The organism is Pseudomonas sp. MT92, assembly GCF_058792515.1.
On record NZ_JBXAFA010000002.1, the window covers coordinates 336547 to 392922 of the forward strand.

The 56376-nt window shown below is 59.0% G+C and carries 55 protein-coding genes (1 of these 55 only partly in view); 24 read left to right on the plus strand and 31 right to left on the minus strand.

Going from position 1 to position 56376, the window contains the following annotated elements:
- The 5 genes in view from AC1Q6D_RS04615 to AC1Q6D_RS04635 are tightly spaced (at most 38 nt apart) and all read right to left on the minus strand, a layout consistent with a single transcriptional unit that may run on beyond the window.
- Positions 1 to 414, minus strand: partial view of an aromatic ring-hydroxylating oxygenase subunit alpha gene (locus AC1Q6D_RS04615; RefSeq protein ID WP_103405003.1) — the start only. Its footprint begins 870 nt before the window's first position; the window shows 414 of its 1284 coding nt (coding positions 1-414); its start codon is at positions 412 to 414; its stop codon lies off the left edge, out of view.
- A gap of 23 nt (positions 415 to 437) precedes the next feature.
- Positions 438 to 1562, minus strand: a complete 1125-nt coding sequence (locus tag AC1Q6D_RS04620) for an amidase (RefSeq protein WP_103405004.1) — start codon at positions 1560 to 1562, stop codon at positions 438 to 440.
- A complete protein-coding gene (locus AC1Q6D_RS04625) occupies positions 1559 to 2029 on the minus strand; it encodes a nuclear transport factor 2 family protein (RefSeq protein WP_103405005.1) in 471 nt (156 codons plus the stop codon). Before AC1Q6D_RS04625 ends, AC1Q6D_RS04620 begins: the two co-directional genes overlap by 4 nt.
- A gap of 3 nt (positions 2030 to 2032) precedes the next feature.
- Positions 2033 to 2404: a hypothetical protein gene (locus AC1Q6D_RS04630; protein ID WP_103405006.1), complete on the minus strand. Its 372-nt coding sequence runs from the start codon at positions 2402 to 2404 to the stop codon at positions 2033 to 2035.
- A 38-nt stretch (positions 2405 to 2442) separates the two neighbouring features.
- Positions 2443 to 3606, minus strand: a complete 1164-nt coding sequence (locus tag AC1Q6D_RS04635; protein WP_103405007.1) for an acyl-CoA dehydrogenase family protein — start codon at positions 3604 to 3606, stop codon at positions 2443 to 2445.
- A gap of 259 nt (positions 3607 to 3865) precedes the next feature.
- On the opposite strand from AC1Q6D_RS04635, the gene AC1Q6D_RS04640 reads away from it, so the two are divergent.
- The 7 genes from AC1Q6D_RS04640 to AC1Q6D_RS04670 all read left to right on the plus strand — a co-directional run bounded on the left by AC1Q6D_RS04640 (position 3866) and on the right by AC1Q6D_RS04670 (position 10864).
- Positions 3866 to 5338: a sensor histidine kinase gene (locus AC1Q6D_RS04640; RefSeq protein ID WP_103405008.1), complete on the plus strand. Its 1473-nt coding sequence runs from the start codon at positions 3866 to 3868 to the stop codon at positions 5336 to 5338.
- A gap of 189 nt (positions 5339 to 5527) precedes the next feature.
- Complete coding sequence (locus AC1Q6D_RS04645) at positions 5528 to 6676, plus strand: amine dehydrogenase large subunit (RefSeq protein WP_103405009.1); 1149 nt, start codon at positions 5528 to 5530, stop codon at positions 6674 to 6676.
- A gap of 11 nt (positions 6677 to 6687) precedes the next feature.
- Entirely contained in the window at positions 6688 to 7227 is a 540-nt protein-coding gene (locus tag AC1Q6D_RS04650) for a MauE/DoxX family redox-associated membrane protein (protein WP_103405010.1), read from the plus strand.
- Positions 7228 to 7231: 4 nt separating this feature from the next.
- Positions 7232 to 7858, plus strand: a complete 627-nt coding sequence (gene mauD, locus AC1Q6D_RS04655) for a methylamine dehydrogenase accessory protein MauD (protein ID WP_103405011.1) — start codon at positions 7232 to 7234, stop codon at positions 7856 to 7858.
- Positions 7859 to 7876: 18 nt separating this feature from the next.
- Positions 7877 to 8398, plus strand: coding sequence for a methylamine dehydrogenase light chain (locus tag AC1Q6D_RS04660; protein ID WP_027620621.1), 522 nt, complete (start codon positions 7877 to 7879; stop codon positions 8396 to 8398).
- An 86-nt stretch (positions 8399 to 8484) separates the two neighbouring features.
- Positions 8485 to 9006, plus strand: coding sequence for a cytochrome C (locus AC1Q6D_RS04665; protein WP_103405012.1), 522 nt, complete (start codon positions 8485 to 8487; stop codon positions 9004 to 9006).
- A 433-nt stretch (positions 9007 to 9439) separates the two neighbouring features.
- A complete protein-coding gene (locus AC1Q6D_RS04670) occupies positions 9440 to 10864 on the plus strand; it encodes an undecaprenyl-phosphate glucose phosphotransferase (RefSeq protein WP_103405013.1) in 1425 nt (474 codons plus the stop codon).
- A gap of 79 nt (positions 10865 to 10943) precedes the next feature.
- Here the strand turns inward: AC1Q6D_RS04670 and AC1Q6D_RS04675 are convergent, their stop codons facing one another.
- From AC1Q6D_RS04675 to AC1Q6D_RS04735, 13 genes are all read right to left on the minus strand, one after another.
- On the minus strand, positions 10944 to 12071 hold the full coding sequence (locus AC1Q6D_RS04675; protein WP_103405014.1) for a glycosyltransferase 61 family protein: 1128 nt from the start codon (positions 12069 to 12071) through the stop codon (positions 10944 to 10946).
- 78 nt (positions 12072 to 12149) lie between these two features.
- Positions 12150 to 13292 (minus strand): hypothetical protein, encoded by a 1143-nt coding sequence (locus AC1Q6D_RS04680; RefSeq protein ID WP_103405015.1) that lies wholly within the window; start codon positions 13290 to 13292, stop codon positions 12150 to 12152.
- A gap of 297 nt (positions 13293 to 13589) precedes the next feature.
- Positions 13590 to 14333 carry a WecB/TagA/CpsF family glycosyltransferase gene (locus tag AC1Q6D_RS04685; protein WP_103405016.1) on the minus strand — a complete coding sequence of 248 codons (744 nt, stop codon included), beginning with the start codon at positions 14331 to 14333 and terminating at the stop codon, positions 13590 to 13592.
- Positions 14333 to 15520, minus strand: a complete 1188-nt coding sequence (locus AC1Q6D_RS04690; RefSeq protein ID WP_103405017.1) for a glycosyltransferase family 2 protein — start codon at positions 15518 to 15520, stop codon at positions 14333 to 14335. Before AC1Q6D_RS04690 ends, AC1Q6D_RS04685 begins: the two co-directional genes overlap by 1 nt.
- The gene (locus AC1Q6D_RS04695) at positions 15517 to 16719 is read right to left on the minus strand and encodes a glycosyltransferase (protein ID WP_103405018.1); all 1203 of its coding nucleotides are present in this window, start codon (positions 16717 to 16719) and stop codon (positions 15517 to 15519) included. Before AC1Q6D_RS04695 ends, AC1Q6D_RS04690 begins: the two co-directional genes overlap by 4 nt.
- Positions 16720 to 16730: 11 nt before the next feature.
- The gene (locus AC1Q6D_RS04700; protein ID WP_103405019.1) at positions 16731 to 17717 is read right to left on the minus strand and encodes a VirK/YbjX family protein; all 987 of its coding nucleotides are present in this window, start codon (positions 17715 to 17717) and stop codon (positions 16731 to 16733) included.
- A 7-nt stretch (positions 17718 to 17724) separates the two neighbouring features.
- Positions 17725 to 18702 carry a glycosyltransferase family 2 protein gene (locus AC1Q6D_RS04705; protein ID WP_103405035.1) on the minus strand — a complete coding sequence of 326 codons (978 nt, stop codon included), beginning with the start codon at positions 18700 to 18702 and terminating at the stop codon, positions 17725 to 17727.
- 5 nt (positions 18703 to 18707) lie between these two features.
- Positions 18708 to 19232: a serine O-acetyltransferase gene (locus AC1Q6D_RS04710; RefSeq protein WP_103405020.1), complete on the minus strand. Its 525-nt coding sequence runs from the start codon at positions 19230 to 19232 to the stop codon at positions 18708 to 18710.
- 7 nt (positions 19233 to 19239) lie between these two features.
- Positions 19240 to 20196, minus strand: coding sequence for a glycosyltransferase family 2 protein (locus AC1Q6D_RS04715; RefSeq protein WP_103405021.1), 957 nt, complete (start codon positions 20194 to 20196; stop codon positions 19240 to 19242).
- Entirely contained in the window at positions 20189 to 20806 is a 618-nt protein-coding gene (locus AC1Q6D_RS04720; RefSeq protein ID WP_047538850.1) for an acyltransferase, read from the minus strand. The genes AC1Q6D_RS04715 and AC1Q6D_RS04720 overlap by 8 nt, the downstream gene beginning before the upstream one ends.
- Before the next feature lie 98 nt (positions 20807 to 20904).
- Positions 20905 to 22401 (minus strand): FAD-dependent oxidoreductase, encoded by a 1497-nt coding sequence (locus AC1Q6D_RS04725; protein WP_103405022.1) that lies wholly within the window; start codon positions 22399 to 22401, stop codon positions 20905 to 20907.
- The gene (locus AC1Q6D_RS04730; RefSeq protein WP_103405023.1) at positions 22398 to 22592 is read right to left on the minus strand and encodes a hypothetical protein; all 195 of its coding nucleotides are present in this window, start codon (positions 22590 to 22592) and stop codon (positions 22398 to 22400) included. The genes AC1Q6D_RS04725 and AC1Q6D_RS04730 overlap by 4 nt, the downstream gene beginning before the upstream one ends.
- A gap of 139 nt (positions 22593 to 22731) precedes the next feature.
- Positions 22732 to 24108 carry an oligosaccharide flippase family protein gene (locus tag AC1Q6D_RS04735; RefSeq protein ID WP_090462875.1) on the minus strand — a complete coding sequence of 459 codons (1377 nt, stop codon included), beginning with the start codon at positions 24106 to 24108 and terminating at the stop codon, positions 22732 to 22734.
- Positions 24109 to 24203: 95 nt separating this feature from the next.
- On the opposite strand from AC1Q6D_RS04735, the gene AC1Q6D_RS04740 reads away from it, so the two are divergent.
- Both AC1Q6D_RS04740 and AC1Q6D_RS04745 read left to right on the plus strand, forming a co-directional pair.
- Positions 24204 to 25730 (plus strand): O-antigen ligase family protein, encoded by a 1527-nt coding sequence (locus AC1Q6D_RS04740; RefSeq protein ID WP_103405024.1) that lies wholly within the window; start codon positions 24204 to 24206, stop codon positions 25728 to 25730.
- Positions 25731 to 25734: 4 nt separating this feature from the next.
- On the plus strand, positions 25735 to 28395 hold the full coding sequence (locus AC1Q6D_RS04745; protein WP_103405025.1) for a cellulase family glycosylhydrolase: 2661 nt from the start codon (positions 25735 to 25737) through the stop codon (positions 28393 to 28395).
- Positions 28396 to 28451: 56 nt separating this feature from the next.
- Here AC1Q6D_RS04745 and AC1Q6D_RS04750 read toward each other — a convergent pair whose 3' ends face one another.
- Entirely contained in the window at positions 28452 to 30098 is a 1647-nt protein-coding gene (locus AC1Q6D_RS04750; protein ID WP_103405026.1) for a phosphoethanolamine transferase, read from the minus strand.
- Between the two features lie 379 nt (positions 30099 to 30477).
- Here AC1Q6D_RS04750 and galE point away from each other — a divergent pair, with 379 nt between their 5' ends.
- Complete coding sequence (gene galE, locus AC1Q6D_RS04755) at positions 30478 to 31455, plus strand: UDP-glucose 4-epimerase GalE (protein WP_103405027.1); 978 nt, start codon at positions 30478 to 30480, stop codon at positions 31453 to 31455.
- Positions 31456 to 31498: 43 nt separating this feature from the next.
- On the opposite strand, the gene AC1Q6D_RS04760 is transcribed toward galE, so the two are convergent.
- From AC1Q6D_RS04760 to AC1Q6D_RS04790, 7 genes are all read right to left on the minus strand, one after another.
- Positions 31499 to 32290: a CpsD/CapB family tyrosine-protein kinase gene (locus AC1Q6D_RS04760; RefSeq protein WP_103405028.1), complete on the minus strand. Its 792-nt coding sequence runs from the start codon at positions 32288 to 32290 to the stop codon at positions 31499 to 31501.
- Between the two features lie 11 nt (positions 32291 to 32301).
- Positions 32302 to 33867, minus strand: coding sequence for a GumC family protein (locus AC1Q6D_RS04765; protein WP_103405029.1), 1566 nt, complete (start codon positions 33865 to 33867; stop codon positions 32302 to 32304).
- 21 nt (positions 33868 to 33888) lie between these two features.
- Positions 33889 to 35001, minus strand: a complete 1113-nt coding sequence (locus tag AC1Q6D_RS04770) for a porin family protein (RefSeq protein ID WP_103405030.1) — start codon at positions 34999 to 35001, stop codon at positions 33889 to 33891.
- 32 nt (positions 35002 to 35033) lie between these two features.
- On the minus strand, positions 35034 to 35579 hold the full coding sequence (locus tag AC1Q6D_RS04775) for a polysaccharide biosynthesis/export family protein (RefSeq protein WP_047530453.1): 546 nt from the start codon (positions 35577 to 35579) through the stop codon (positions 35034 to 35036).
- Positions 35580 to 35983: 404 nt separating this feature from the next.
- The gene (locus tag AC1Q6D_RS04780) at positions 35984 to 36469 is read right to left on the minus strand and encodes a hypothetical protein (protein ID WP_103405405.1); all 486 of its coding nucleotides are present in this window, start codon (positions 36467 to 36469) and stop codon (positions 35984 to 35986) included.
- A 482-nt stretch (positions 36470 to 36951) separates the two neighbouring features.
- Entirely contained in the window at positions 36952 to 37461 is a 510-nt protein-coding gene (mug, locus tag AC1Q6D_RS04785) for a G/U mismatch-specific DNA glycosylase (RefSeq protein ID WP_103405406.1), read from the minus strand.
- Positions 37454 to 38080, minus strand: coding sequence for a TetR/AcrR family transcriptional regulator (locus AC1Q6D_RS04790; protein ID WP_103405407.1), 627 nt, complete (start codon positions 38078 to 38080; stop codon positions 37454 to 37456). The genes mug and AC1Q6D_RS04790 overlap by 8 nt, the downstream gene beginning before the upstream one ends.
- Positions 38081 to 38339: 259 nt before the next feature.
- Between AC1Q6D_RS04790 and AC1Q6D_RS04795 the strand changes: the two genes are divergently transcribed.
- From AC1Q6D_RS04795 to AC1Q6D_RS04815, 5 genes are all read left to right on the plus strand, one after another.
- Positions 38340 to 39458 (plus strand): HlyD family secretion protein, encoded by a 1119-nt coding sequence (locus AC1Q6D_RS04795; RefSeq protein WP_103405408.1) that lies wholly within the window; start codon positions 38340 to 38342, stop codon positions 39456 to 39458.
- Positions 39458 to 40954 (plus strand): DHA2 family efflux MFS transporter permease subunit, encoded by a 1497-nt coding sequence (locus AC1Q6D_RS04800; RefSeq protein ID WP_103405409.1) that lies wholly within the window; start codon positions 39458 to 39460, stop codon positions 40952 to 40954. The genes AC1Q6D_RS04795 and AC1Q6D_RS04800 overlap by 1 nt, the downstream gene beginning before the upstream one ends.
- A gap of 19 nt (positions 40955 to 40973) precedes the next feature.
- Positions 40974 to 42446 (plus strand): efflux transporter outer membrane subunit, encoded by a 1473-nt coding sequence (locus tag AC1Q6D_RS04805; protein WP_103405410.1) that lies wholly within the window; start codon positions 40974 to 40976, stop codon positions 42444 to 42446.
- Positions 42447 to 42525: 79 nt separating this feature from the next.
- Positions 42526 to 43476 carry an aldo/keto reductase gene (locus AC1Q6D_RS04810; protein ID WP_103405411.1) on the plus strand — a complete coding sequence of 317 codons (951 nt, stop codon included), beginning with the start codon at positions 42526 to 42528 and terminating at the stop codon, positions 43474 to 43476.
- A gap of 63 nt (positions 43477 to 43539) precedes the next feature.
- Entirely contained in the window at positions 43540 to 44484 is a 945-nt protein-coding gene (locus tag AC1Q6D_RS04815) for a LysR family transcriptional regulator (RefSeq protein ID WP_103405412.1), read from the plus strand.
- A 44-nt stretch (positions 44485 to 44528) separates the two neighbouring features.
- On the opposite strand, the gene AC1Q6D_RS04820 is transcribed toward AC1Q6D_RS04815, so the two are convergent.
- From AC1Q6D_RS04820 to AC1Q6D_RS04830, 3 genes are all read right to left on the minus strand, one after another.
- On the minus strand, positions 44529 to 44789 hold the full coding sequence (locus tag AC1Q6D_RS04820; protein WP_103405478.1) for a DUF2790 domain-containing protein: 261 nt from the start codon (positions 44787 to 44789) through the stop codon (positions 44529 to 44531).
- A 205-nt stretch (positions 44790 to 44994) separates the two neighbouring features.
- The gene (locus tag AC1Q6D_RS04825) at positions 44995 to 46335 is read right to left on the minus strand and encodes an ATP-binding protein (RefSeq protein ID WP_103405413.1); all 1341 of its coding nucleotides are present in this window, start codon (positions 46333 to 46335) and stop codon (positions 44995 to 44997) included.
- Positions 46332 to 46991 carry a response regulator transcription factor gene (locus AC1Q6D_RS04830; RefSeq protein ID WP_103405414.1) on the minus strand — a complete coding sequence of 220 codons (660 nt, stop codon included), beginning with the start codon at positions 46989 to 46991 and terminating at the stop codon, positions 46332 to 46334. The genes AC1Q6D_RS04825 and AC1Q6D_RS04830 overlap by 4 nt, the downstream gene beginning before the upstream one ends.
- A gap of 132 nt (positions 46992 to 47123) precedes the next feature.
- Here AC1Q6D_RS04830 and AC1Q6D_RS04835 point away from each other — a divergent pair, with 132 nt between their 5' ends.
- From AC1Q6D_RS04835 to AC1Q6D_RS04855, 5 genes are all read left to right on the plus strand, one after another.
- Positions 47124 to 47447: a PepSY domain-containing protein gene (locus AC1Q6D_RS04835; protein ID WP_103405415.1), complete on the plus strand. Its 324-nt coding sequence runs from the start codon at positions 47124 to 47126 to the stop codon at positions 47445 to 47447.
- A gap of 88 nt (positions 47448 to 47535) precedes the next feature.
- Positions 47536 to 48006 carry a DUF2271 domain-containing protein gene (locus AC1Q6D_RS04840; protein ID WP_103405416.1) on the plus strand — a complete coding sequence of 157 codons (471 nt, stop codon included), beginning with the start codon at positions 47536 to 47538 and terminating at the stop codon, positions 48004 to 48006.
- Positions 48007 to 48031: 25 nt separating this feature from the next.
- On the plus strand, positions 48032 to 50212 hold the full coding sequence (locus AC1Q6D_RS04845) for a PepSY domain-containing protein (RefSeq protein ID WP_103405417.1): 2181 nt from the start codon (positions 48032 to 48034) through the stop codon (positions 50210 to 50212).
- Positions 50202 to 51167, plus strand: coding sequence for an FAD:protein FMN transferase (locus AC1Q6D_RS04850; protein WP_103405418.1), 966 nt, complete (start codon positions 50202 to 50204; stop codon positions 51165 to 51167). Before AC1Q6D_RS04845 ends, AC1Q6D_RS04850 begins: the two co-directional genes overlap by 11 nt.
- A 63-nt stretch (positions 51168 to 51230) precedes the next feature.
- Positions 51231 to 51932, plus strand: coding sequence for a VIT1/CCC1 transporter family protein (locus AC1Q6D_RS04855; RefSeq protein ID WP_103405419.1), 702 nt, complete (start codon positions 51231 to 51233; stop codon positions 51930 to 51932).
- A 78-nt stretch (positions 51933 to 52010) separates the two neighbouring features.
- On the opposite strand, the gene AC1Q6D_RS04860 is transcribed toward AC1Q6D_RS04855, so the two are convergent.
- Both AC1Q6D_RS04860 and AC1Q6D_RS04865 read right to left on the minus strand, forming a co-directional pair.
- Complete coding sequence (locus AC1Q6D_RS04860) at positions 52011 to 52427, minus strand: organic hydroperoxide resistance protein (protein ID WP_103405420.1); 417 nt, start codon at positions 52425 to 52427, stop codon at positions 52011 to 52013.
- Positions 52428 to 52563: 136 nt separating this feature from the next.
- The gene (locus tag AC1Q6D_RS04865; RefSeq protein WP_103405421.1) at positions 52564 to 52893 is read right to left on the minus strand and encodes a hypothetical protein; all 330 of its coding nucleotides are present in this window, start codon (positions 52891 to 52893) and stop codon (positions 52564 to 52566) included.
- Positions 52894 to 53036: 143 nt separating this feature from the next.
- Between AC1Q6D_RS04865 and AC1Q6D_RS04870 the strand changes: the two genes are divergently transcribed.
- The 4 genes from AC1Q6D_RS04870 to AC1Q6D_RS04885 all read left to right on the plus strand — a co-directional run bounded on the left by AC1Q6D_RS04870 (position 53037) and on the right by AC1Q6D_RS04885 (position 56338).
- Positions 53037 to 53438: a hypothetical protein gene (locus tag AC1Q6D_RS04870; protein ID WP_103405422.1), complete on the plus strand. Its 402-nt coding sequence runs from the start codon at positions 53037 to 53039 to the stop codon at positions 53436 to 53438.
- Entirely contained in the window at positions 53438 to 53977 is a 540-nt protein-coding gene (locus AC1Q6D_RS04875) for a phosphohydrolase (RefSeq protein WP_103405423.1), read from the plus strand. The genes AC1Q6D_RS04870 and AC1Q6D_RS04875 overlap by 1 nt, the downstream gene beginning before the upstream one ends.
- 207 nt (positions 53978 to 54184) lie before the next feature.
- The gene (locus tag AC1Q6D_RS04880) at positions 54185 to 54463 is read left to right on the plus strand and encodes a DUF3303 domain-containing protein (RefSeq protein ID WP_103405424.1); all 279 of its coding nucleotides are present in this window, start codon (positions 54185 to 54187) and stop codon (positions 54461 to 54463) included.
- Between the two features lie 258 nt (positions 54464 to 54721).
- Positions 54722 to 56338 carry an arylsulfatase gene (locus AC1Q6D_RS04885; RefSeq protein ID WP_103405425.1) on the plus strand — a complete coding sequence of 539 codons (1617 nt, stop codon included), beginning with the start codon at positions 54722 to 54724 and terminating at the stop codon, positions 56336 to 56338.
- Positions 56339 to 56376: the final 38 nt, after the last annotated feature.

Sequence of the window (56376 nt, forward strand, 5' to 3'; positions counted from 1 at the left end):
GGATTTCTCCAGGACGCCTTCGTAACCATCCGGATACGGCAGCGCACGCAGCTTGCCGTCCAGACCGTAGGACCAGCTGTGGTACGGGCAGGTGAAACCGGTGGCGTTGCCCTTGTGCTTTTCGCACACGGTAGCGCCACGGTGCCGGCAACGGTTTTCCAGCACGTTGATGGTGTTTTTCTTGTCGCGCACGACAATCACCGGGCGACGGCCGATGGTGGCGGTCTTGAAGTCACCGGCGTTGCGCACTTCGCTTTCGTGGGCGACCCACACCCAGGTGCGGTAGAAAATCATTTCCAGTTCGGCTTCGAACAGCGCCGGGTCGTTGTACAGCGAGACATCGACGCGGTCGTGCCGGACCAGATCTTCGGGGCTTTTCGTCGATGCGATCAGCCGGTATTCATGAGTGCTCATGCGGTTCTCCTCATGGCTTCTTTTTATGATTGATTTGTTGAGGCTTGCAGTTGCGCACCAAAGGCGCAGACCAGCTCGTCCTGACCTTTGCGGCCAACGATTTGCAGGCCGACTTTCAGCCCGCCGCCATCGAGTTCCACGGGCACCGTCAGCGCCGGGTGGCCGCTGAGGTTGAAAGGCCGAACCAGCGGGGTCATGCCGGCCACGGCCTTGCTGCCGGCGCGGGCTTCGCTGAGGGTCGGCGGCAAGGTCGGCAGCGTCGGCAACAACAGCACTGCAAAGTCTTCCAGCGCCGCATCCACCTGCCGGGTAAACCGGCTGCGCACCGCTTCGGCCCGGGCCAGTTCTTCGCCAGTGGTGCGGCTGGCGGCCAGCAAACGGCTTTCCACATCCGCGCCGATCAGGCCCTTGCCGGTGAGATGACCGAACGCGGCCCAGTTTTCAAAATTGATCACGGTCAGGCCGGCCGTGAACGCTGCTTCGAATTCGCTCAATTGCAGGTGGCTGCGACGCCAGCCGGCGCGGTCGGCGGCGGCACCGAGGCTGGCTTGAAGATGGGCGTCGCAAGCCACGTCGAGGAAGCCGACTTTAATGCCGTCACCGGGCAAGCCTTGTACGTTGAAGCCTGGGCAGATCACCTGCATCGCCGCGATCAGGTCGTCCATGCTTCTGGCAAACGGACCGACACAATCGAGACTGGATTCCAGTGGATGCGCTCCGATGCGGCTGACACGCCCATAAGTCGGCTTGAGTCCGGCCACCCCGCAGCACGCCGCCGGCACCCGCACCGACCCACCGGTGTCGGTGCCAATGGCGATGTCCGCCAGGCCCGCCGCGACCGCCGAAGCCGAGCCGCTGGAGGAACCGCCCGGCACCCGGTCAGGGGCTTGCGGGTTGATCGGCGTGCCGGTCCAGTCGTTGATACCGGTGACGCCAAAGGCCAGTTCGTGCAGGTTGGTTTTGCCGACAATCTGCCAGCCCGCGTCGATGATCGCGTCCACTACCTCGGCGTTTTTGGTTGCGGCGGGTGCGTCGGCAAAGGCACGGCTGCCCGAGCGGGTCGGGTGGCCGGCAATGTCGATGGAGTCCTTGATGGCCACGCGTTTGCCGCTGCCGCCGAGGAGGAATTCGCTGATGAACGTACTCATGCACTCAGCTCCTTGTTAAACAGCCGTTGCGTACGGAAATGCGCGATCAGCCAACAACCGTCAACGCAGCGGAAATCGATGTTCAGCCGCGTGCCGAACAACTCGCAGCGGCCATCGGCGTAGGTGGAGATCTGCTGCATGATCCACTGCCCGTGCGCCGTGATGCCGTCGACCACGATCGACTCGCTGGTGAGGTAATGCAGGTTGAGCCGGAAGTGCTCCGACGGTGGCAGGTAACCGCCGACAAACGCGGCCACGGCTTCACGACCCTGGTGCTGGCCAAAGGTCTGTGCGGTGACACTGCCAACCCCTTCCCAGATCGCATCGACCGTAAACAACCGGGCCAGCTCGCTGACCTCAGTCACCGCCCTCGGCACATCGCACAGGTCCATGTAGCACGCCATCAAGCGACGCACCGCGCTTTCCCCTTCGAGCGTCGCCAGACGTTGCAGCAAGGCCTCGTCCATGGCTTACACCCTGGCCGCGTCGGGAATGGTCAGCGGACGACCAATGCGCGCTTCGACCCTGGCGTAACGCCACAGGCTGTACTCGCCGACCGGTGTGGTGCGGAACAGGTTGCAGGCGTCGATCACCGACTGGTGGCAGTCGACATCGGCCATGATGTACACGGTCCAGGGCGAGGTGGTGGACGGGCCGACCATCAAGCGATCGTCATCCATGGCGCCGAGCACGGTGATGCCGGGCATGGCGCCGAGGGAGCCCATCATCTGGCTGAAGCCTTTCCACACGCTCAGGCCTTCGCCGGTGGGCAGGTCGAAAAAGTTTTGGGTGATGCCGATGCAGAAGACGACGCGCAAGGGTTCTTGAGTGGTCTGGGTCATGGGTTTTGATCCTTGAAATGGAGGCTCTGAAAAAAGGGTCAGATGTAGCCCGGGAACGGCGGCACGCCGAGGAAAACCGAACCGGCGCCGTCATACAGCCCTTCGCTGAGGAAGGCGTGCTGGGTCACCACCATCGAGTCGCGCAGGTAGCGTTGCAGCGGATGGCGCAGGTAGATGGCGGTGGTGCCGGCCAGGCTGTAGGCGCTTTGCACCACGTCGGCCCCGGCCTGGGAAACATGGATCGCCGACAGGCGCAGCAGGCTGGTCTGCTCGGGCGTGACCGGGTTGCCGCCCAGGATCGAGTGCCAAACCTGTTCGGTGGCACCGTAGAAGAAACCACGCGCGGCGCTGAGTTTGGCTTCGGCCTTGGCGATCTCGATGCGTACATAAGCGCGGTCGGCCAGTTTTGGCGCGCCGGTGATGCCACCGCCACCGGCCATGCGGCTGACTTCGTCGAGGGCGGCACGGGCCAGGCCCAGGTTGACCACCGCCAACACTTGCGCGGCATAGGCAATCGATGGGTAGCGGAACAGCGGTTCGTCGATGGTTGCGGCGCCGCCACGGATGAAGGTCCAGCGCTCATCAATGCGCTTGTCGGCCACCCGCAGGTCATGGCTGCCGGTGCCTTTGAGGCCGACCACGTCCCAGTTCTCGACGATTTCGACCTGATCCGGACGGAATACGGCGGTGCGCGGCTTGCCGCCTGCGGCGCCGATACCCACACCGAGCAAGTCGGCGCCCTTGCAGCCGCTGGCGAATTTCCAGGTGCCGTTGACCTGCCAACCGCCCTCTACCGCCTCGGCGGGCTGCAGCGGGAACAGGCCGCCGGCGAACACCAGGTCCGGGCTATCGGCATAGATTTCAGCCAGGGTTTCTGGTGGTAATGCAGCCAGATAGACCCCGGCGCTGCCGAAGCTGGCGACCCAGCCGGCGGAGCCGTCGGCTTCGGAGATACGTTCGATCATTTGCAGAAACTTTGCCGGCGCCAGGGCGTCGCCGCCGTAGCATTTCGGCGTGGCGGCGCGGTAGATGCCCACCTGCTTGAAGCGTTCGATCATGTCCCGTGGCACGTGGGAGAGGCTGTCGAACTCGTTGCGGCGTTGGCGTACTTCTTCCAGCACCTGCGCAAAGGCAGGGCTCTCGACGACATTCTGGTCAACGCCTGGCAGAGCGTCTTGTTGCGCGACCGCTGAACGCAGCATGGGCTTTCTCCGTTTGTGCTTATTGTTGGCAGGGCGGCAGTTTCTCGCTCCTACAGGGATTGGCGTGCTCACCCTTGCATTGCGGTCCAGTGTAAAAACCCCACCCCGGCGCAACTATTGGTGCGTGCAGCCCACCGACTAAAGAAAACCCCTAGGCCGACACCGGTTACCTCTGAGCGCATCGATGGGCGCGAGCCGGTATAAAAAGCCATACTTCTGACTTCGCCGATCAGAACCCTCTGCCGCCAAGGGCTGTGTGATGTATTTGCCAAAACCGAACGACTTTTATGCGCTGATCGAAGCCATGCCGCTGTGCATCATTCTTCACGATGCGCACACCAAGGAGATTCTCTGGGCCAATGCCGCCGCCCTGGCGGCGCTGGGTTTTACCCTGGAGGAACTGACCCCGCTGAAGGCGCCGGACATGACCCGCGATGCACCGAAGTACCGGCGCTCGGTGGGTTTGCGCTGGCTCGAAGGCGCCGCGCGCACCGGGCAGCGCGCCATCGAGTGGTGCTATCGCTCCAAGCAAGGGCTGGAAATTCTGTCCGAGGCGGTGGCGACCCTGGTGCACCTTGAAGATCGCGATGTGCTGATGGTGCAGTTCCGCGACATCTCCAGGGAGGACAAGGTCAAGCGCGATCTCAAGCGCTTCGAAAGCCGACTCAAGGCCTTCATGCAAGACCTGGCCGAAGGCGTGGCGGTGCTCGGGCCCGAGGGGGACATCCGCTTTCTCAGCGACTCCGCCGCACACTTGCTCAACAGCGACGTGCACCGCCTGCTCGGCGAGAATTTCCTGGCCTGGTGCGACGAACCTTCGCGTCAGCGACTGCTGCAACAACTGGCCAACGTCACGCCGGACCACGCGCCCTTCAGCGTGCACTACCAAGTGCAACGGCGTGACGGCGAATGGCGCTGGCACGATGCGACCTGCCGTTTTATCGAAATCGAAGACGATCTGGTCGGCCACCTGCTGCTGTTCCGCGATGTCACCGAACAGGTGCAGGCCGAAGAAGCACGGCGGGTCAGCGAGCAAAAACTCGAGTACCTGGCGCGCTACAACGCCATGGGTGAAATGGCCGTGGCCATCGCCCATGAGCTGAGCCAACCCCTGGCCGCCACCCGTAACTTCATCGAAGGCGCGGTGATTCGCCTGGGCAAAGACGCCGACGCCGATGAAGGCGTCGCCTGGGGCTTGCACAATGCAGTGCGGCAAATCGAGCACGCGTCGGTGATCATCAAGAGCGTGCGCGATTACGTGGTCAAGCTGGAGCAGAGCGAAGAGCTGATCGACCTCAACGAACTGCTGCGCGAAACCCATTACTTCATCAGCCTGCGCGCCGACCCGAGCCTGGTACGCGTGGAAGTCGTGACCTCGCCCGAGCCGCTGCAGGTGAGTTGCGAGAAGGTGCTGATCGGCCAGGTGATCCTCAACCTGGCTTTCAATGCGATTGAAGAGATGGCCGATCTGCCGGTAGAGCGGCGTTTGCTGCGCATCCATGCCAGCGCCAAGAAGGGCGTAGCGCGGGTGCGTATCGAAGACTGCGGACGCGGTATCCAGGCCCAGGCGCAGGAGAAGCTGTTCGACGGTTTCTTCTCGTCCAAGGTCAGCGGCAACGGCATCGGCCTGGCGCTGTGCAAGAACATCATCGGCCGGCATCGGGGCGATATCTGGGCGCAGAACCAGGCGCCTTGTGGCGCGGTGTTTACCTTCTCCCTTCCCCTCGCCTGACGCACAAACCTTTCGCCACAGGGGATCGCATACCCCGGCGTTGTGGCGTGTCAGTGACACTGGCACAGATACACAAACACTTGGCAGGCAGGGCAATTCCCGGGGTTGCCGGGCGAGGCACTATTCAATCGTCAGAATCTGCCCACTCACCCGCGATCCGCGTTACCAACAATTCAGGAAGTTCCCCTTATGCGAACAAACAGGATCTCCGTACAGTCAGCGCTAGGCCTGAGCCTGCTTGTACTCGGTTTGAACAGTGCCCGTGCGGACCTGCCCGCCGACACGATCGGCCAGACCGTGTTGCCGTTCCCCGCTGAAGCACACCGGGCGTTCGTCGTCGATGTCGAGTTCGACAGCTTCGTCGCCGGCCGTGTCACCGTGGTCGACCCGGACCAGAAGCGCGTGCTGGGCATGGTACCGACCGGTTTCGCCGCGCCTTCGACCCTGAGCCATGACGGCAAGCTGATCTACAGCGCCGACATTTGGTACTCCCGTGGCACCCGGGGCACCCGCACCGATGTGCTGACCGCGTGGGACAGCTCGACCCTGTCGCCCGCCTGGGAGGTGCTGATTCCGAACAAGCGGGCCGAGTCGCTGACCCAGCGCTACGGCCTGAAGACCAGCGGCGATGACCGTTTTGTCTACGTCTACAACTTCACCCCATCGACCTCGGTGACCGTGGTCGACACCCAGACCAAGGCCGTCGCCACGGAAATCGCGATTCCGGGTTGCGTGCTCAACTACCCGGTTGGCAAACGCCGTTTCGCCTCGCTGTGCGGCGACGGCAGCCTGCAGGTGGTGACCCTCAACGACCAGGGCCAGGAAACCGCGCGCAACCGCACGCCGTTCTTCGACCCCAACGCGGAAAAACTGGTGGAGCGTGCGGTCAACGTCGGCGACACCTACTACTTCACCACCACGACCGGCACCGTGCGCGCAGTGGATTTCTCCGGCGATACACCCAAGATCCTGCCGAGCTGGTCGCTGGTCACCGAGGCCGAGAAGAAGGCCGGTTGGGCCCCGGGCGGCTGGCAGTTGATGGCGGTCGCGCCGAAGCTGAACCGTTTGTACGTGCTGATGCATGACGCGCACGAACCGATGAAGTGGGAAGACCCGAGCACCTTCATCTGGGCCTACGACCTCAAGACCCAGAAGAAGATCGCGACCCTGGAAGCACCGGCACCGGTGTGGAGCATGCAGGCCACCGGCGATGACAAGCCGCTGCTGCTGGGCACCGACGTTGAAGGCGGCTTGCAGATTTTCGATCTCAAGACCAACCAGCACACCGGCAGCATGGCAAAAGTCGCAAAAACCGCGACTCAGGTCATGAGCTACTAAGAGGTTCGGCCATGCACTCAGATCCGATCTTCATCATTGCCAGCGCCATCGCCATCGCGGTGTTGCTGGCCAGTGCCGCGACCCACAAGGTACGAGCACCCGCGCGCTTCGCCAGGCAGTTGGCCGACTACCAACTGCTGCCCGCCTCGCTGGTGCGCCCGGTCGCCCGGTTGGTCCCGCTGCTGGAACTGGCCATCGCCTTCGCGCTGCTGGTACCGGTCAGCCGTGGCTGGGCCGCGTTGAGCGCGGCCAGTCTGTTGGCGCTGTATGCCGCTGCCATTGGCATCAACCTGTGGCGCGGACGTCGCGACATCGACTGTGGCTGTGCCGGCCCGGACCAGGCGCAGCCGCTGCGTCCGGTCCTGCTGCTGCGCAACAGCGTGCTGGTGGTGTTGGCGCTGCTGGCCAGCGTCACGCCGATTGCCCGCGACATGACGCTGTTCGATGGCTTTGTAACGGTTGCCGCGGCAGCGGTCGCGTTGCTCATCTACGCCGCAGCCGATGGCTTGCTGGCGAACTCCCCTCTTCTGCTCAAATTGATTGGTAGGTGATCCAATGGAAGGCTTGATTGTTTCCAACGTTCTGCTCTGGGTTCTGCTGGTGGCCGTGGCGTTCGTCGTCATGGGCCTGGTACGTCAGATTGGCGTGCTGCACGGCCGCCTGGCCCCGGCTGGCGCACTGATGGTCGACAAAGGCGTGGCCGTCAACGAAGCCGCGCCGCAAGTGACCGCCACCGACCGTAAGGGTCGCCCGGTGAACTTCGGCTACGCCGGTGAAAAATCGCAACTGCTGTTCTTCCTCTCGCCGACCTGCCCGATCTGCAAGTCACTGCTGCCGGCGATCAAATCCATTGCCAGGGAACAGGCTGATCGCCTCGACGTGGTGTTCATCAGCGATGGCGACATGGACGCCCAGCAAGCGCTGATCCGCGAACACAAACTCGAAGACGCCACCTACGTGGTCGGCCCGGAAGTCGGCATGACTTATCAGATCGGCAAGCTGCCGTACGCCGCGCTGATCGACAAGGCCGGCACCCTGCGCGCCAAGGGCCTGGTCAATTCCCGCGAGCACCTGGACAGCCTGTTCGAAGTCGAACACTTGAAGCACGCCACGCTGCAGCAGTACCTCAATGCCCAACCGCATTCCCACGATCACGACCACAGCCACGGCCATAGCCACTGATAAGGCAGGGAGACGTTTATGAAACTGCTGGATCTGTTGTTCGAGCGCTCGACGCGCCGTGTCGCCGACACCACCTCGCGCCGCAAATTGCTGTCACGCATGGGCTCGCTGATGGTGGCCGGTGCCGCCCTGCCCTTGCTGCTGCCACTGGATCGCACCAGCAAGGCACTGGCCGCCACCGACCCGAAGGCCGGTGACCCCGGTGATCCGAACAGCTGCGACTACTGGCGCTACTGCTCCATCGACGGCTTTCTGTGCAGCTGCTGCGGGGGTTCGGTGACCTCCTGCCCACCGGGCACCGAAGCCTCGCAAGTGACCTGGATCGGCACCTGCCGCAACCCGGCCGACGGCAAGGACTACATCATTTCGTACAACGATTGCTGCGGTAAGCAAAGCTGCGCCCAGTGCGCCTGTACCCGTAACGACAGTGAAGAACCGGCCTACCGCCCGTTCAACAACAACGATGTGAACTGGTGCCTGGCCGCCAAATCGCACATCTACCACTGCACCGTTTCGATCATCCGCGGCGTGGCGGTCTGACACGCGCGTTACCGCCGGTTGCCCGGGCAATCGGCGGTTTTTTTCACGATCGTGTTCCAGGCCACAAAAACAAGAGAGGCCCCTCAATGCGCAAGTTGCTACTCCTCGGTCTCGTCTGCACCCTGAGCGTCCCGCTCGCTCATGCCCGCGCCATTCCCAACCCGGCGCAACGTCACGCACCGGGCAATGAAGAACAGCAAAAGCCCATCGCCGAGGCCGGTTACAGCGTTGGCGTCAATTACCAGTTGCAATGCGCCGGTTGCCACTTGGGCAACGGCATGGGATCGGCGGCCAACGACACGCCCCGGATGACGGGGTTTGTCGGCAACTTTCTGAAAGTCCCCGGTGGCCGCGAGTTTCTGGTGCGCGTGCCAGGCATGTCGCAGTCTGCATTGAACAATGCGCAACTGGCGGACCTGCTCAACTGGTTGATGCGCAAGGACGGCCTGGCCGGCAAAAGCACACCGGAGGATTACCAGCCCTACAGCGCTGAAGAAGTGGCGGCACTGCGCGCCAAAACCATGCTCAACCTCCCCGGTACCCGTGCTGAATTGATCAAGCAAATGCGTGCGCAAGGCATCGCCATTGAAGACGGCATGAACGATTGACGGCGGATGTGAAGTCACCTCAGCTGCCAAATCGGGGGCCACGCCCCCTTTAGCCTCCGCCCGGCATTCGACCCGCGCCCCCGGGTACCGAAGCGCCGCCTGTCTGCGCCTCCCCTCCCTTTACGAAGCCACCCGAACCGGCGGCACATGCCGTGCATGGCCATTGAGCAAGCGCGGTCCGTCGGCCAGCGGATTCCTTCACAAATGAGTGCTATAAAACTGCGACGATTCCGTGAAGGATTCCAGCGTACTGCTAAAGTGATACCACGCGTTGTCACATTCGGCCCCAGGTCAGCAATCGGGACAGAAGGTGGTATACCACGAGCGGGGGAAGCTTTTGGTGACGCGCACGCAAACGCTCTCGAACGAGGGCAGTTTTGATCTGAGTCGCGTTATCAGTGAGCGCGATGGGGGGCAGCAATGAGGTCTAAATATGATATTTGAGCCTAACACTAGCCGTTCCGTACTTCAGCGAAGAAGCAGCACCAGTATCGTTATTCAGGCCGGTCTCGATGGTCTCGCAGTGACCGGCGTCGCGTGGTATTTGATCAACTATCACATCGGCTTCGTCTCGCAGGCCTATGTCATCATGGTCCTGTTACTGCTTGGGGCGTTAGCCGTCGTCTACGACCATTATGCGATTTACCGAAGTAATGTCGGATTCGCCGTCAAAGCCTTCAAGTTGCTCAAGGCATGGACTGCCGTTTTTTGTTTTCTGGTTGCCATGGCCTTTCTAACTAAAACCGGCGAACAATATTCGCGCCTGTTGGTGGCCGAGTTGTTTGTGATTGGCTACTTCGCTCAGCTGCTTTTGCACCTTGCCACCCGCGAGTTACAGAAGAAGTTTCTGGCCCACCCCGCGCAACGGGACAACGCGCTCATCATCGGCACGGGCGAGCTGGCCAACTTCCTTCACCAGAAAATCAGTAACAACCCCTGGCTGGGTGAACGGGTGGTCGGCTCGGTCCTGATCGGGGGAAGCGATGATCAGGGAAAGGATGGATCAAAGAGTGCCCAACGCTTGACGATACTGGGTCATATTTCCGACCTTGATGAGCTGGTCGTGCAACACGCCATTCGCACCGTGTATTTCGTGACGCCCCTGGATGGTTCGCACGTCATCAAGGACGTTTACTTAAAACTGTTCGATAAACACATTTCCGTGAACTGGGTGCCGGATATCTTTTCGCTGCGCTTGATCAATCACAGTGTGCGTGAAATTGCCGGGATTCCCGTGCTGACGTTGTCTGAAACACCGCTGATGGGGCTGCGGCTGTTTCTGAAGAATCTCGAAGATAAAGTCCTCGCGTTCCTTATCCTGTTATTTGCAGCGCCGGTGCTGTTGTTAGTCGCCATTGCCATCAAGCTCGACAGTCCGGGACCGGTGTTCTTTCGCCAGGAGCGCATGGGCTGGAGCGGCGATTCCTTTCGTATCTGGAAGTTCAGGAGCATGGTTGTCCATCAGCCGGATGAAGGCATCGTCAAGCAAGCCGAAAAGAACGATCCACGCAAAACCAGAGTGGGCGCCTTTATTCGAAAAACCAGCCTGGATGAACTACCACAGTTGTTTAACGTGTTGATGGGCGAGATGTCGCTGGTGGGACCGCGACCGCACGCTATTGCACACGATGCGCAATACTCGCCCGACATCTCGGACTACTTTGCGCGCCACAACATCAAGCCGGGCATTACCGGTCTGGCTCAGGTGCGTGGCTTTCGGGGTGAGACGAAAGATATCGAGCAGATGATCCGCCGTGTGGATTCGGACATCGAATACATCAACAACTGGTCGCTTTGGCTCGACTTCACCATTCTCGCGCGCACGGTGCTGGCCTTCTCCGGCAAGCATGCCTATTAGCCAGGCTTGAAGACTGGGGTGATCTGGAGTTGCGAGGGGTGTGATCGATTGGCGTGGCCAGCTTCGCTGGCCAGCCTCACTATGCGCTTACCGGGAACAGGTCCAGCGTTCGCTCGACCTCATCGGCGTCGATACTGAAACCATTGCCCTCTTCGGTACCCACCACAAATCCAAAGTTTTGCTGGTCGCGGTCCGTCAGGTATTTGAAAAAGCAGAGGAAACGATTAGGTGGCTGCAGCACCAGCAGTGAACCACCCGGCTGCAGTACGTTGACGCCATGGATCAGATGACTGCCCTCGATGCCCACGACGACTCTTGCCCCGGCGCAGGCCGCCACAATGGTCGGCACATCGGATTTCGCCGGATCGATGATGCGAAAACCCCTGCGGTCGCGCAGGCGTTCGGCCAGTTCCAGCTCATTGCGCAGCAAGCGCAGCTCTCCCTTGTCACCGCGCAGAATGAACACCCCGGGGTGAGCGCTGGCGTTTACGTGGGACAGCAACTGGTCGCCCATCGCGCGAAAGCGCCGGTGCTTGTGGCGGTTCTGGCTGAGGTCGTCAAAGATCACCAGTTCACGGAAAAACGCATTGCGTAAACGAACCGGCGTCATCCCCAGCCAGTCTTCATAGCCGGGGGCGTGAAGTATGCCGTGCCTGGAAGTGGAAACGAGCTTGTCAGACGTCGCCGTGGTCACCGGCACGCCTTCTTCGCAGGCCATCGGATAGGTGATGCAGTCGTCCATCAACCATGAGCCAAACCATTTATTGCCGCCCGCCGTGCAATACAGCGCGCCGCGATCGATTTCGTTTTCCACGCGAATCCTGGGCAACCATCCGGAGCGAGGCGACAGCCAGGATTTGGCATTGCCCTTATAGAGCGCACCGTCGATCAACCAGGCATCTTTGAGCAGGTAGCCACGCGTCGGGCCATGTTCAACCTCGCCGATCCCTTCCATGGTGCGGCGGGGATGTTCGAAGGGATAAAAAAGATCCCCTGCCCATCCCGTCACACGCTCGAGCTGGTTGGGAAGGAAAAACGCAGGCGGAGCGATCGCCATCTCACGGGGGGCAATTTCCCATGTCTTGACGGCGACACTTTGCAGCATGAGCGACGGTTTTCGTGTCAGGCGCGTCTTCAACATGTGTTTATACGCAGCAAGACTCCACTTCGCCGGACCACCCTTTGCGACTGCATCTATATCCGACATATGAATTCAACTCTCATGTACTTATACCGAAATAGCGCTTATATCCAACACATAAAACTGCACTTACTTCGAATCCATTCAGGCGGATATAACGCATTCCATTCGGGGCGGCGACTTCAAATGACTGTAACGACCGCGCAAGGTATCAAGAAGCGACGCTTGTGGCGGCCTGGCACAATGGAGATATATTTTGGACAGCCCACCAAAACCCATTTCACGATAGCGACTTGCAATTTCTTCATCACTCGGCCCGTCAGGCAGTCCCAGATGAAGCGTCAACTCTTTGCCTTCGACTGCAAATAGCGGGGTTTCCCAAAGAAATATCGGCGTGCCCACTTTAGGCAGTCGAACAAACATATAACCGTTGTTACCCAGCGTATTGACATCCCCGCCGCGCCTTCTTTTCCATTCAAGCAGTCCATCGTCCGGACGCGCCAGGCAAATGCCGATATCGTAATAGTCAAAACCGTTTTCAATCGCCCATTCGAGCGCCATGAAGGTGGTAATTGAATTGACTTCACGTAGTTTTTTGGCGTCGGAATACACCGTTTCCGGGTAACCAAACCGGATCGTGCTCCAGTATCGTTTGCCTCCCTTGGTGATGACACACCCCAGATGGCAAGCGACAACGTCGTCCTCCAGCAGCACCAGATCAAGCCGGCCGGCATTTTTTGCCACCCTGCGAACCTCGTGCGTGTCTATCTGCGCCGCGGCCGAACCATGCCTGGCCTTGGCATAGGGCTGAAGCATTTGCTGATCCGCACATTCAATCTCATCGTCGTTCAGCGCCTGTTTCATGCGATAGCGCAGGCGATTCTTGCGCAGGTTGCGACGCAGTTCGGTGTTGTACCTCGCGGTGATTTCGTCGAGTGACCTGCTCAGCGGCACAATGGCACTCAGGTACTGGGGCACGCGCAATGCGCCGGGAGTGGGTATTTCACTGACCAAAACCGTCGGGTTTGACGGGTCGGGTTTTAATTGGCTATCCGCGCTTGGCGCGTCCGTCCCCAAGAGCACTTTGGCGAATTCACGCTGGGTTTTCCTGCCGATATAGAGGACGTTGAAGGAACTCTCTTGCCGTAGTTTGAATTTGACAATTTCCCAGCGCCAAAAACATGCCCGACTTAGTATGTCCCGCAGCCACGACACGGTTCTCCTTAGCTCGAAGCGTAAAGAAGGAGAAATGAGCTTGCGTATTTTTGACGCTATATATTCTTTCATTTGCTCACTGGCACAGGTCGAGGAAGGTCAAATTAGTTTGCAAGTAGCTAGATGAAGACTCGAAACGAGCGATCGACCGCCAGCCCCCTTTCAGGAAATCAAAATATTCGAGGAGATTTTTCTGGCACAGCGTTAATGAAGACACTCAACCCAAATAGTCCGACAAGTCGGGAATACCCACAGGAGTAAAGATGCTACACCCGGGTTTTGCAAGGCAGTGATGGCCTCGTCGCCGTGTTTTTGCGCCGCGTGTTTTTACACCGGCCTCCACCCCGGATTGACCCCGCACCAGGCCAATCAGCTGGCCGCCCTTTCTCGGAATACCAGGGTTCGCAGCAGGAACATCGGGTTACCCACCACGTAACGCGTGAACAGTCGCCTGGGTTCGCTGATCAACCTGAACACCCACTCACAACCGAGGCGGCGCATCCACTGGGGGGCCCTGCTGACCTTACCGCCGAGAAAATCCAGAATCGCCCCGCCGCACACGATCAGGCAAGGCACTCCGCTGGCCGCCAGTCTCGCCGCAACGGCTTCTTGCTTGGGCATGCCCATGCCCAGAACAATCAGTTCTGGCTGATACTCCCGGGCAAGCTGGACATAGGCCTCCACTTCGGAAAATCCGTGGTGGGCCGAAACAACCTTTACGGCGTACAGCGCCTCGCTACGCTGAACAGCGCTGCTCAGATACGTTTGTTCGGTGCCCCAGAACGCCACGCGCCGGCCTTTATAGGCCGCCAGTATTTTCGGAATGAAATCCGTACCGTTCATGTTCAGTCCCGGTGCCAGGCCGAGTCTGCGCAAGAGAATGGCCATGCCGGAGCCATCGCGCAACAACACGTCGGCAGCGGACAGCGAAGCGTAATAGCCGGGGTTGGTCGCCACCAGGTTCATCGCGTGGGCGTTGACGAACCCCAGCACTGTCGACCGCTCGGGACGGGACAGGGCATCGATCAGTCCTTGTTCATCCTGATGATCATCGACCACGCGCAGCGTGCGGATAATCGTCTGCCATTTGTGCAACCAGGCCAGGGCGCGCATCAGTTGTCATCCCGCTTGGAACGCACCCACTCAACCTGGCGCTTGAGCAAGAAGCCTATGTACAAGGGGATTTTTTTCACCGCGTAGAACGGCGCATACATCAAGGCGGAGAACGAAATGATCTCGCGACCGAATTGGCTCCAGGCCAGCAGGATGGTCGCTGCCAACAGCAGCACCCCGGTCGTGGCGATCAAGGCCGGCGCCAGGATTCCGGCCAGGAGAAAGACCAGCCATGAAAGACCCAATGCCGCCACCAGGGCCAACGTCAACAGGGCCAGCGGCGGGACCAGCAAGTCCAGGGTCATGGCCAGCAGATTCCCGTTTCCCTTGGCCATCGACTCCACCAACAACTTGGGCGTATCACCCAGGATGACCCCCAAGTGACCATGTTCCCAACGCGTACGCTGAGTCGTCAGGCCCTCTTCGCTGCGCGGAAAATAACTGGTCACCAGCGCATCGGGGCAAAACAGCGGCGGTTTGCCGCTCCGGCAGAAATCCAGGCCCATCTTCAGATCTTCGACGATGTGGCCGCTGGCCAGATCGATCAGCGGCAGATCCCGCCAGGCGAAAGCCATTCCCGTGCCCATCAATTGGCAGGGCAAACCGAGCCGGGCCCAACCTCGCGGGCGCACCCGATTCTTCACGCACCAGGCAAACTCGGCAATTTGCACTTTCAGCCCGGAACCTGCGGGAGCACGCATGAGATTCAGCGATTGTGTGGGTCGGCCCGAGTCGATGCAGCAGGTGGCCAAACGCTCGACAAAGCCATCGCTGATCTGGCAGTCGGCATCGACAATGATGATGACGTCCGGCGCGGCGCTCGCCAGGTGACGGACCCCGAAGTCCAGCGCATACCCCTTGCCCCGTTGCCGGTCGTTGCTGCGCTCCACCACTTCGGCGCCCGCCGCCCGTGCCAGCGCGGCGGTGTCGTCGGAGCAGTTGTCCGCCACCACCAGCAGGCGATCCCCTTCCAACAGTTGCGGCCCAATCGTCTTCAAGGTCGCGACGATGACCGAGGATTCATTGTGCGCCGGCACCAACACCGCGACCCGTGGCCGCGAGGATTTCGCCGACGGCAGCGACCGTGCCGGCAGCCAGGCCAGCAACACCTGGACGAACAGCACGCACACCGGGAGGACGATGAGGATCAACAGTCCGCTGAACAGCCAATTAAACAAGGTGATCATGCTTGTGCCCTGAACAGGTGAGCCAACTTGGTGGCTTCGGTATCGATATCGTGTCGTTCCAGCACCCGTTGATACGCCGCCTCGCCCATCCGTTGCAGGACGTCGGCAGGTTGCGCCAGGCAATCGGCCAGCGCCACCGCCAGCTCGTCGACGTCGCCCGCGGGAAACAACCAGCCGTTCTCGCCCTGGCGCACCAGCTCCGGAATGCCCGCGACGTAGGTCGTCAGAACGGGCCGACGCAAGGCCATGGCTTCCATGATGACCACCGGCAAACCCTCGGCGAAGCTCGGCAAGACCATGGCCCGCGCCGCGAGGATTTCCGCGCGCACCTGATCGCTGCTGATCCAGCCGGTGATTCGCACCTGGGCCTGCAATTGGTACTGTGCGATCAGCGCTTCGATTTGCTCGCGCATCTCACCATCGCCGGCCAGCACGATCTCGAACGCCACGCCCCGTGCCGCCAGGAGGCGAGCGGCCTCAAGCAACAATAATTGGCCCTTCTGCTCACACAAACGCCCTACGCAGACCAGCCGGGGCGCGGACGGCACGGCCACCGCCGGCACATTGTGAAACGCCTGTTCCAGTCCACAGTGCACCACTTTGACCTTTGACCAATGTGCATGATCCACCCAGCGAAACAGCTGGCTGCGTCCATAAGCGCTGATGGCCGCGACAAACGCTGCACGCCGTACTTTCTCGCCCAAATGGATGAACTGCGGTTTGTCGAATTCTTCCGGGCCGTGCACGGTAAAACTGTACGCCGGCCCGCCAAGCGCGCTGGCCAGCATCACCACCTCGGTGGAGTTGGTGCCGAAATGCGCGTGCACATGCCTGGCGCCAAACGCCTGCAACCAGCTGAGCAGGCGGCACGCCTCAAGCAGGTAGACCAGATGGTAAGGCCAGGAGCGATCGGCCCGCCGCCCCATGCGCAGCGCTAACCCCAGCGCCGAAAAGAAGCGTCGCGGCTGGGCGCGCAGTACCTGCAGCGCAGGCGCCAACAGGCCTTTGACGCCGTCTTGCAGCACGTAGCGGGTCTTATCGCGTTCAGACACGTCTTCGGCATCCACCAATTCGGCATCCCAGCCCCGCAGGGCCACGCGCTGTACCTCGAAACCCTGGCGCTCCAGGGCCAGGATCTCGCGACGGATGAAGCTATGGCTGACCTTGGGGTATTGATTGATGAAATAAGCGATGCGCATGGGACCCCGGCTTAGTGGTCAGTACGGAGGGTGGTGACGGCAGGTACTTGCGCCGTGGTGCAGGAACCTTGAGCGCGATTCGCTGCAGGGCAACCTTTCAGTACCTGATCCAATTGCGCAAAGGTGCTGTCCAGAAGTTCATATCGCCTGCGGTACATGGCCCGTTTTTTTGAGGCTATCGCGTCAAGCGGCTTTCGGGACGGGGCCATGGGTATCTCGAAAAAGTCTTCGCGCTCCGACGGGGTGGCGCCATGCTCCAACCATATCGAATCATAATCAGCCAACAACTCCTGAGCCTTACTGGCGCCAAAATACGGATGACGATGGTGACGGTATCCATCGCCGACGGCATACATTTTCTGGACGCCGATATGGGCCGCGATGTACTTGATGACTTCAATCAAGAAACTTCTCGGTCGCAGGCCTTCGAACGCCTTGGTCAGGTCCCTGTAGATGCCCAGGGATTTTTCACTCTCGACACCTTTGTGTATCCCCTGTACCGCGCCGATGAACAGGCAAAGCTCACCTTCCACACGACACAAGGTGAAAGCGATCGAGGCGATGCGCAAATCCTCCTGAAACAGGTTCAGCACCAATTCCCCTTCGCGCATGAACCAGATCGGGCGATCCAGAACCAGGGAACAATGAGCAGAAAACGCCGACAAATCGCTCAGTACCAACCTGTCGTCACGCCCATAGAGCAATAACTGCGGACAGCTTTTTGTGACCACTTCGTAATGGGAGGCCAATACCCCGAGTCGGTCCCCGGCACTCCAGCTTTTACTGATGTAGGGCCAATGAACCACCCCCAGGCAATCTGCGCCGAGTCGCCTGAAACCCGCCTCGCCCAGAGCACTCGACATGCGCGACAAAAACAACTTCAGTTCGGCCCGGTTCTTCGCCACCAGCACCAGCATCTTGAGTTTGTTTTTCAATGCCCTGGGGGAATACCCGGCATGTAACGAATACATGCTTTTCAGTGCCAGCCAATCACTCATAGAAGTCTCACTTGTATTCGATCAACGCCGACTTGCCGGCGCCGAATCTGTTCAATAGAAACTTTATTTGCCCGAACATCTCGGGAAATTTCCCGAGTACGAGAAAGAAAGCCAGCCGCCATTTTTTGCCCGTCGATGCTTGACCTCGACGGGCCAGGCGCACGACTTGCAGCGGATAAACCAACAACAGCAACAGCCCGAACCATCCCGCCAGCAGGCTGACAAGCACCGTCGCCAGCGGGATTCCCAACCCCCAGAACCAGGCACGGCGCGACTCACGCCGCCAATGCTGCTCCGGTGTGGCGCCATGTAAAAAAGCGCCCTCGGCAAAGGCATAACCACCGCGCAGGGTGCGCCGCCACCATTGGCCGAAGCGAGTCATGTCCGCATCGTGCAAGGTCATTTCTTCGGCCAGACGCCAGACTTTCCAGCCCTTGGCGCGCAGTCGCACACATAATTCCGGCTCTTCACCGGCAATCAGGTCCGGACGAAATCCAGACACCGAGGTGAAGGCGTCGGCCCGCATCAGCGCATCGCCACCACACGCCCTGGCCTCGCCTATCGGCGTGTCCCACTCCAGATCACACATGAAGTTGTATATCGAATGTTGCGGATAACGTTCACGGCGCCGTCCACAGACCACCGCCACCTGCGGTTGCGCATCCAGAAAGGCCTGCGCCCGGGGCAGCCAGCCAGCGACGACCTCGCAATCACCATCGACGAACTGCACATAACGCACTTGCGGCAATAAACGTTGCACACAGGCGAATCCTTCGTTGCGCGCACGCGCAGCGGTGAAGGGAATCGCCATGTCCAGCTCGACCACCTCGACGCCGAGCCCGCGCGCCATCTGTACGGAGCCATCGGTCGAGCCGGAATCGACATACACAATCTGCTGCGCCATACCGAGCAGCGAAGCCAGGCACCGCTGCAATCGCGGCCCCTCATTGCGACCGATCACGACGACGCCGATGCCGGTGGCCATGGCGTTCAAGAGCATTCCCTGGCAGGTGCGCCCTGCCGGGTCTTGATCGTCGCAGGCACCCCCACTGCAATCGAGTTATCCGGTACATCGATCAGCACCACGGCATTGGCCCCGATCACCACATTGTTGCCAATGCGTATATTGCCCAGCACCTTGGCACCGGTGCCGATGTCGACATTGTTGCCGAACACCGGGGCAATCGGATCGTTGACGTTCTTGAGCCCCACGACCACGCCATTGCGAATACGGCAGTCATCGCCGAACTGCGCATAACCACTGATTACGATGCCGCCGAAATGGTCGATGACGAAGTTGCGCCCGACCACCACCTCGCACGGCAATTCGATGCCCGTGATGATCTGCACGAATTTGAAGAGCACTTTGTAGATAAAGGAAAACACTTTGCGCAATGGCGCGGGACGTACGCCGTAGCGCCAGCGTCCGAAGCGATAAACCAACATCACCCAGAAACCCTGGGCGGCCCAATCACCCGCATATGCACGCAAGTCCGCACGTATGTTTTCGAACATGGTTTATCTACCGTGTTGGTTGGGTTGCGAGTTTTGTTTCACCCAGCAGCGCCCAGGTCACACGCGCATGCTGCCAGCATGCCCCGATGGCGGCACGGCCGCGGCCCTTCAACAGTGCCTTGAGCGCCAGAATCAGATCGCCCAGGCTGACCAGCAGCATGTGCCCGGCCAGCCCGGACAGACCGTGATGTTTGCGGAAATACAACAGCTCGCTTTCGATTTGCAGCTTGGGAATTTGTCGACTGGCGCTGTTGAGTTCGTCAACGGACTTGGCGCTTTCACCACCGATATGCACCACGGTGGTATGCGGGTAATACACCACTTTCCAGCCCGCCTGCTTGACCCGTTTGCAGTGGTCGACCTCTTCGTAATAGAGAAAGTAGCGCGGATCGAACAGGCCAACCTTGTCGATGACTTCGCGTCGGATCAGGTAGTAACACCCCGGCACCCAGTCGCATTCACGTACCGAGTCATGGTCCCAGGTCATGTCGTCGACCTTCTTCACACCAGGAAAAAAACGCTCCAGCCCGGTGCGTGCCAGGAAGACATTCAACGGCGTCGGGAAATAGCGGCAGGAGGGTTGCAAATCGCCCTCACGCCCGACCAATCGAACGCCCAGAACCCCACAATCCGGATGAGCCTCCATGTACTCGAGGGTCTTGCTCAGGGTATCGGCGGCAACGAAGGCGTCGGTGTTGAGCAATAACGCGTACTTGCCTTGCAGGTGCTCGACGAGTTGATTGTTGGCACGACCAAAACCGACATTCGTATGATTGGCCAGTTGCAATGCCTCTGGACAAACACTGGCCAGACGCTCCAGCGAATTATCCGCAGAGGCATTGTCCACCACCAGATAACGCGTGCGTTGCGTGTCGTTTGACTGACGCAACGCATTAAACATCGGCTGCAACAAAGAGGCTGTGTTGTAGTTAACGACCAATACATCGAGGTCGGCACTAACCATTGGGTTGTTCGCCAAAAAAATACTCTGCGCGCATCGCCTGCAGCTTCGGTTCCAGTTCCGGGTCAAACAAACCGTCGCGATTCTCGATCAGGTCAATCCATGGGTACTCGGCGCAACGCTCTTTGATATTTTTCACCAGCGTTTCCATCGTACAGATAACCCTGGCTGGATTACCCCCGACCACCATCCCGGGCGGAACGTCTCTCAATACAACAGCGCCGGCGGCCACCACCGAATCAGGACCAATCGTTACGCGCGGCATGACGATGGCACCGTGGCCGACAAAGGAATTGGCACGGATATCGACGCCGCCAACAGAGTCGAGCTTCGTTCCGTCACGCGCGTTGATGACATGGACGATGCCATCGTGGCCGAATATTGTGCAGTCGGATAAACCTACGTTGTCACCGAGTCGAAGCATCGCCGGGTCGGTGATGTTGCACCCCAGGTTGATCCAGGCGCCTTTGCCGACGGAGTGCAGTCCTCCCCAACGCCCCATGTGCTGGGCCCATTCATACCCGTCAGGTTTACAAAACTTTTTATAGAGTGAGGTGCCACGCCCTGTTGTTCTGGCGTAATGAGCAATAGCGCGTTTTAGTAGACCAATCATCCTGTCAGCCTCAAATTCAGCGATATACATCTGTGCCAGGGTTCATACACCCTGATTCTTTATTACCACTACTCTAAGCGTAGCCCCCTCCTAAAAAATCAACTCGGAAAATCGATAAACTCTCCTGTTCCGGAATACCTTCCCACCGCGGGGCCCATTTCCTGGTTGAGATGATCGGCCAGCCTCAGCGCCAGTTGCAGCAGGGGCATCGTCGGGTTGCAGGCACCGCCGGTAGCGAAGACGCTGCTGCCCGCAACATGAAGATTCTCGACCCCGAACACCTTGCAGTTTTCGTCGACAACGCCAAATTCAGGCGAGGCCGCCATCCGCGTGGTCCCCATATGGTGGGCATGGGGATTGACCTTCAGCGGCAAATCGACGTCATAAACGCACGCATCCAGCTTGACGAAGCCCAGCCCCGTGTCGGCAAAACACTTGGCCACTTCGAGCCCTATGGACTTGACGGTATTTCTGTCTACCGGGGTCAGTTCCCAGTGAATGTTCACTTTTTTCATGCCCAACGCATCGCGCTCTTCGAGTAACGCGATGCGGCTATTGGGGTTGGGGAATTGCTCGATCAGCGTGCCGAGTACCCCGTCCCCCGGGCAATCGAATTTGGTAATGAACTCGATCTTGTGCGCCGCCCCGATGTCACAGATGAGATTCTCGAAAAAGTCCTTGATCGCCGCCGTTCGCCCATAGGCTTTCACCTCGGATACAAGCGAGGCCGTCACATTGCCCTTTCCCGATTCGTGCTCCTTCACGAAGGCATCCGTCGTGAAGTACTGCCGGGCTTCGGTACCCTGCCCGTCCTTCAGAATGAAAGTGCCCATTTCTACGTTCAGATGCTCCATGAAGCATCTGCCGACCAATCCGTCCTTCTTTACGATACCGCCAGCGGTCAGGGACTCACTGTTGAGCAACTGCCTGGCATTCTCGATCGCGCCTGTTGCCAGAATGAAGTGACTGGCCCTGACTCGCTCCTGATGCAACTGGTAGTCCGAGACGAGGATCGTCTCGATGCGGCCGGTCTTGCTATCGAACTCCAGATCGACGCAGTTGCAGTTGATGAAGACATCAAGCCCTTCTGTCTCATTGAGCTCCTTGGCGTATTTCTGTGCAAATCGCGTCGGTGGGCTGAGCAGGAAACGATCGGCTTCGAAGTCTTGGCCATCCAGGTTGGCATTGATTGCCTTGAATCCGGAGTTCGGCGGGAGATCGACAATATCCATGGCCGCCGCCAGATTGCGTTCGATCTCGGAAAACGCGATGGGCCAGCCGGGCAGGTGCACGGGAGGACCCACGGCAAAGTCCGAGCGCTCGAATGGACGGCATCGTCCCGCCCAGTGATTGGAGGTACCGCCCAGAAAGCGCAGGCGTGTTTCCTGTGCGTAGACTTCAAGGCCTGTCGACGGGCACTGGTAGAGGTTCTGCGAAGCCGGTGAATACTCGTGCCCACCGCCTTCGATAAGCACGACATGCCGCCCATTACCGGCTAGACGCAAGGCCAGCGTAATGCCGGCCGGCCCTGCGCCGATAATGCAGATGTCATAGTGATCGCGGAGTTCTTTCTGCGATTGGTAATCTTTGATCATGATTTTGCTGGCCGAAAATGCTGGGCAGGCAACACCCATCCGTTGATCACAACAAACTCGGATTTGGCGGCTGCAGGCCGGGCAACCGTTTCGGAAAATCCAATAGCGAGCCCCCCGAGACTCAATAGGGCAAACGCCTGAAGGAAGCCCCTGCGCCCCATCACAGAGGTATTCAAATCAGTTTCTCTCATGATTCAAAGCTCCACGACATCGAGATTGCGTTGGAATTTCAACTACACACCAAGGCCACAATTTATTGGCGCCAACCATCAATACCTCAATGGCGACGTCGTGCCACAGCAATGGATTCAACAAGAGAGATAGATCAAATCAAAGCCACTTGGCAAGGCCCGTCAATAGCTCCCCGCACAAAGCCCCCACAGCAAGCATAGGCAACACCACAAGCTCGCGCTTGAGGCTGAACAACCCCAGACGATAGTTCACGTAAAACACCAGGATAAGCGTAGGGAACGTGTGCAGGGCGACCCCCCAGATCGCGTACTTGACCCCGCCAATGGCCAGCAGCAAAGGCACCAGCACCCACAACGAGACCACGCGAATAATGTTGTCCATGGCCTGGTATTTGGTGTGCCCCAAGGCAATCCAGATCTGATTGGCCACCATGTAGCGCATGGTGAAAAAGGAGAGTGAGAGGATCGCCAGCATGTCGCCGGCCTGGGCGTAACGCTCATCGTACAAAACCCTGATAAGCAGCGGGCTGCCAGTCAGGAACAGTCCGCAGAAAAACAGGCAGGCGAGATCGAACATCATTTTCAAGCGGAAGTACAACGCGTGGAGCCGTGCGGTGTCATGGGTTCTTGAAGCCTCACTGAAGGCTGGCAGGGCCACCGCTCCGACTATCCTTTGCAACCCAAGCTGAACGGCTCCCAAAATCAGTACGGCGATAGAGTAAACGCCCAGTTCGCTGGCCGTCATGCTGCCACCGAACCAGACACGGTCGCCGTACATGGCCAGCACGCCCACCGCCGATGACAACAAGATCCAGCGACCAAAGCCGACCAATTCATCGAGCGCAGCACGTTCCCACCGTAGACGGTTGGACGGGCCCTCGAACCAGATATGCCCCAGCAATGTGTTGACCAGCGATTGCACCAGACCGGCCACCACCAGCGACCAGATGGACCGGGTGAGGTAACCGACCACCAGCATGACCAACAACCCGACGACCTGGGAGGCAAACTCGGTGAGTACCACTTTCTTTTGCTGGAAGGCGCGCACTGCCAGGTCGACTTTCGTCGACTGAAAACCAACGATGATTGCCGAGAAACCGGTCACCGCCAACACCAGCGGCAACTCGGGTGCGGCGTAGGTGGAATCGACCGCCCAAAGATTGAGGCTCTGTGCAAACCAGGCGAGGGCTGCGAGCGCAAGCGTCGAAGCGAAGAGGATAAAGCCACGCAGGATTTGCACGGTCCAGATGGTATTGAGAAACACCGGATCGTCGCCACGCGGGCTCTGAATGATGTTCTGGCGCAAGCCGACATCGGACAACAAATGCAGCACCAGCGAAACGGTGATGGCGATCAACATGATGCCGAACATCTCCGGCATCAGCAGACGGGCCATGATCAGGTTGCCGCCCAAGCGGAAGGCTTGTGACGTAACCAGAGCCCCCAGATTCCAGACCCCAGCAGAGATTGCTCGCCCACGAAGGCGGGATGATGGCGAGAAATCAGCTAGCGACATAACATCAACTCCGGACTCAATGGCACGAAAGGTACTATAGTCGCATTTGGCCATTCCACTAGCCTTCGCTCATCAATCAATAAGTCCAATCGCCCATGCCTGAGCACTTACGAGCGTTAATCGTCATTCTGGTCCTTGCCGGCGTTGTGTTTTTCATGGCGCGTCGGCCGGCAGAAGACCTGATCCCCGCCCGACACTTCACGCGTCGGCGCAATCTGTGGTTCGCATTGACGCTACTGGCCTTTTTTGCGCACAGTTTCTGGCTGTACGCCGGCATCGCCGCGATCATTTTGACCGTCGCGCAGAAACGCGAACGCAACCCTGTCGCGCTGTTTTTCATGCTGCTGTTTCTCATGCCGCCATCGGGAGCGGAGATCCCCGGCTTCGGCGTGGTCAACTATTTCTTTGTCCTTAACCATGTTCGCCTGCTGGCGTTTTTTGTGCTGCTGCCGGCTTTCCTGGCGTTGCGCAGGCGACCGGACACAATCCCTTTCGGACGCACCTGGCCTGACAAACTGTTGGCCGCCAACATCGTGCTGACAAGCCTGCTCTATTTGCGCGAAACGACCGTCACCGACGCGTTGCGCCAGACGCTCTATCTGTTCATCGAAGTGTTTCTGCCCTACTACGTTGCCAGCCGGGCGCTGAGGAACCTCAGCGACTTCAAGGACGCTCTGTTTGCATTTGTAGTCGCCGCCATGGTGATGTCGCTTATTGGCCTCTTCGAATATTCCCGTAACTGGCTGCTCTACAGCGCGCTGAACAATGCCTTGGGCATGCAATGGGATATGTCCACTTACCTGACTCGCGGCGGCTCATTACGCGCCAGCGTCACCACCGGACAGGCCATTGCACTGGGCTTCGTCATCAGTGTGGCCAGCGGGCTGTACCTGTACTTGCAGGAAGATGTGCGCAGTCGGCTGCAAAGAGGCCTGGGCGCGCTGTTGCTCGCCGGCGGTCTGTACGCGCCGCTGTCGCGGGGTCCCTGGGTCGGTACCGCCGTCATGATCGTCGTGTTCATCGGCACCGGTCGCAAGGCCGTCAAACGACTGATGCTGCTGGCGCTCGCCGGAGTTCTCGCCCTTCCGTTGCTGGCCGTCGTACCGGGCGGACAAAAAGTGCTCGATCTGCTTCCTTTCATCGGCACGGTAGAGGCCGAGAACATCACGTATCGGCAACAGTTGATCGATAACGCCATGATCGTTATCCAGCGCAACCCGTGGCTGGGCTCATTCGATTACCGCAGCACACCGGAGATGCAGTCCTTGACCCAGGGTCAGGGGATCATCGATATCGTGAACACCTATATCGGCATAGCCCTGTCGGTGGGATTGATTGGATTGATGCTGTTCGTGTGTTTTTTCGCCGCAGTTCTGCTTGGCATCCGCAAAGGGATGCGCTCGTTCTCCAACAAAGATGATGAGGCACGCCGACTTGGGCGTGCACTCCTGGCGACACTGGCCGGGATCCTGATCACCATCGTGACCGTCAGCAGTATCACCGTCATCCCCGTGGTGTATTGGTCGATAGCCGGACTGGGCGTGGCCTACGCGCAAATGGCCCGCAGGCTCAGGCAGACCTCGACGGCGGTCTCGGCGAGCGCCCATCTCCAACTCAGGTAGACCCATGATCCCATTGCTCCGACGTTCCCGGATACTGCTCGCGTTCCTGCTGTTTTTCGCTATCTGGCCCCTTCGTACCTGGGCGTCGGGATGGGTCGCCAGTGTGGATGAGCGCAACGGCCTGCCCACGCTGATGCGCGGTGGCAGCCCGGCGGTTACCACAACATTTTCGTTCTTCGGGAGGAGCTGGGACTGGACGTATCTGCAAACCGAATTCAAGACCAACGGACCTTATCGGTACACACTCGCGGGTAAAAACACCGCGCTGGATTTCGACTTGAATGCGCAGATTCAGAAGCAAGACCCGCAATCATTGACCTGGAAGTTTGCCCTGGATGCTCGCAGCATGAAGTCGGACTTGTCCGGTGGCGGCATCGTCTTCAACTTCGACCCCTCACTGTTCGCGGGAGAAATGGGCCCGCCCGCTTTGCTGCCCGACAACCGCGGCTGGTCCTGGGGCAATGCGCAAGGGCGACGCATCGACATGCGCTTCGAGCCCGCGCTGGCAGGCGTGTACTTTGAACCGGGCGATAAATCGGAGGTGCGTGCCTTTTTCTACAAGAACACGATCAAACCTGGCCGCCAGGAGTTCACCGCCACCTTGAGCGTTTCCGGCGATGTGGCGATCGGCCCCACCAGTAGCGAGCGCTTCGGACTGACGGACCCCAAGAGCTGGCCCACTGACAAGCTCGACTGGAAAACCTCGCCGGTCGATCTGTCCTTTCTCAATGCCGAGGAAAAACCTGCCGGCAAGCGCGGATTCGTCAAAGCCTCCGGCGAGCAATTGCTATTCGCGGACAACACCCCGGCGCGCTTCTGGGGTACCAACCTGTCGGCCTATACGCTGTTCGGCACGCCAGACGATGCCATCAAGCAGCAGGCCAAACGGCTGTCGGCACTGGGTTTCAATCTCGTGCGATTGCATCACCATGACTCGCCGTGGGTGCTCCCGAACATCTTTGGCGACAGCCGGGTCACGCGCAGCACCCAGGAACTGAGCCCGCAGTCACTGAAAAAAATCGACTGGTGGATCAAGTGCCTGAAAGACGAAGGCATTTATGTGTGGCTCGATATGCACGTCCAGCGAGCTCTTTTGGAAAAGGACAACATTTACGGCTTCGATGAATTGCCGAAAGAAGAGCAGAACTTTGCCTATCTCAAGGGCTATGCCTATGTGAATCTCACCATTCAGAAAGCCATGAAGCGCTTTACCGAAGACTACCTGACCCATGTGAACCCCTACACCGGCCTGGCCTACAAAGACGACCCGGCGGTCGCCGCCGTACTGATCACCAACGAAAACGACCTCACCCACCACTTTGGCAACGCACTGTTGCCAGACAAGAACGTGCCGAAGCACAACAGCGTCTACATGGCAGAGGCCAAAGCCTTTGCCAACCAGCACAATCTCTCCGCAGACCAGACCTGGCGCTCCTGGGAACCTGGTCCCTCCAAGCTGTTCCTGAACGACCTGGAACGACGTTTCAACGTCGATATGATCGAGCACCTGCGTGGCCTGGGCGTGAAAGTCCCCATCGCCACGACCAGCACCTGGGGCGGTAACAGCCTCAATTCCCTGCCCGCCCTTACCGTCGGCGACGTCATCGACGTCCACAGCTACGGAGGCGCTGGACAGATAGAAAAAAACCCACTGTACAGCGACGGCATCGTGAACTGGATCGCCTCCGGCCAGGTCGCGGGCAAACCCTTGACCGTCACCGAGTGGAACAACGAGCCCTTCCCGACGCCAGACCGTCACTCGCTGCCACTCTATATCGCGGGCACCGCCAGCCACCAAGGCTGGGATGCACTGATGCAATATGCCTACAGCCAGGAGCCACTGGGGGGCGAAGGGATGAGCGCCAGCAACTGGCACGCCTATAACGACCCCGCAATGCTGGCCACCCTGCCCGCCGCCGCCTTGCTGTATCGCCGCGCAGACGTTCGCGAAGCAACAACGACCTATGTCTTTGCGCCGACGCCAGGCACCCTGTTCAACCAGATGATCACACCGGCCAACTCTGCTCTACTGCGCACTGCCATGGAGAAAGGCAAGCTGGAAATCGCGATGCCGCCGACACCGGAATTGCCCTGGTTGCAACAGAGCGTTATCCCGAGCAATGCGCAGGTGTTTCATGACCCCGGGCAGTCGCTGCTGGACGCCAATGCCAACGAATCCACGACCGACACGGGTGAACTCAAGCGCAACTGGAAACAAGGTGTCTACACCATCAACACGCCGCGCACCCAGGCCGCTACCGGCTGGATCGGCGGCGAGTCGATCAGCCTGGGCAACATTCAGGTTCAAGTGAAGACCCTCAACGCCAGCGTGGTGGTGCAAAGTCTGGATGAAGCACCTTTGGGTCGGTCGCAGAATTTGATGATATCCCTGGGTGCTCGGGCCATCCCCCAAGACAACGACAAAACACCTTTTTACGTTGAGCCCCTCGAGGGCACGCTGACCCTCCAGGCGCCGCAGGGTTTGACACTGTTCACTCAAGGCATCATGGGGCAAATGAAGAAGCTGCCCGCGACCTATGCCGATGGTCACTACAAGATCAACTTCGACGGCTTGCAGGCGTCAAACTGGTTGTTTTTGAGAAAGGGCGACGCGAAGTCAAACCCTGTGAACACAGCCGCATCCCCCTCCTCCACCCGCCAATAACCGGCCAGTCGACCTGGGTTGAACAACGCCTTGCGGCGTTGTTCAATCGGGACTGTTCAAAGGCTGTCAAAGTCAAACGATGGAACATAGCCTGCGCCGAGCAGATGTGGACATTGAGACGGTATGAACTCATCACTTAACAAATCTTCCGAGCCTTTATACTTATCCGTAAAAACACCCGTGATATTTAAAAGAGTATGTGGAAAGGAAGATACGCTGACCTTCTGACTCTCCCTGTCCTTCAGTTTTGAAAGCTTCAGGGATTGCTCACTTGTAATGTTGGGCGATGCCCAGATAAATGCCGACACCGAGAGATCATGTTTATTACCAATCCCATGTCCCAACAACCCTTGACTGTCATCCATCATGTTCTCACCATGATCCGACGCATAAAACAGAACAGCCGCTTTCCCGCTTGACTCCAGCGCACCAATAAATGCATTCAACAGCCAGTCCGTGTACAGGATAGTATTGTCATACTCGGCGGTAATTTTATCCTTCATGCTGTTTGTTGCAGGCTTGAACTGGTCGAAGCTTGCCGGGTATCGACGTGAATACTCGAAATGGCTCCCCTTGATATGAATAAATATGGCTTTCTTTTCCGTGTCTTTTTTCTGCAGTATTTTTTCATACTCCGAAATCAATGCGCCGTCGTAACTCCTCTCAAAATATTGACGGTATTGAGCCTCTGCAGCGATGTTCGGAATGATTCCGCCAAAACTATCCACTTCCTGTGCAGACAACCAATACGTCATGTACCCGGCTGCACGATAGATACCCACCAATGATTTGGTCGACGCAATAGTGTCCCAATCCGATATGGGGTCAAGACTCAGGATTGAAGGAACCGCGTAGGACGTATAGGGGGCTGTCGTACACATTTTTTTGAATTTGAAAATCCCTGTCTGTTTGTCGAGATAGGGGGTCGTTTGCTTGTCATAGCCATAGAGCGACCAGCTGTGCGGCCGTGATGACTCACCAATCACGAACACCACGGTGTCAATATTCGACTGATCCGATTGGCTGGTGATGTTCACTTCATGTTCTCGACGTCGCTGGATAAATCTCTCCGAGTTCGAATACAAGTCTGCAGTCAGCCCCATTTGCGACAAATAACCTATGGGTATGCTTTGATCTTTTGCCAGGAGATCCATGACCGCAGATTTCCCGAAAGAATTCATTTTGACGGTTTTATAAAAATACGCACCATACCCCAGCAGCAAGGCGCTAAAAACCAAAAGAAAAATGCCGTTATTCCTGTACAACTTGCGCTTGTACAGCCCCGCCAATCCCACCCCGTAAAACACTATGAAAATCAGCAGAGCAATACTGATGGACCGCCAATAGGTCGGCAGAAAATCGCTCGCCTCCTTGTAATTGGTCAACCCAACAAACACGTAAGCCGCTGTCAATCTCGAGTTGAAATTCAAAACCAGAAAAAGATCAACAGTCGCGACCAAATAAAACGGCAGCAGAATGACGTGGACCCTGAATTGATTGGACGAAACAAACCGAATAGCCAAAAGCCATAACACCGACATGGCAATCGTGTAGACAACCAGCAAATCAATTTTCGAATATCGATAACTCGTGATTAATTTAATGATCAGCGGTGACAGCAAAAAGGCCCACAGCACCAGATTCGGCCATTCGGCCTTTAACACCTTTAATGAGCATTCGGCAATTTTTTGGTTTTTTTTCATTTTATAATTATTCTCGTGGAATGCTCACTTGCCGCCCCAAGGGGATGTAATAAACGCCCTCGGATCCCATGCCCCGCAGCAGTCGCTCGCCTGCCCAGGCTGAACGATTGCAAGAAATCAATCAACAACTCAACAACAGGTGCGTACTCAATGACACAAAACGTACTATAGTCGCCTTTAGCCATTTCCATTCGCCGTCGCTCATAAAACCAGGCATTGGACCAGTTGTTTTTGAGCAAGGCGTCACAGGGCAAAGCAAGGCCAAACCCTGTCAATGCAACTCAACGGCTAAATTACTTAACATGATGCTCAATTGAAACGCGCTGACGTTCCAATCTGTGCTTGCATTGAAATAGTTTCCAGGAGTTCGGAGATCAGGATGAAATTTTTGGTGGTGGGTGGCGCGGGCTATATCGGCTCACACATGGTCAAGCAACTTCTGACCGCGGGCCACGATCTGGTGGTGGCCGACAACTTCTCAACGGGCCACCGCAGCGCATTGACGGGCGGGGAACTGGTTGAACTGGACATCGCTGATGTGCAGGCGCTGGACGCTCTGTTTGCGAAGCACCGTTTCGATGCCGTGTTCCACTTCGCTTCCTTTATACAGGTGGGCGAATCCGTCACTGAACCTGCCAAGTATTATCAGAATAACTTCGCCGCCACGCTGACACTGCTGCAAGCCATGGTCCGTGCCGGGGTCAAACATTTCATTTTCTCCTCGACCGCCGCCGTATATGGCAACCCGGTGTACGTACCCATTGACGAAGAACACCCCAAGGCCGCGATCAACCCGTACGGGCGCAGCAAGTGGATGGTGGAGCAGACGCTTGAAGATTTCGACCGTGCATACGGTCTCAAGTCGGTCTGCCTGCGCTACTTCAACGCCGCCGGGGCAGATCCTGAAGGACAGTTGGGTGAACGCCATGAACCGGAAACCCATCTGCTGCCCCTGATCCTGCAAGCCGCCTCGGGCCGGCGCACATCGATCACCGTCTATGGCCGTGATTACGACACCCCTGACGGCACGTGCATTCGCGACTATGTCCACGTTACCGATCTCGTCGCCGCTCACGCACTGGCCGTGGATTACCTTCTGGAGGGGGGCGCCAGCACCGCGTTCAACCTCGGCAACGGTCTGGGTTTCTCGGTGCAACAAGTGATCGACACCGCGCGCCGGGTGACCGGCCAGGATATCTGCGTCAACGATGCACCACGCCGTGCCGGCGATCCACCACGTCTTGTGGCCGATCCGGGACGGGCCAATACCCTGCTGGGCTGGACACCGAGATTTGCCACGCTTGAGCAGATTGTGACGCACGCCTGGAACTGGGAGCGCAAGCATCCCTGGCATTGAAAGCAGGCGCTGACGTAAAACGCCGAGCGCCTGAAGGTGAGCGCTAGTAGTAAGAGCGGTTTTGGGGTTCGGCTTTGTTCAGCACCGTGCCAATCAGATTGGCGTTTGCCAGATGATGCAGGCTTTCCTCGATCTCTTTCTTGCTGTTCATCCCGTTGGCGACCACGAGCAAAACGCAATCAAATTTCGGCAAGACCGTAATCACGTCGTCCGAACTCAACACCGGCGGCAAGTCGAAAATCACGATACGTGAGTTGTAGCGATCGCGAAGATCGCTGATCAAATGGCTCACGGCGGGCGATGACAGCACCTCAGTGGACAGCGGAATCGGCTCTCGTGTCGGCAGGACCACAAAACGCGGCAAGGTCGGGTTGACCAGCACGTCCTGCAGTTCGGCTTCATCGGCGAGCAACTCATTGAGCGATTTTTCCATCGGAAGGCCGAGGCAGGCACCCACCTTCGGACGCCGCAAATCGAAGTCGACCAGCAACGCTGTCTTGGTGGTGTGGTGGGCGATGCTCATCGCCAGGTTGATCGCCAACACCGTTTTGCCTGAATCCGGGGTCGGGGAAGTGATGGCAAGCGTGCGCCAGCCGTTTTCTTCCATGGCTTTCAACACCTGCGTGCGCAGCAAATCGAATGCCCCGCCCATGCTCGAATTCTTGTTGTAGGCCACGATGCGATTGCGCTCAAGGTGGTCTGCCCTCAAGGGGACAACCTTGGTTTGCACGTAGCTGAGGGCATTGAGCGTTGCGGAATGCCCAGTCGATGTGGTCACGAGACTCGATGACGCCGGTTGCTCGGCTTTATCGCCCGTGGGCTTGATTATTTCCATGGCTATATTCCTTATTCAAATCGCGCCAGAGCCTTAAACACCAGCAGGTCCAGAGGCATGTAGAAAAAATGCAAAAGGACCAGAAGGCATGCGATCAACACAAATCCACAGAGGATGAGCAGTGTTCGCAATCGCTTGCTGCGCTCAAGTTCTGCCTTGGTGTGAATGTAGGGAATAGTGCCCAGAACGCGTCGACCCAGCACACTGGTCAGGGCTTCAACACCGCGTACACGCTGATTCAACATCTCCAGCAGCATCACCAGCGCACCAGCGCCTACCGGGGCTAGCACAAAGCCCATGGCAACGACTTTCTTGCGGTTGGGCCGGACGGGTTTCTCGGGCATCAACGGCGCCTCAAGAAGCACAAAACGCTCGGCCTTGTTTTCCTGCTCCAGGCTTTCGGAGATCTTCGCCCCCATTTCCTTGGTGCGAATTTCCTCGTACTTCTTGCGAGCGTTGTCATGGTCGCGCATCAACGTGACCAGGCCGCGCTCGACTTGCGGCGTCTCCAGAATCTGCGCCTCGTAGGCGTCTATCTTGCTAAGGAGTTCACGCTTCTGGTCGGCCAGCGACTTGATGCGCGCCTCCGAAGCGGCGACCCGGGCCTGAGCCTTGGCCACCTCCAGGCTGACGGAGCTCACTGCATTCGCCCCCGGCCCCTGAGCGGCCTCGAGTGCGGCTATCTTGCGCTTGACGGCGCGCACATCGGGGTGCGCTTCGGTATAGAGCGACAGCAATCTTGTGTACTCAGCCTTGAGACTGCCCAGATCCTGCGGCTTGTCAGCTTCCGCACCCGTTGCGCCCGGCTTGCTCACGACACCGGCGCTGGCCGCGGAAACTTCCAATTCGTTGAAGCGCAACTCCTCGCGGGCAGCCTTGTAGTCACGGTCGATTTCCTTGAGCTCGGTTTCGGCGCGCGACAGCATATTCATGCGCAATTCCTGATGCTCGGGCAGCGCGTTACTGTGCGCCTGCTTGAAGTCCGCCAGACGGTTCTCCAGGGTTTCCAGTTCAACCCTGAGCTTGTCCGCTTCCTGTGTCAGGAACTCCGTCGTTTCACTGGCTCGCTCGGTGCGCTGCTTGATGTTTTCATCCAGAAACAACGTGACCAGCTCCTTGGCAACCTTGTTCGCGATTTCTGGCTGCTTGTGCTCAAAGCCCAGGCGGAAAGCGATGGTCACCTCCCCGCGCCCCTTCACGGCCGCACTGACCAAGGAAACGCTAATTGCATTGCGCATCTCTTCGATCTTTTCGGTAACGCTCAACCGCCGGCTTTCCGAGGAAAAAAGATTGTATTTATCGATGATCCCTTCCAGGTGCTCGCGGGTCATCACGCGCTGGCGAATGACTTCGATGCGCTCGTCGGCAAAGGTATTGTTATTCGCCGCCACCAGATCGGGGGAAATCTGCTGAGACTCGACCAGAATCGTGCCGGATGACTGATAGACAGGGGGGATGTACATCGCGACCAACACGCTCACGGCAAAAATCACCGCGATACTCACGACCACCAGCACCGCTCGGTGCTTGAGTATTGCTATGTAGTCGTTGACCGACATTTCGTATTCAGAGGCCATAAATACTCACACAGCTGGGTTTCAGAGTTCGGGATAACTATAGGTCAAAGTCAACCCGACGACGTTGGCGGTGGCATCCGGCAAGCCATCTTGCAGGCGTTGTTTGTAGGTGTAGGATAGGCGCGCAACCCAAAAAGGCGAGAGCTCTCGACTGGCCCAGACATTAAAGTTGCGCAGGGTGCTCGGCGATTGCCCTTTGGTTTTTTGCCACGAGGTATCAATGCCGGCCCGGCTGAGTTCGTCGATGGAGTAGCTCCACGTACCCCGCAGATTATTCGACTCGACGAAACCACCATTGCCGTTGGCGATCGTGCTGCGACTGGCGTCGAGGGTCGTGTCAAAACGCTCACCGGCATAGTGCAGGTTGAACCCGCCCTGACCGGTGGGGCCGCTGTTACTGCCCGAAACCTGGTTGGCACCCACATACGCCGAGACCTCGAGCTGCTCGGAGATCTTGTAGTTAAAACCGGTCGTTGGCGTATAGCTGTTTGAGGAGGCCACCCCGGAGCCCGATTTGGGCTCATAGCGCCGCGCGGAAAAACGCGTGAAGAGCTCGACGCGTTCACTCCAGGTGTAATTCCAGCTCAATTGGTTCGAAAGTTCATCGTAAGGGGTCAGCGAACCAATATCGTAATCGACGTTCGTGTATTCAACCTCGTCGATCAGCGAGCTTCTCTCCGTGACCGCGGTACGCCAGTTGCCGCCCAGCGTCGATTGTTTCTGCGTGCCATCGGTCGCAATCACGCCGGTTTCCTGAACCGCGCTGGAGAGGGTCGAGCTCTCGACATAACTCGCCGTCAGCCCGTAAGCACCCTTTTCGGTATCTCGCTGCCAGCCCAGCAACAGTTTCGGGTCTTCACGATTACGAACGATGGATGTGTCAGAGGAGCGAACGACGTTCAATCCAAGACCGATGCGCAACTCATCAAGATCAGACGTTCCGACGAGGCTGAAATCGGGGGCGATGATCGTGCGGGTCACGGCCTTTTTGGCGTCGTCCCCGAGAAGTACCGGATTGCTGTCGTACTCGACGGTCGAAGGCAATGCGATTGACGATTGCCAGGTGGCGGCATAGGCCACCCCCGAATACGGCAACATGAGAATGGCTGTGGCAGCCCCGGTGGTTCGTAGCATAGGAAAGCTTAACCCCAATACGTCGCGCAAGGTCAAGGCACGACCAACGTATCGCCGGCCTGGAGTTCATAGTTGGTGGACATGTCACGCCCGGATATCAGATCGCTGTAATGAACAGGGAGCACCTGCTTGTTCCGCACGACCTTGATGCCATCTTTGTCGGCAAATTTGTCGAGCCCGCCCGCCATACTCAGAACTTGCAGTACCGCCGTCGGCCCCGCCAACTGCACCGACCCGGGTTTCATCACCTTACCCTGGGCGTAGACGAGATTGCCTTTGGGATCACGCACGACCACGCTTACGTTCGGGTCGGGTATGAACTCTTCAAGCTTTTTCGCAATCAGTTTTTCGACAGCCGATGTATCAAGCCCGGCTACTGCGACTCGCCCCACCAGCGGGAAGTTGATGCTGCCATCGGGAAGTACGTGCACCTCCTCCTTGAGCGTGTCTTCTCGCCAAACGGAAACAAAAACGACGTCCCCTGGATTGAGAAGGTAAGCCGCGTTATTTTCGCTGGCAGTGGTAATGCCTGACCAGACAGACAGCGCACAGAGCGCAGGTAACAGTAAACGCAACATCGGGATCCCTCCGCCTAAGTAGCCTTGCCAGGAGTTTCACACAAAAGCGGAGTCAAATCACGCTCTTCCCTCTCTTGTCCAAAAAAACACAAGAGAGCAATCGGATCGAGCTTATCGGCGGATAATTTCATCTGACACTACCTCAGACAGCGAAATTTTTTTTATTAAACAACAACTTAGAACAAAACAAATCAGCCCGCACCAACTTCGTCAATTTTATTGCGTTATAGTCGACAGCCATTTTTACTTAGCAAAAATGGCAACCCACCCACACCATCGCCCCCCCTGCACTTTATTCTGCACAACTAACCCGCATCACGTTCAACTAATCAAACGCCATTTAAATTCAGTAAATCAACTTTAACTAAATCCCCATCAAACCTCTGCATCCTGGCCGACCGAACTTACACTTTCCGTCGATTCGCAACCATGATGAAACCAAATAGCGCGGAAGAAAATAACCAGGCGACCGCCGATAGCGGTACCGCCTTCGGCTGATCAGAAACACCGGTCAAACCCGTGTCCTGGCTAGTCAAGTTTATCGCGACCCGGTCGCTGGCACTCGCCGTCATTAAACCGTCGCAAGATGAAACGTTGACACTTTCCGTCGAGCCGGAATGATGAGTGACACTACTGAATTTAGCCGATTGAGTGCCATCGAAATAGACATCGGTCACCAATGAAGGCACACCAAGGCCGTTTCCGAAAGTAAGTAGTTCGCTACCGGAAGCCTCTTCGGGACCCGCACCGACTTGCGACCTTAATGAATCGCAAGCGTTACTCATGCGATTATATTCATTGACAAAAGTGGTCGCCTGCGCATTAAAAACCGCCGCACCATTAACGAGCATCAGAGCCAAAACGGATTTAATGACAAGTGTCGGACGCATAGGAGAGCCTCCCTGCACAGAGGTGATTCTTTTTTTGGATGGAGGTGTTTTTCTTCGGCTTAAATTGAGCGTATAAGCACATAGCCAGTACGTCAATAGCTCGTCACGATAATAAATATAAATAAAAACCGACGGAGAATGGCGTCAAATAATCGACAGAACAAACGGCTCCGACGCCAGGCAAATGAACTGTTTGCCCGGCGATCGCCTCGCCTTGAGCATTCATCAGCAACAAGAAGCGCTCTCAAATAACTTTATTGTTATCTTCTCGAAAGTTAGCGATGGTTTCGAAAACAAACATCAAGATTTCCGTAGGTTACATGAGAAGCGATAACGCTCAAGTCGCCACAAAAAGTTGCCTTTACCCCTCACTACGGCCTGTAGAAACCCCACTGTTCGATGCCGTCTCCCGCCTGTCAAAGCCTGTTACGTTCGTCGGCTGAGTGGACGGCGGAAAACCGACGCGGAGCTCCTTGCCTGGTTCATATACCTGATGCCAACTTGAGCTGACGGTACGCCTCCACCAGTTGATCGAGGGTGAACGCGAGATTTCGGCCACTGGGATTGGGCAGAACCCAGACCGCGGCATTGCCGAAGGTCTTGGGTTGGCGCCCCCAGGCAACGTCTCGCTGGCCCGATAATGCGCAATACGCCGCCTTACCGAGAAACGCCACGAATCGGGGCGCATAGCGCGTGATTTTCTGCTCGAAGGCCGCAGCGGCCGCAGTGAACTCATGGAAGGACAGCTGATCGGCACGCGCCGTTGGCCGTTCCACCACCGCCGTCAAACCACATTGGTACTGCAGGATCGTCCGGTCGTTTTCCGCACGCACCTCCTGCGGCGTGAAACCGGCAAGATGGAGTGTGCGCCAGAAGCGATTGCCGCGACCCGCAAAATGATGCCCTTGGGCCGCGGCCATCACGCCTGGATTGATCCCGCAGAAAATCACGGCAAGGTGTTCGGCCAGAATATCTTCAAGTCCTTCACCCACCGCAGATCACGCTGACCGCATTGCGTGCCAGTTCCGTCAACTCCTCGCGGGATTTGCCCGCCCGGGCACGAATCGAAATGCTGTGCAGAAGGGACGCCGCGAGAACGGCAAGGGCTCCGGTGTCGACATCGCTTTTCAATTCGCCGCGATCAATGGCCACCCGCAGACGCGCTTCCAGATCCGCATCGAGCCTGCTGAGACGATCGGAGAGAACGTCGCGTATTTCCGGGTCCTCCACCGCTTCGGTTGTCGCCGTGCCGATTGCGAAGCAGCCACGGGGCTGGCCCTCGCCCGAAAAGTAAATCGACAACTGCCCCTCATAAAACCGCGTCAGCGCCTCGCGCAAGGTCAGTGCGGGGTCCGTCAACGCTTCGTGCATGGACGCCACGGCGAACTCCCAATACTGCTCAAGCGCCTTGATGTACAGCGAGTGTTTGTCGCCGAACGCCGCATAGAGGCTTGGGCGATTCATGCCTGCCGCAGTGGCGATGCTGTCGAGCGAAGCGCCGGAATAACCGGTGCTCCAGAACACACCAAGCGCTTGCTGCAGCGCTGTCTGCGGGTCATAGGCGCGAGGCCGGCCCCGGCCTTTGCCCTCTGGAACTTTATTTTGTGCCATGTCGTACAAAATCCTTGAATGAAGGTGAATGCAGGGATATTCTTACACCATCGCACAAAATTAAGGAACCAAAAGTTCCTCGGCGTCAGGTTTGTTGAAGCGAAGCTCGAACCGGGTATTGCGGCGACGAAACAGCGGCAGCGGAGCCACCCTCCCCACTGCCCACCGGTTGGCTTTCTCACGGCAATTATTAACGTCAGGGCCGCAGGCGATTTTTGCAGCTGTTAGCCCGACTTCCCGGTTAAAGGTGCATTCGATCATGACTAAACAGTTCGACATCCCGGCTTCCCAAGCCATTGAACACCCAGGACCGGCCAAAAAGCCGCTCAAGGAAAAACTGCGCCCATGGCTTATGTTCGGCGTGCCCGCCCTCTTCGCGGTGGTGGGTTATACCCATTACATGGCCGGCCAGCCTTTCGTTTCGACCGACAACGCCTACGCCCGGGTGGCAAAAGCTTCGATCAACGCACGGGTTTCCGGGCAAGTGATCACTATCGCGGTCGAGGACAATCAGCAGGTACATAAAGGCCAGGTTCTGTTTCAGATAGATCCCAAGCCCTTCCAGATCGCGGTCAACCGTGCCGAAGCCCAGTTAAGTGTGGCGCGGCTGCGCATCGACGGGCTCAAGGCCAGCTACCGGCAGCAGCAAGCTGAATTGCAATCGGCCAAAGAGTCGGCCGAATTCGATCAGCGCGAATTTGCCCGGAAAAAAGCGCTGGTCGCGTCCGAGTTCGTTTCACGGGCCATTTATGAGCGCGCCGATACCGACGTCAAAGTCTCACGGCAACGCATTGCCTCGATCGAACAACAGATCGCCAGCACCGTGGTCGCCTTGAACGGCAACCCGAATATCGAAGTCGACAGTCATCCCAGCGTTCGCGAAGCCAAGGCGCAGCTCGACGAAGCGCAGTTGTATCTCTCCTACGCCACGGTGTATGCGCCGGATGACGGCATCGTGGCCAAGGTCGACGACCTGCAGGTCGGCAACTATGTGAACAACGGTGCGCCAGCGTTTGCACTGATATCCGATCACGAGATCTGGGTGGAAGCCAACTTCCGCGAAACGGAAGTCACCCATATGCGCCCCGGCCAGGAAGCGACCATACGCATCGACACCTACCCTGATCACCTGTTCAAGGCCCATGTCACCAGCATGAGCCCTGGCGCCGGATCGGACTTCGCCCTGCTGCCACCGGAAAATGCCACCGGCAACTGGGTCAAGGTTGTCCAGCGGGTGCCGGTTCGTCTCGAACTGGACGAAGTGAACCCCGACCTGCCGCTGTATTCCGGCACCAGCGCCACGGTCAAGGTCGACACGGGCCACAGCACGCCATGGTGGCAGCCGCTTAAAGCACTGTTGACCGCAGGTAACTCCTGATGAACGCCAACGCGATTGCAACCCCGCAGGACGGTGGTGCGCGCTCGCTCAGGTTCGCCGCGCTACTGGCGACCTACATGCAGTCCGCCAACCTGCCCTTGCCGAACTCGGCACTGCGGTTTATCCAGGGCAGCCTGTCGATGACCGACGACCAGGCCGGGTGGATATTCACCGCGTACCTCGGTGCCAGCGCCATCACCCTGCCGCTTGCGCAGTGGCTTGCCGGGCGTTTTGGCGTGAAGCTCGTGTATCAGGCCGCGCTTGTCTTGTTCATCGTCGGCTTGTGGCTCGCCACGGCTGCAACGACGCCACTGGAATTCGTCGGCGCGCGGATTGTTCAGGGCATTGCCAGCGGCGTGTTGGGGCCGCTCTCCATGGGAATTTCCCTGGAGACGTTGCCAGCGGCGCGGCGGCCGAAATTTGGCGCGGTGTTCACCGCCGTTGTGCTCCTGGGCATTGCCACCGGCCCGACTGTCGGCGGTTGGCTCAGCGACGGTTACGGCTGGCGTTCGATGTTCTACGCCAGCATTCCGCTGTCGGTGTTCATCTTTCTGGTGGTGGCACTGCTGCTGGCGGAAAAAAAGGCCGAGACAAAACCGCCCTATGACTTCTTCGGCTTCGGCACCTTCACCCTGAGCATGATCGGCCTGCAAATGCTCCTCGACCGGGGTGAGCGACTGGACTGGTTTGCCTCGACCGAGATCTGGATCGAAGCGATCGCTTTTGTGCTGGGGATGTACCTGTTTGTCGTGCACGTCCTGACGACCAAAGTGCATTTCATCAACAAGAGCCTGCTCAGGGATCGCAACTTCGTGCTGTCGACGGTGATCTTTTTCGCCCTTGGCTTCGTGCTGTTGTCGACCATGGCGCTGACCTCGCCAATGCTGGACGAAATACTCGGCTATCCGCCCGTCACCACAGGCTTGATGACGCTGCCGCGCGGTGCGGGGCTTGTCGGGTCGTTCATCCTGATGAGCCGTTATTCCGACCGATACGACCAACGCCTGTTCGTGGCGGCGGGCATTGCACTGGTGGCGTATGCCAACTGGATGATGCTCGGTTATTCGCCGTTGATGGACTGGTCGCCGGTGGCAATTGCCGGGGCCATCCAGGGGATCGGCCTGGGCATCCTGATGCCGTCGATCAGCAAAGTGGCGTTCAACACTCTCGACCCCAAGTTACGTCCGGAAGGCACCGGTTTCTTCAATCTGATGCGCGCTTATGGCAGCACCCTGGGCGTTGCGGTCGTGCAGTTGTACTTCTTCAACAATACCCAGGCGATGCACATGGCGCTGGCCAGCAACCTGACGCCTTATCGCGCCGCTGCGCATTCGCTGGTGTCGGCCCCCTTGCCGGCGCTGGCGGGGCTCAACGAAATGATCACCGGCCAGGCCGCGTTCATCGCCGTGCTCGACCAGTTCAAGATTTTGATGGTGGTGATGCTGGTGGTGAGTCCGCTGGTTGTCTTTCTTCGTAAACCCGTTTCGACCAACTAGTTTTCGTGGAGTGTGCCAAATGAAATCCCGTCATCTGTTCCCGACGAAAATCAGTGCGCTGTCGACCCTGATCTTCCTGTCCGCCTGCACCGTTGGCCCTGACTTCAAATCCCCCGACCCCAGCACCTCGCAGCACTATGACCAACAAGCCGAACAGCGTCTTGGCCAGGGCCGCAACAAGCCCGGTGAACAACGCATCGAACTGGGCAAAAAGGTCGGCGGTGAGTGGTGGTCAGCCTTTCGCTCGCCAAAACTCGATCAGGTAGTGCGCCGTGCCATCGACGGCAATCTTGAACTGGTAGCCGCCGACGCAACGATCCGCCAGGCCGCCTCCTCTGTCGCCGCGGCGGAGGGCGCCCTGTATCCGCAAGTCGATTTCGGTGCCCAGGCGGGCCGCGCACGGACGCACAATGCCAAGGACCCTTCGATCTCCAACTTCTATGCGATTGGTCCGCGGGTGGGTTTCGACCTTGACGTGTTCGGCGGTAACAAGCGCCAGGTCGAAGAACAGCAAGCCTTCACCGATCTACAGAAGCATCGCTACGAAGCGGCGTACCTGACCCTGACTGGCGATGTCGCCAGCCAGGCATTGCTGGTGGCCTCGGCCAACGCGCAGATGCGTGCCGTCGAGAAGCTGCTGGCCAACGACACCAAGAACCTCGAACTGGTGCGCATGGCCCACGCCAATGGCAGCACCACACAGATCGATGTGTCGCTGGCCGAAACCCGGCTCGCTCAAGACCGCACCCTGTTGCCCCCCCTCGCCCAGCAACGCGATTCGGCACGCCATGCGCTGTCGGTCCTGACCGGCAAAGGCCCCGCTGACTGGATAGCGCCGGACTTCGATCTTGCCGAGTTCGCCTTGCCGTCCAACGTGCCCGTCAGTTTGCCCTCGGAAATGGCCCACGACCGGCCGGACATCCTGCAAGCCGAGGCGGAGCTGCACATAGCCAATGCCGCCGTTGGCGTCGCCACGGCCAACCTCTATCCCCATGTCACGCTGTCCGCGTCACTGGCGCAGGCCGCTTCGGGCAACGGCGGCGCAGCGCTCTGGGGCTTCGCCGCGGGCATCGCCGGGCCGATCTTCGATGGCGGCACGCTCAAGGCTGAACGCCAGGCGGCCATCGACGGCTACAAGGCAACGCTGGCCGGCTACCAACAGACCGTCATCACGTCGTTCGGCCAGGTCGCGGACACCTTGCAGGCCATCAACCACGACGCCGAGGAAAACCTCGCCCAGGAAGATGCACTGCGGGCAGCCGAGACCAGTTTTCGCCTGAACCAGCAAGCCTACGCACAAGGCGAGAACAGCATCCTCCAGGTACTGGAAGCGGAGCGTGCCTATGAACAGGCGCTGCTGGGGCAGATCCGGGTGAAGACCGCGCAATACCTCGACACCGTGCGTTTGTTTGTTGCGCTCGGCGGTAACTCCGTCGGCGTCTTCGAGCAACGACTGGCCTCTCGCGACGAACGAAAACCTTCATACCAGTAGCGCCGCCGCGCATTCACGAACACTTACACGAGTGGTCACTTGCCCATGCGGGCGTGGCCCCAGGCACTGGAGTAGAGACATGTCTTACGAACCCATTTTCGATGCACTTCGCGAAACCCGGTTTCCCCTGGTCAACGGCTCCGGCGACATACCGGCCGTTGGCTTCGGTACGTTGTTCAAGGATCTGAGCGTGACCACCCAGGCGATCACACACGCACTGGAAACAGGCTTTCGCCATTTCGATTGCGCTGAACGTTATCGAAATGAAGACAGGGTCGGCGAGGCATTCAAAGCGTTTCTGGAGACAGGCAAGGCCCGGCGCGAAGACCTGTTCATCACCACCAAGCTATGGAACACCAACCATCGCCCGGAGCGGGTGTTGCCCGCGTTCGAGGCGAGCTGCCGGCGCCTGCAAGTCGACTACATCGACTGCTACCTCATCCATACGCCCTTTGCCTTCCAGCCCGGCGACGACCAGGACCCACGAGACGCATTCGGGCATGTCATCTACGACGGCGGCGTGACCCTGATAGAGACCTGGCGGGCAATGGAGCGCCTGGTGGATGAAGGCCGGTGCAAGTCCATTGGTTTGTCCGATATCACCCTGCAAGCCTTAAAAGAGATCGTCGCCCAGGCGCGGATCAAGCCCGCCGTGGTGCAGGTCGAGTCCCACCCTTATCTGCCCGAATGGGAACTGCTGGAATTCTGTCAGGCCCACGGAATCATCGTTCTGGCGTTTGCGCCACTGGGCCATGGCATGGAGCCGAACGTGCTGGAAGACGAGGTCATTACCGGCATCGCCCGGCGTCTGCAAAAGAGCCCGGCGCAAGTCGCACTGGCCTGGTCGGTACAACGCGGCGTCGCTTTTCTGACCACCTCTGCAACACTGAGCCATATTCGCGAGAACTTTGATATTGCAACCCTGCCCCATCGGGCCATGCATGAAATCCGTCAGGATATTACGACGCGGATACGCTTCAATTCGGTGGTGGAAACCGGCGTACCGGGATTCATCCCGCGCAAGAAGTAACACGCGACGAAGGGCGGCCCGGTGCCGGGCCGCCCTTTTTTACGTTTCGGTGAGGTGAAAACGATGGATGTTCTCCAGACCATGCGCTTTTTCACGGCGGTCGCCCAGAGCGGCAGCTTTACGGCGGCGGCGCTGCTGTTGGACACCACCACGACTAACGTTTCCAAAGCGGTTTCCAGCCTGGAGGCCAGGCTGAACACGCGCCTGATCAACCGCACGACCCGCCGCCTGGCGTTGACCGAAGCCGGGACACGCTATTTGCAGCGCTGCGAGAAAATCCTCGAAGAGATCCGTGAAGCCGAAGAGGAAGTCGGCATCGCGCAAGTCGATCCCAAGGGCAGGCTGAAAATTCACGCGATGTCAGCCATCGGCAATCATTACGTGATCGACGCGATCGCCCGGTACCGGGAAATTCATCCCTCGGTATTGTTCGATCTGACACTGACCAATCGGCTGCCGGACATGATTGAAGAAGGCTATGACATGTCGATTGTGCTGGCGCGGGAGCTGCCCGATTCGGGGTTTGTCGCTCAGCGGCTTGGCACGACCTACAGCATTCTCTGCGCGTCGCCGGCCTACCTGAACAAACGCGGGACGCCCGACTCGCCGGGTGCGCTTCATGCTCATGATTGTCTGAGAATCGTCAACACGGTCATGCCGGTTGAAAACTGGGTATTCGAGGGGCCCGAAGGCATGGAGACGATCAATACGCCCGAGTCGTCCTTTCACGTCAACACCGCCGATGCCATGACTGTCGCCCTCACCACCGGAATGGGTATCGGTGTTCAGCCTATAGCCTCCGCCGTCGCCGGACTCAGGGCAGGCACGCTGGTGCGCGTACTGTCGGACTATCACTTTGAAGCGTTGAGTCTGTTCGCCATCTACCCGTCACGAAAATACGTGGACGCGAAAATAAAGACCTGGGTGGAGTTTCTTAAAAACCACATCCCCGACTTGTTGGCAGCCGATGAAAAAATCGCCAGCCAATCAGAACATCGGTTTGGCTAGTGCCGCCGCAATGGAGTGTCGACCCTCCATCGTCTGCACCGCACTCAACCGTTCGAGCACCCAGCGCCCATCACTTGATACTGCAGCACGTGGCGTTGACCGCTGGAGTCTTCGTAGGTCATTTGCGCCGGTACCGGGCCACAGTCATTCGGGATATCGGTCACGGCAATGACCTTGTGAATGTCGAGTGGCGTTGAGTAGGTGTAGGGTTCAACAGGTGTGGCCGTTGCCGGGGCTTGATCCGCAAAGGCCGGCGCACCGAGGCTGCCAAGGGCCATAAAAATCGCAACTTTTGCCAAGTTCATGATGTTCACCGTCTCGTTCAAGGTATGTTTGTATGGACCTCGCGAACCAAGGGCCATCTACGCCCTTGGTTCACCGGGTAGAGACGATGCTAAGTGTTTACCGCTCCCCTACATAGCTGCCTTGCGGACATACACTGTTGTCAGATTGCGCATAATGCGCCGCCGCACAGAGGTAGAGTCCGGCACTCAACCACCCGCATTCCGCTCAACCTTCGAGCGGCGCCACCACGGGTAACCAGACGCACACTTCAAAACCATCCGACCGGCCCGTCGCAGGCGAGACCAGCACCATTCTTGCGTTGACCCCTTCGACAATGGTCCTGGCAATCGCCAGCCCCAACCCTGAACCGCTGGCCTCGCTGTTGCCCCGCACAAATCGCTCGGTCAAGCGCTGCAACACCGGTTCCGGCACGGCCGGGCCACCATTAATCACCCGCAGCAGCGCCGACTCGGACAAACTCACTTCGACCGGCTGATCGGCAGCGCCGTACTTCAGTGCATTCTCGATCAAATTGCGCAACAGGACGCCGAAGGCATCCGGGTCGATGGCGGCATACACGCTGGCCTGTGCTGGAAGCCGCAACTCGACCCGGCCTCCGCTGCTGTGGTTCCACTCGTCGACCACATGGGCCAGCAGCGGAATCAGATCCTGCGGCGTTTCAGACAACAGCCCGCCGCCCTCGGCCTTGGCCAGCTGCATGAGTTTTTCCGACAGCCGTGCCAATTCGCGCAACGAGTTTTCGATCTTCGCCGCCCGCGCCCGCAGGGGGCCTTCTGGCGCTTCGTGGCGCAAGCGCTGGATCTGCGCGAGCGTCGCCGCCAGTGGCGTGCGCAGTTCATGGGCACTGTTGGCGGTAAAGCTGCGCTCGGCCTCCAGGGCCTTGCGAAAACGCTCCAGCAAATGATTGACCGCTTCGGCCAGCGGATCGATTTCCGCCGGCAGGCGCGCCACCTTGATCGGCGACAGATCGCCGACACCCCGAGCCTCCACGGCCCGCCGATAAGCCATCACACTGCGCAGGCTGATGCGCACAAACAACCAGATGCCCAAGAGGCTGATGGGGATCAGTGCCAATAACGGCAGCAACAGGGCAAACAAGGCTTCCCGTGCCGCTTCACGACGATGGCCCAAGGGTTCGGCGATCTCGATATACACCGTCTCGCGCAACGCACTGGCCCCGTACAAACGGTATTTTTCGGTCGTCGTGAAACCTTCCGCCGGTTGCTTGCTGAAGATGTCCGGGTTGGCGTCGTGGGACTGCATCAGGATCTGCCCCTTGCCATCGCGTACCAGGTACGTCAGGTATTCCTTGTGGGTTTTCAGCGGGGCGACATGCTGTGCATCGCGGGGTTCTTCACGGTTGCTGATTTCCAGCACGGCCAACGGCAGGATGCGTTGCGCGGTTTCTTCCAGCGCGCTGTCAAACGCCTCGTTCAACTCATGCTGCACCACCAGCCAGGTGCCCACCGTCGCCCCCAGCCAGAGCAGGGTCATGCCCAATGTCAGTCCGATGCCCAGGCGCTTCTGCAGGCTTGAAGACTTCATGCGGACATCAGCCGATAACCCATGCCGCGCACGGTTTCAATCAGGTCACGCCCAAGTTTCTTGCGCAGCCGGCTGATATAGACCTCGATGGTATTGCTCTCGATTTCAGCGCCAAAGGCATAAAGCCGCTCTTCGAGTTGCGACTTGGACAACAACGCGCTGGGCCGCTGGACGAAGGCCTCGAACAACGCCCATTCCCGCGCCGTCAGGTCCACGGTCACGCCTGCTCGCTGCACCGTGCGCGCACTGATGTCGACCTGCAGCTCGCCCAGTTTGATTTGCGGGTTGGGGTTGCCGCTGTAGCGCCGGGCCACCGCCGCCACGCGGGCGGACAGCTCGAACAGGTCGAACGGCTTGACCAGATAGTCATCGGCCCCGGCATTGAGGCCGGCGATGCGGTCGGAGATCTGATCCTGGGCGGTCAGGATGATCACGGGAGTCACATCCCCGGCCGCGCGCTGCTGGCGCAAAAAATCCAGCCCACGGCCGTCGGGCAGCATCAGGTCCAGCAGGATCAAGTCATAAGGCGTGGTGCGCACACTGTTGCGCGCGTGCTCAAGGCGCTGCACCCAATCCACGGCATGGCCATCGTCGGCGATCTGCTCGCGCACCGCATCCCCCAGCCCCTGTGCATCCTCGACCAATAAAACCCGCATCTGGCACCTCCTGTGATGGTTGACGTATTGCACCTTAATCGCCGCACCTGACGCGAATCTGAAGATTCAGCTGGTTGTCAGGATTGTGCTTTAGGGTATGCCACAGACGCCGCCAACGGCAGGAGACAGATCATGAAATCAGGTTTTATTGCCAGTGCCGTGCTGCTGAGTCTTTCGCTCAGTGGTTATGCGGTGGCCGACGAAGACTGCAGCGACCCGGTCTCCGACTGGCAGCCGCGCGAAACGTTGCGCCAGCAGGTTCAGCAGCAATATGGCTGGAGCGTGCAGCGCATCAAGGTCGACGACGGCTGTTACGAAATCCGGGGCCTGGATCGCAAGGGCAACGCGATCGAAGCCAGTTACTCACCGGCCTCCCTGCACCTGCGCAAGCTGGAGATCCGCTTCAAGGACGATGGCGATGCCGGGGATTACCTCACTCGCCCCATGACCGAATGACGACCGGCCGAGCATTTATTCCCGGGTTTCAGGTTGCTGTCAGCAAGCAGGTTCAGGCTCTCGACCAGACGATCAAAAGGACATTCCCATGAAAAAGATCATTGCAGCTACATGCCTCGCCGGCGCCATTGCCCTGCCGGGCCTCGCTCAGGCGCGGGAAGTCACACTGACGACTCAACTCAAGGACTACAGCGGTAATGGCGCCTACCTGGCGATTTATCTCACCGACGGCAATGGCCAGTACCAGAAAACCCTCTGGGTCGCCGGCAAAAAGGCCAAGTACTACAAACACTTGGGTGATTGGGCCCGCGGTAGCGGGATGAACCCGAGCGAGTTTGACGGCGTCAGCGGTGCCAGCGTCGGCAGCGGACGCACGCTCAAAGTCAGCGTTGAACTGGCGGATACGTTGATCGATGCCGGTTATCAGATCCGAATTGACAGCGCCGTCGAAGACAAACGTGACGTTCGCGCCGATGTCAGTGTCCCGCTGACCTCCAAAGGCGCCGGCAAGCCGGCAGCCGGCAGCACCTACGTCGAGTCCTTTACCTACGATCTGTAGCACCTGCCCGATCCGGAGGCTGAACATGCTTCGCCAGCTCCATTCGCTACCCGGCCTGATCGCCGCCCTGTTGGTCATGATTCTGGCCTTGAGCGGCGCCATGCTGTCGGTCGACCCGGCCCTGGAACGCCTGCATCAGGCGCCGGTCGCCAGCGGCCAACTCAACGTCGGCCAACTGGCCGGACGCGTTGCCAGCCACTTCTCCGGCGTGGAGCAGATTCAACGCAGCGCGTCCGGGACCGTGATCGTCTACTACAACCAGAACGGTCAGGCCGGTGCCGAAACGGTCGATCCCCTGACCGGCCAGGGCCTTGCGCCCTACCAGCCTTCCGCCTTTTCACGCTGGATGAAAGACCTGCACCGCTCGCTATTCCTCGGTACGCCGGGGCACGGCGTGGCCGGTGCGGGCGCATTATTCATGTTGATGCTGTCGGTGTCCGGGGCGCTGTTGCTGGCCCGACGCCTGGGCGGCTGGCGTAACCTGTTGCGGCCCATTCGTGGCAACTTCAGTCAGCGCTGGCATGCCGAAGTCGGGCGTCTGGTGCTCGTGGGCCTGATGCTCTCGGCGCTGAGCGGGACGTTTCTGTGCGCCACCACCTTCGAATTGATTCCGGATGGCAGCGCCATTGAACCGGCGTTCCCCGCCCATGTCAGCGCCGGGCCGGCCATGCCGGTGGCCAACCTGCCGGCCTTGCGCAACGTCGACTTCAATGACCTGCGCGAACTCGTCTACCCCAGCCCTGGCAACCCGCAGGATGTGTATTCCCTGCGTACGGCCCAGGGCGACGGTTATGTCGATCAAGGCAACGGCGCTCTGCTGTCCTATCAAGCCCATGACTCGACGCGTGCGCTCTACGAATTGATTTATCAATTGCATACCGGGCAGGGTCTCTGGTGGCTGGGCCTGTTACTCGGGGTTTGCGCCCTGAGCGTGCCTTTAATGAGCGTTACCGGGATTCTATTGTGGTGGCGCCGCCGCAAGGCCGGCCCGAACATCCGCCACAACAGCCCCGCCCATTCGGCCGACAGCGTGATTCTGGTCGGCAGCGAAAGCAACAGCACCTGGGGCTTTGCCAAGACCCTGCACGACACCTTGCACGCCGCCGGACACAGAGTGCACAGCGCACCGCTGAACAGTTATGCGAACAACCTGGAGCATGCCCGACAAGTGTTCATCCTGACCGCCACCCACGGCGACGGCGACGCACCGTCTTCGGCCTCGCAGTTCTTGGCGCGCCTGGCCAAGAACGGCCTCAAGCCTGGCCAGCCGTTTGCGGTACTGGGTTTCGGTGATCGCCAATTTGCCCGGTTCTGTCAGTTCGCTCATCAGGTTGAAGCGGCGATGCTGCAGGCCGGCGGCACACCGTTGCTGGCGCTGGAGACCATCAACCGTCAGTCCTCCCAGGAGTTCAGCCGTTGGGGCCAGAAGCTGGGGGCTGCCATGGGCCAGGAGCTGTCGCTCAACCACATCCCCGACCGGCCGCGCACCCATCAATTGCAACTGGTGGAACGCATCGCCTACGGGCAACAGGTCAACGCACCGACCCACGTTCTGCGCTTCAAGGCCGTGGGCGACCTGCCGTGCTTCGAGGCCGGCGACCTGGTGGGCATCGTGCCGCCGGGCAGTGCCGAGCCACGGTTCTATTCCCTGGCCAGCAACTCGGACGACGGCACACTGGAAATCTGCGTACGCAAACATGAAGGCGGTGTGTGTTCCGGCTTCCTCCATGAGCTGCCCGAAGGCGCACCGATCCAGGCCTTCATCCAGCCCAATCCGCATTTCCGGCCAGCCTCGGGCAAACAACCGGTGATCCTGATCGGTGCCGGCACCGGTATCGGGCCATTGGCCGGTTTTATCCGCAACAACAAGGCCCGCCATCCGATGCATCTGTACTGGGGTGGACGCCACCCGGCCTCGGACTTTCTCTACGAGCCCGAGCTCAACCGCTACTTGGCGGACCAACGTCTGACCCGGTTGCAGGCAGCGTTCTCCCAGGTGCAGGATCGCAGCTACGTGCAAGACCGGCTGATCAGCGATGCGCTGGCCTTGCGTCGCCTGATTGAAAAAGGCGCCCAGGTATTGGTGTGTGGCAGTCGCGAGATGGCCAAAGGCGTGATGCACGCCCTCGATGAAGTATTGGCCCCCCTCAACCTGAGCGTGCTGACGCTCAAGGCACAAGGACGCTACCTTGAAGATGTCTACTGAGCTGCAACGCTACAGCCTCAACGGCGAGACCATGGGCAGCCGCTACACCGCCCTGTTCTATGCCGAGCCGGATTTGTCGACCGAGGCCATCCATCACAGCCTGGCGCGTGCCGTCAGCCGGGTGGACCAGCAAATGTCCACCTGGAAGCCGGACTCCGACCTCAATCGCCTCAATGCCGCGCCCGAACAGCAATGGGTCGCCGTCCCCAAGGAGCTAATCACGGTGCTGTCCACGGCACTGCGAATTGCCCGGCAATCGGGAGGAGCCTTCGATATCGCCGTCGGTGATCTGGTGCACGCCTGGGGATTCGGTCCCGGTGAACCGATCGTCACGCAACAGCCCCTCGAAACGCCGGAGCCGCGTACCCGCACCTCGGCCAGTGCCGCGCTGGAGGTGGACCCGCAACGCAATCAGGTGCGCAAACGCGCACCGCTGACCCTTGATCTGAACGGCATCGCCAAAGGCTTCGGCGTCGATGAGCTGGCCCGTTGCCTGGAGGGCTGGGGTATCACGAACTACCTGGTGGGCATCGATGGCGAGATGCGCGCCCGGGGTGTCAAACCCGGTGGCCAGCCATGGGTCGTGGCGCTTGAGAAACCCAACCGTGGCGTGCGCGAAGTGATGGGGGTGATGGAGCTTGGCGACGCGGCCATCGCCACCTCGGGCGACTATCGGCACTGGGTCGATGTGGCAGGTCAGTCTTATGCGCATACCATGAATCCGGCGACCGGCGCCCCGCTGAGCAACCCGCTCGCCGCCGTCACCGTGATCGCCGCCAACTGCATGCTTGCCGATGCCTGGGCCACGGCGCTGATGGTGCTGGGTGAAATCGAAGGCCCGCGACTCGCTCAAGAACGCGGGATGGATGCCTTGTTCGTGTTGCGCGACGGTGAGCAGTTCAAGGAAATATCGATTGTCGGCGGCAAACGGCAGGCGCAGATTGAAACGCGCTGAAGCGGCCATTTGCAGCCCTGCCCCCTGTATTGATCCATCTCCTGACAGTGAGTCCCCCCAACGATGAAATTCATGCACCGGCATACCGAGTCTCACCGAAGTGATCGAATTGGCTGGCTGCGCGCCGCCGTGCTGGGGGCCAACGATGGGATTGTCTCCACCGCCAGCCTGCTGATCGGCGTCGCGGCCGCCAGCGCCAGCCATTCCACCCTGCTGGTGACCGGGATGGCGGGATTGATGGCCGGTGCCATGTCCATGGCTGCCGGTGAATACATCTCCGTGCACTCCCAGGCCGATACCGAACAGGCAGACCTGTCGCGCGAACGGGCAGAACTGGCCAGCGACCCGAAAGCCGAGCACATCGAACTTGCCAACATCTACATGCATCGGGGCGTTTCACCGGAATTGGCCCATCAAGTCGCCGACCAATTGATGGCCCATGACGCGCTGGGCTCTCACGCCCGAGACGAACTGGGCATCAGCGAGACCCTGACCGCCAAACCCGTGCAGGCAGCCCTGGCCTCGGCCGCCAGCTTCGTCTCGGGTGCCGCCTTGCCGCTGGCCGTGACCTTTGTCGCGCCGGAGCACAGCGTGGGCTTATGGATAGCGCTCATGTCGCTGGTGTTTCTCGCCGCGCTGGGGGCCATTGCCGCCAGGGCGGGCGGTGCCAGGGTCATGATCGGCGCCTGGCGAGTGACCTTTTGGGGCGCTCTGGCCATGGGGGTGACCGCCCTGGTGGGGCGTTTGTTCGGCGCGGTGGTCTAGCTCGCCATACGCGCATCAAACAACGGCGCCCCCCTCAGCCAAAGGGGGCGCCGTTGTTAGTGGGGGCTCTTATTCACCTCAGACAAGCTTGACCGTGACATTGATGTTATTGCGCGTGGCTTTTGAATACGGGCAGTACTTGTGCCCGGTGTCCACGAGTTTCTGCGCGGTCTCGCGATCCAGCCCCGGCAGGCTGACATTCAGCCGCGCCTGAAGCAGGTAGCCACCTTCATTGGTGCCCAGGTCGACTTCGGTATCGACGGCCACGTCCTTGGGCAGTACAACTTTCAGCTCCTTGGCCGCCACGCCCATCGCACCAATGAAACAGGCTGACCAGCCGGCGGCAAACAATTGCTCGGGGTTGGTGCCACCGCCCGCCGCGCCCGGAGACGACAGCTTGATATCCAGAATGCCGTCGGAGCTGCGGGAGGCGCCGTCGCGGCCACCGATCGTGTGGGTTTTGGCGGTGTATAGAACTTTGTCGAGCCGGGTCATGATGATCTCCTGATTTGAATGTCGTTGATGTACGTTCAGATGAATCAGAAAACGGCCGTGAGGCCTGATGCCAGGCGTTCAATATAGACGTCAATGGAAAACCGGGCGCCCGATCCGACAGAAGCCACCTCCCCCGTCATTTACGCGCCAGCTTGTACTTCACGCAGTCGTTGTAAAAACTCTGGCGCACCGCCTCGGGTTTGAACCGGGTAGGACTGTCGTAGGTTTGCTCGGTAATGCCCATGGCCATCATGCGCATCCATGACTTGGAAAACTTGTACGAGTGGATTTTCTGCCGCGCCGCATACAGTGAAACCCCCGCCAACTTGAGCTCCTGGGCTCTTGCCGCCGTCCCCGCCCCCCAACTGCACATGTAGCGATCATTGGGCATCAATTCCCTGGCCTGGGCAGACATTGCAAGACCTGCAACGCCGAACGAAATCAGCGCGATCCGAATATTGCGCATTTACACTCCACCTAACCACCTGAAAATCCGGCGATTCTGGCGACAGGCGAAGCACTTGGGGGCCAGCATAATGCCTTTTCTGCGATGCACCGCGCTGGCACCCTATGGGCAAATCCGACCCCGTCGCTCTATGATTGAGCCCCATGACGACCTCTGCTCCAATCCGCCAACCCTGCCCACCCGGTGTCTGTGACTGCGGGCGCGACCCGTTGCTGGAAACACCGGGAGCGGACGTGCGCATCCTGTTTCTGACCCGAGCCGAAGAAAAACGCCTGATCGACCGCCTGGAAAACCTGCAGAGCCTGACCGACCTGGAGCACGTGAAACGGCGAATGTTCGAACAACTGGGCATTCGCGTGGACATCGCCCCGGGTTTCAACGAAGTGCGGACCATGCGCGGTATCGGCATCCAGGTGGGCGAACTGCCGGGACTGTGTCGCAAGACCCGCGCCTCGATCCCGGCGGCGATTCGTCGCGCCATGGAAAAACGCCCGCAAATCGCCTACGAGCTGCTCAACGCCAACGACCTGTTGCGGGACGCATGATGAACCCCGTTCTTAAATTTCCCATCACCGACGAAATACTCACCGACTTCGCGCTGGCAATCGGCACCGACCTGCAGGGCTATCGCAATCACGTCTATCGGGTGTTGAATTTCTATTGCGCGGTCAGCGGCATTCAAGGCCTGCCGTGCGACGCGGTGCAGATCGCGGCGGCGTTTCACGACCTGGGCCTCTGGACCGATAACACCCTCGATTACCTGCCGCCCTCGATTCGCCTCGCCAGTGAATACCTGGACACCACGCAACGTTCAGACCTGAAAGAACAGGTGAGTGCATTGATTCTCGAACATCACAAAGTGCGCCCCTATCGGGCAACGCATGCGACAACGGTCGAGCCTTTCCGCCAGGCCGACCTGATCGATGTATCCCTCGGCCGGGTCCGTTTCGGCCTGCCACGCGCGTTCATCAAGACCGTGCAATCGACCTTTCCCGATCACGGCTTTCACGGGATGCTGATCAAGCGCTCTGCCCGCCAATTCCTCCGCTCCCCGCTACGCCCGCTGCCCATGTTTCGCTGGTGATACAGGCGTTCAGTCCTGCCCTTGAATAATCCCCGGAACAGGATCAGCGGTCGTACGCGCAACGCTGCCCGCTGCTATGCCTTCACATGGGAGATCTTGCTGCACACCAGCCAGGACGGAACTGCAAACCATCAGTGCGACCCCGGTTCCGGCGCCAACCAGGTCCACTCCGGCAAACCGGTGCCCATGCGCAACAGGAGGTGGCCGATGTTATTCATAGTCAGTTGGTCGATCAGCCCGGACAACCGCAATGCCGCAATCGAGCGTTTTCTCAAGACCGGCGGCGCTCCACCCGCAGGCGTCACCATGAAGGGACGCTGGCATGCGGTGGGCGGTTCGGCCGGTTTTGGCATTGCCGAAGCCAGTGACGTGGTGCCAATTCAGCAATGGGTGCTGGGCTGGAACGACCTCATGAGCATGGAAGTCCACGCGGCGTTGACCGATGAACAGATGGCGCCGCTGCTGGCCGCCACTGTCGGCAAATAGAAGCGCCATCCGGGCGGCGGGCCCTGCTCGCCGCCACGCCGGTGCGCGAGACAGAGAACTCAAATGAAAAAAATCCTCGTTTGCAATGCCCGTAGACCTGACGTACTCGATTTCAATACGGTGTAAGCCTCCTGAAACAACCACTTTTTATTACTGGATATTTCGCAATTCATACCTACGCTCATCCGCGGGGGATCCCATTTCAGAGTGGTCGGGGGACTGCTCAAAGGTACTCAAACCAGTACACAGGATCTCGACATGAACCGGACACCATTTTCCTCGTTGTTTGCTCTGCCGATACTGCTGATTGCTATGGCTCTACCCGTCATGGCACAAGCCGCCGATAAATCGGCGCCCAACATTGTGGTCATCATGGGTGACGATATTGGCTGGTCCAATATTGGTGTCTACAACCAGGGCATGATGGCCGGGCGCACACCTAACCTCGACCAACTCGCCAATGAGGGTATGCGTTTTACCGACTACTACGCCGAAGCCAGTTGTACGGCCGGGCGCGCCAACTTCATCACCGGCGAACTGCCGATCCGCACCGGCATGACCACCGTGGGCCAGGCCGGATCGCCCATCGGCATTCCCGCTGAAGCCGTGACCATCGCCACCACGCTCAAGGCCATGGGTTATTCCACCGGCCAGTTTGGCAAGAACCACTTGGGCGACTTGAACGAGTTCCTGCCCACCGTGCACGGTTTTGACGAGTTCTTCGGCTACCTCTACCACCTCGACGCCATGGAAGACCCGGCGCACCCCAACTATCCGCAGGAACTACTCGCCACAGTGGGCCCACGCAACATGGTCCACAGTTGGGCCACCACCACCGACGATACGACCGTCATGCCGCGCTGGGGCAAGGTCGGCAAACAGAAAATCGAAGACGCCGGCACGCTTTATCCGGAACGCATGAAAACCATCGACGAGGAGATTCGCGACAAGGCCTTTTCCTTCATCGACAAGGCAAAACAGGACAACAAACCGTTCTTCGTCTGGCTCAACCCGACCCGCATGCACATCGTCACGCACCTGTCCGACAAATACGAAGCGATGCGTAACGCGCAAAACGGCTGGTCAGAACAGGAGGCTGGCATGGCGCAGCTCGACGACATCGTCGGCGACGTCATGGCCAAGCTGAAAAAAGACGGTATGGATGACAACACCATCGTGATTTTCACCACGGACAACGGCGCGGAAAACTTCACCTGGCCGGATGGCGGTACCACCCCGTTTGCCATGGGCAAAGGTACCGTCATGGAAGGCGGGTTCCGAGTGCCGGCCATCATTCGCTGGCCGGGCAAAGTGCCGGCCAATCAGATTGCCAACGGCATCATGTCGGGGATGGACTGGTTCCCGACCCTGGTCGCGGCGGCAGGCAACCCGAACATCACGGCTGAACTGCTCAAGGGCAAACAACTGGGCAATACCACCTACAAAGTGCACCTGGACGGCTACGATCAGACACCAATGATCACCGGCAAGGGTCCGTCGAACCGTCACGAAATCTTCTATTTCGGCGAAAGTTCGCTGGGCGCGGTGCGCATTGATGACTACAAATATCGCTTCATCGACCAGCCAGGTGGCTGGATGGGCGCTAAAGTTCCAGTCGATGTACCGTTCCTGACCAACCTGCGACTCGACCCGTTCGAGCGCATGGGTTGGCCGGAAAACCAGTCGGCACAGGGCTCGCAACAGTACTTCGACTGGTTCAAGTTCCAGTTCTGGCGTTTCGTGTTCGTGCAACAACAGGTGGCCAAACTGGCTGAAACCGCAATCGAGTTCCCGCCGATGCAAAAAGGCGCGAGCTTCAACCTCGATTCGGTCAAGGCCAAGATCGCAGCCGCTCGGGCGGAGATGGCCAAGTAACGAGTGAACTCACGGGTGGCCGAGGCTGGTCACCCGCG

Coding starts and splice junctions, on each gene's coding strand:
- galE (WP_103405027.1), top strand. CDS start 30,478: ATGAAATTTTTGGTGGTGGGTGGCGCGGGCTATATCGGCTCACACATG.
- AC1Q6D_RS04705 (WP_103405035.1), bottom strand. CDS start 18,702: ATGGCCACCGGCATCGGCGTCGTCGTGATCGGTCGCAATGAGGGGCCG.
- AC1Q6D_RS04715 (WP_103405021.1), bottom strand. CDS start 20,196: ATGGTTAGTGCCGACCTCGATGTATTGGTCGTTAACTACAACACAGCC.
- AC1Q6D_RS04870 (WP_103405422.1), top strand. CDS start 53,037: ATGACGACCTCTGCTCCAATCCGCCAACCCTGCCCACCCGGTGTCTGT.
- AC1Q6D_RS04790 (WP_103405407.1), bottom strand. CDS start 38,080: ATGGCACAAAATAAAGTTCCAGAGGGCAAAGGCCGGGGCCGGCCTCGC.
- AC1Q6D_RS04860 (WP_103405420.1), bottom strand. CDS start 52,427: ATGACCCGGCTCGACAAAGTTCTATACACCGCCAAAACCCACACGATC.
- AC1Q6D_RS04865 (WP_103405421.1), bottom strand. CDS start 52,893: ATGCGCAATATTCGGATCGCGCTGATTTCGTTCGGCGTTGCAGGTCTT.
- AC1Q6D_RS04745 (WP_103405025.1), top strand. CDS start 25,735: ATGATCCCATTGCTCCGACGTTCCCGGATACTGCTCGCGTTCCTGCTG.
- AC1Q6D_RS04625 (WP_103405005.1), bottom strand. CDS start 2,029: ATGGACGAGGCCTTGCTGCAACGTCTGGCGACGCTCGAAGGGGAAAGC.
- AC1Q6D_RS04700 (WP_103405019.1), bottom strand. CDS start 17,717: ATGAGTGATTGGCTGGCACTGAAAAGCATGTATTCGTTACATGCCGGG.
- AC1Q6D_RS04695 (WP_103405018.1), bottom strand. CDS start 16,719: ATGCGCATCGCTTATTTCATCAATCAATACCCCAAGGTCAGCCATAGC.
- AC1Q6D_RS04690 (WP_103405017.1), bottom strand. CDS start 15,520: ATGATCACCTTGTTTAATTGGCTGTTCAGCGGACTGTTGATCCTCATC.
- AC1Q6D_RS04770 (WP_103405030.1), bottom strand. CDS start 35,001: ATGCTACGAACCACCGGGGCTGCCACAGCCATTCTCATGTTGCCGTAT.
- AC1Q6D_RS04780 (WP_103405405.1), bottom strand. CDS start 36,469: ATGCGTCCGACACTTGTCATTAAATCCGTTTTGGCTCTGATGCTCGTT.
- AC1Q6D_RS04815 (WP_103405412.1), top strand. CDS start 43,540: ATGGATGTTCTCCAGACCATGCGCTTTTTCACGGCGGTCGCCCAGAGC.
- AC1Q6D_RS04665 (WP_103405012.1), top strand. CDS start 8,485: ATGCGCAAGTTGCTACTCCTCGGTCTCGTCTGCACCCTGAGCGTCCCG.
- AC1Q6D_RS04645 (WP_103405009.1), top strand. CDS start 5,528: ATGCGAACAAACAGGATCTCCGTACAGTCAGCGCTAGGCCTGAGCCTG.
- AC1Q6D_RS04750 (WP_103405026.1), bottom strand. CDS start 30,098: ATGAAAAAAAACCAAAAAATTGCCGAATGCTCATTAAAGGTGTTAAAG.
- AC1Q6D_RS04850 (WP_103405418.1), top strand. CDS start 50,202: ATGTCTACTGAGCTGCAACGCTACAGCCTCAACGGCGAGACCATGGGC.
- AC1Q6D_RS04805 (WP_103405410.1), top strand. CDS start 40,974: ATGAAATCCCGTCATCTGTTCCCGACGAAAATCAGTGCGCTGTCGACC.
- AC1Q6D_RS04675 (WP_103405014.1), bottom strand. CDS start 12,071: ATGTCGGATATAGATGCAGTCGCAAAGGGTGGTCCGGCGAAGTGGAGT.
- AC1Q6D_RS04730 (WP_103405023.1), bottom strand. CDS start 22,592: ATGAGAGAAACTGATTTGAATACCTCTGTGATGGGGCGCAGGGGCTTC.
- AC1Q6D_RS04740 (WP_103405024.1), top strand. CDS start 24,204: ATGCCTGAGCACTTACGAGCGTTAATCGTCATTCTGGTCCTTGCCGGC.
- AC1Q6D_RS04820 (WP_103405478.1), bottom strand. CDS start 44,789: ATGAACTTGGCAAAAGTTGCGATTTTTATGGCCCTTGGCAGCCTCGGT.
- mauD (WP_103405011.1), top strand. CDS start 7,232: ATGGAAGGCTTGATTGTTTCCAACGTTCTGCTCTGGGTTCTGCTGGTG.
- AC1Q6D_RS04620 (WP_103405004.1), bottom strand. CDS start 1,562: ATGAGTACGTTCATCAGCGAATTCCTCCTCGGCGGCAGCGGCAAACGC.
- AC1Q6D_RS04810 (WP_103405411.1), top strand. CDS start 42,526: ATGTCTTACGAACCCATTTTCGATGCACTTCGCGAAACCCGGTTTCCC.
- AC1Q6D_RS04840 (WP_103405416.1), top strand. CDS start 47,536: ATGAAAAAGATCATTGCAGCTACATGCCTCGCCGGCGCCATTGCCCTG.
- AC1Q6D_RS04685 (WP_103405016.1), bottom strand. CDS start 14,333: ATGCGCGCCCTGGCCTGGTTGCACAAATGGCAGACGATTATCCGCACG.
- AC1Q6D_RS04760 (WP_103405028.1), bottom strand. CDS start 32,290: ATGGAAATAATCAAGCCCACGGGCGATAAAGCCGAGCAACCGGCGTCA.
- AC1Q6D_RS04885 (WP_103405425.1), top strand. CDS start 54,722: ATGAACCGGACACCATTTTCCTCGTTGTTTGCTCTGCCGATACTGCTG.
- AC1Q6D_RS04835 (WP_103405415.1), top strand. CDS start 47,124: ATGAAATCAGGTTTTATTGCCAGTGCCGTGCTGCTGAGTCTTTCGCTC.
- AC1Q6D_RS04845 (WP_103405417.1), top strand. CDS start 48,032: ATGCTTCGCCAGCTCCATTCGCTACCCGGCCTGATCGCCGCCCTGTTG.
- AC1Q6D_RS04640 (WP_103405008.1), top strand. CDS start 3,866: ATGTATTTGCCAAAACCGAACGACTTTTATGCGCTGATCGAAGCCATG.
- AC1Q6D_RS04680 (WP_103405015.1), bottom strand. CDS start 13,292: ATGAAAGAATATATAGCGTCAAAAATACGCAAGCTCATTTCTCCTTCT.
- AC1Q6D_RS04855 (WP_103405419.1), top strand. CDS start 51,231: ATGAAATTCATGCACCGGCATACCGAGTCTCACCGAAGTGATCGAATT.
- AC1Q6D_RS04660 (WP_027620621.1), top strand. CDS start 7,877: ATGAAACTGCTGGATCTGTTGTTCGAGCGCTCGACGCGCCGTGTCGCC.
- AC1Q6D_RS04630 (WP_103405006.1), bottom strand. CDS start 2,404: ATGACCCAGACCACTCAAGAACCCTTGCGCGTCGTCTTCTGCATCGGC.
- AC1Q6D_RS04725 (WP_103405022.1), bottom strand. CDS start 22,401: ATGATCAAAGATTACCAATCGCAGAAAGAACTCCGCGATCACTATGAC.
- AC1Q6D_RS04710 (WP_103405020.1), bottom strand. CDS start 19,232: ATGTTCGAAAACATACGTGCGGACTTGCGTGCATATGCGGGTGATTGG.
- AC1Q6D_RS04875 (WP_103405423.1), top strand. CDS start 53,438: ATGAACCCCGTTCTTAAATTTCCCATCACCGACGAAATACTCACCGAC.
- AC1Q6D_RS04795 (WP_103405408.1), top strand. CDS start 38,340: ATGACTAAACAGTTCGACATCCCGGCTTCCCAAGCCATTGAACACCCA.
- AC1Q6D_RS04825 (WP_103405413.1), bottom strand. CDS start 46,335: ATGAAGTCTTCAAGCCTGCAGAAGCGCCTGGGCATCGGACTGACATTG.
- AC1Q6D_RS04735 (WP_090462875.1), bottom strand. CDS start 24,108: ATGTCGCTAGCTGATTTCTCGCCATCATCCCGCCTTCGTGGGCGAGCA.
- AC1Q6D_RS04765 (WP_103405029.1), bottom strand. CDS start 33,867: ATGGCCTCTGAATACGAAATGTCGGTCAACGACTACATAGCAATACTC.
- AC1Q6D_RS04775 (WP_047530453.1), bottom strand. CDS start 35,579: ATGTTGCGTTTACTGTTACCTGCGCTCTGTGCGCTGTCTGTCTGGTCA.
- AC1Q6D_RS04670 (WP_103405013.1), top strand. CDS start 9,440: ATGATATTTGAGCCTAACACTAGCCGTTCCGTACTTCAGCGAAGAAGC.
- AC1Q6D_RS04635 (WP_103405007.1), bottom strand. CDS start 3,606: ATGCTGCGTTCAGCGGTCGCGCAACAAGACGCTCTGCCAGGCGTTGAC.
- AC1Q6D_RS04720 (WP_047538850.1), bottom strand. CDS start 20,806: ATGATTGGTCTACTAAAACGCGCTATTGCTCATTACGCCAGAACAACA.
- AC1Q6D_RS04650 (WP_103405010.1), top strand. CDS start 6,688: ATGCACTCAGATCCGATCTTCATCATTGCCAGCGCCATCGCCATCGCG.
- AC1Q6D_RS04800 (WP_103405409.1), top strand. CDS start 39,458: ATGAACGCCAACGCGATTGCAACCCCGCAGGACGGTGGTGCGCGCTCG.
- AC1Q6D_RS04880 (WP_103405424.1), top strand. CDS start 54,185: ATGTTATTCATAGTCAGTTGGTCGATCAGCCCGGACAACCGCAATGCC.
- AC1Q6D_RS04830 (WP_103405414.1), bottom strand. CDS start 46,991: ATGCGGGTTTTATTGGTCGAGGATGCACAGGGGCTGGGGGATGCGGTG.